This window comes from Pseudoalteromonas sp. 0303 (genome assembly GCF_013349995.1).
GTDB lineage: Bacteria > Pseudomonadota > Gammaproteobacteria > Enterobacterales > Alteromonadaceae > Pseudoalteromonas.
The window spans coordinates 1-57,671 of record NZ_JABVXF010000019.1; the positions used below are offsets into that span (position 1 = coordinate 1).

53 protein-coding genes (1 of these 53 running past the window's edge) are annotated in these 57,671 nt (G+C 40.7%); 20 read left to right on the top strand and 33 right to left on the bottom strand.

Annotated elements, in window-relative coordinates:
• Positions 1-322: 322 nt before the first annotated feature.
• On the bottom strand, positions 323-700 hold the full coding sequence (locus HUS62_RS13180; protein WP_175079902.1) for a VOC family protein: 378 nt from the start codon (positions 698-700) through the stop codon (positions 323-325).
• 161 nt (positions 701-861) lie between these two features.
• Between HUS62_RS13180 and HUS62_RS13185 the strand changes: the two genes are divergently transcribed.
• Positions 862-2,883, top strand: a complete 2,022-nt coding sequence (locus tag HUS62_RS13185) for a S9 family peptidase (RefSeq protein WP_175079903.1) — start codon at positions 862-864, stop codon at positions 2,881-2,883.
• 1,004 nt (positions 2,884-3,887) lie between these two features.
• On the opposite strand, the gene HUS62_RS13190 is transcribed toward HUS62_RS13185, so the two are convergent.
• The gene (locus HUS62_RS13190) at positions 3,888-5,489 is read right to left on the bottom strand and encodes an isocitrate lyase (RefSeq protein ID WP_054563156.1); all 1,602 of its coding nucleotides are present in this window, start codon (positions 5,487-5,489) and stop codon (positions 3,888-3,890) included.
• Between the two features lie 230 nt (positions 5,490-5,719).
• Here HUS62_RS13190 and HUS62_RS13195 point away from each other — a divergent pair, with 230 nt between their 5' ends.
• Complete coding sequence (locus HUS62_RS13195; protein WP_058584381.1) at positions 5,720-7,894, top strand: malate synthase G; 2,175 nt, start codon at positions 5,720-5,722, stop codon at positions 7,892-7,894.
• Positions 7,895-8,091: 197 nt separating this feature from the next.
• Here the strand turns inward: HUS62_RS13195 and HUS62_RS13200 are convergent, their stop codons facing one another.
• The 4 genes from HUS62_RS13200 to HUS62_RS13215 form a co-directional block, all read right to left on the bottom strand.
• Positions 8,092-8,817, bottom strand: a complete 726-nt coding sequence (locus HUS62_RS13200; protein ID WP_054553380.1) for a YebC/PmpR family DNA-binding transcriptional regulator — start codon at positions 8,815-8,817, stop codon at positions 8,092-8,094.
• A gap of 130 nt (positions 8,818-8,947) precedes the next feature.
• Entirely contained in the window at positions 8,948-9,565 is a 618-nt protein-coding gene (locus tag HUS62_RS13205) for an HAD family hydrolase (RefSeq protein ID WP_054563153.1), read from the bottom strand.
• A gap of 124 nt (positions 9,566-9,689) precedes the next feature.
• Positions 9,690-10,193 carry a DUF6702 family protein gene (locus HUS62_RS13210; RefSeq protein WP_175079904.1) on the bottom strand — a complete coding sequence of 168 codons (504 nt, stop codon included), beginning with the start codon at positions 10,191-10,193 and terminating at the stop codon, positions 9,690-9,692.
• Positions 10,193-12,631: a M1 family metallopeptidase gene (locus HUS62_RS13215; protein ID WP_175079905.1), complete on the bottom strand. Its 2,439-nt coding sequence runs from the start codon at positions 12,629-12,631 to the stop codon at positions 10,193-10,195. The genes HUS62_RS13210 and HUS62_RS13215 overlap by 1 nt, the downstream gene beginning before the upstream one ends.
• 271 nt (positions 12,632-12,902) lie before the next feature.
• On the opposite strand from HUS62_RS13215, the gene HUS62_RS13220 reads away from it, so the two are divergent.
• The 5 genes from HUS62_RS13220 to HUS62_RS13240 all read left to right on the top strand — a co-directional run bounded on the left by HUS62_RS13220 (position 12,903) and on the right by HUS62_RS13240 (position 19,134).
• Positions 12,903-13,139: a hypothetical protein gene (locus HUS62_RS13220; protein ID WP_054563150.1), complete on the top strand. Its 237-nt coding sequence runs from the start codon at positions 12,903-12,905 to the stop codon at positions 13,137-13,139.
• A 134-nt stretch (positions 13,140-13,273) separates the two neighbouring features.
• The gene (locus HUS62_RS13225; RefSeq protein WP_054553375.1) at positions 13,274-13,510 is read left to right on the top strand and encodes a hypothetical protein; all 237 of its coding nucleotides are present in this window, start codon (positions 13,274-13,276) and stop codon (positions 13,508-13,510) included.
• Positions 13,511-13,579: 69 nt separating this feature from the next.
• Positions 13,580-14,812, top strand: a complete 1,233-nt coding sequence (locus HUS62_RS13230) for an exonuclease SbcCD subunit D C-terminal domain-containing protein (protein WP_175079906.1) — start codon at positions 13,580-13,582, stop codon at positions 14,810-14,812.
• Positions 14,809-18,462 carry an AAA family ATPase gene (locus tag HUS62_RS13235; RefSeq protein WP_175079907.1) on the top strand — a complete coding sequence of 1,218 codons (3,654 nt, stop codon included), beginning with the start codon at positions 14,809-14,811 and terminating at the stop codon, positions 18,460-18,462. Before HUS62_RS13230 ends, HUS62_RS13235 begins: the two co-directional genes overlap by 4 nt.
• 9 nt (positions 18,463-18,471) lie before the next feature.
• Positions 18,472-19,134: a class I SAM-dependent methyltransferase gene (locus tag HUS62_RS13240; RefSeq protein WP_175079908.1), complete on the top strand. Its 663-nt coding sequence runs from the start codon at positions 18,472-18,474 to the stop codon at positions 19,132-19,134.
• A gap of 9 nt (positions 19,135-19,143) precedes the next feature.
• On the opposite strand, the gene ggt is transcribed toward HUS62_RS13240, so the two are convergent.
• The 5 genes from ggt to HUS62_RS13265 form a co-directional block, all read right to left on the bottom strand.
• Complete coding sequence (ggt, locus tag HUS62_RS13245; RefSeq protein WP_175079909.1) at positions 19,144-20,841, bottom strand: gamma-glutamyltransferase; 1,698 nt, start codon at positions 20,839-20,841, stop codon at positions 19,144-19,146.
• A gap of 134 nt (positions 20,842-20,975) precedes the next feature.
• Positions 20,976-21,788: an ABC transporter substrate-binding protein gene (locus HUS62_RS13250; RefSeq protein WP_175079910.1), complete on the bottom strand. Its 813-nt coding sequence runs from the start codon at positions 21,786-21,788 to the stop codon at positions 20,976-20,978.
• Between the two features lie 26 nt (positions 21,789-21,814).
• Positions 21,815-22,183, bottom strand: a complete 369-nt coding sequence (locus tag HUS62_RS13255; RefSeq protein ID WP_175079911.1) for a response regulator — start codon at positions 22,181-22,183, stop codon at positions 21,815-21,817.
• Between the two features lie 70 nt (positions 22,184-22,253).
• The gene (locus tag HUS62_RS13260; RefSeq protein ID WP_175079912.1) at positions 22,254-22,796 is read right to left on the bottom strand and encodes a DUF6942 family protein; all 543 of its coding nucleotides are present in this window, start codon (positions 22,794-22,796) and stop codon (positions 22,254-22,256) included.
• The gene (locus HUS62_RS13265) at positions 22,793-23,242 is read right to left on the bottom strand and encodes a YaiI/YqxD family protein (protein WP_062565438.1); all 450 of its coding nucleotides are present in this window, start codon (positions 23,240-23,242) and stop codon (positions 22,793-22,795) included. The genes HUS62_RS13260 and HUS62_RS13265 overlap by 4 nt, the downstream gene beginning before the upstream one ends.
• A 104-nt stretch (positions 23,243-23,346) precedes the next feature.
• Here HUS62_RS13265 and HUS62_RS13270 point away from each other — a divergent pair, with 104 nt between their 5' ends.
• Positions 23,347-23,880, top strand: a complete 534-nt coding sequence (locus HUS62_RS13270; RefSeq protein WP_282658476.1) for a lipocalin family protein — start codon at positions 23,347-23,349, stop codon at positions 23,878-23,880.
• 210 nt (positions 23,881-24,090) lie between these two features.
• Here HUS62_RS13270 and HUS62_RS13275 read toward each other — a convergent pair whose 3' ends face one another.
• From HUS62_RS13275 to HUS62_RS13285, 3 genes are read right to left on the bottom strand one after another with little or no spacing between them, the layout of a single operon-like run.
• On the bottom strand, positions 24,091-24,426 hold the full coding sequence (locus tag HUS62_RS13275; RefSeq protein ID WP_175079913.1) for a DUF3325 domain-containing protein: 336 nt from the start codon (positions 24,424-24,426) through the stop codon (positions 24,091-24,093).
• A complete protein-coding gene (locus HUS62_RS13280; protein WP_175079914.1) occupies positions 24,423-26,024 on the bottom strand; it encodes a PepSY domain-containing protein in 1,602 nt (533 codons plus the stop codon). Before HUS62_RS13280 ends, HUS62_RS13275 begins: the two co-directional genes overlap by 4 nt.
• Complete coding sequence (locus tag HUS62_RS13285; protein ID WP_206004023.1) at positions 26,021-26,365, bottom strand: hypothetical protein; 345 nt, start codon at positions 26,363-26,365, stop codon at positions 26,021-26,023. The genes HUS62_RS13280 and HUS62_RS13285 overlap by 4 nt, the downstream gene beginning before the upstream one ends.
• A 201-nt stretch (positions 26,366-26,566) precedes the next feature.
• On the opposite strand from HUS62_RS13285, the gene HUS62_RS13290 reads away from it, so the two are divergent.
• The 4 genes from HUS62_RS13290 to HUS62_RS13305 are packed head-to-tail and all read left to right on the top strand — an operon-like array spanning position 26,567 to position 28,970.
• On the top strand, positions 26,567-27,259 hold the full coding sequence (locus HUS62_RS13290) for an aspartate/glutamate racemase family protein (protein WP_175079915.1): 693 nt from the start codon (positions 26,567-26,569) through the stop codon (positions 27,257-27,259).
• Between the two features lie 9 nt (positions 27,260-27,268).
• The gene (locus tag HUS62_RS13295; protein WP_175079916.1) at positions 27,269-27,631 is read left to right on the top strand and encodes a VOC family protein; all 363 of its coding nucleotides are present in this window, start codon (positions 27,269-27,271) and stop codon (positions 27,629-27,631) included.
• A 19-nt stretch (positions 27,632-27,650) separates the two neighbouring features.
• Positions 27,651-28,232 carry a uracil-DNA glycosylase family protein gene (locus HUS62_RS13300; protein ID WP_175079917.1) on the top strand — a complete coding sequence of 194 codons (582 nt, stop codon included), beginning with the start codon at positions 27,651-27,653 and terminating at the stop codon, positions 28,230-28,232.
• A gap of 3 nt (positions 28,233-28,235) precedes the next feature.
• Positions 28,236-28,970 (top strand): phytanoyl-CoA dioxygenase family protein, encoded by a 735-nt coding sequence (locus HUS62_RS13305; RefSeq protein ID WP_175079918.1) that lies wholly within the window; start codon positions 28,236-28,238, stop codon positions 28,968-28,970.
• Between the two features lie 48 nt (positions 28,971-29,018).
• Here HUS62_RS13305 and HUS62_RS13310 read toward each other — a convergent pair whose 3' ends face one another.
• The gene (locus tag HUS62_RS13310; RefSeq protein WP_175079919.1) at positions 29,019-29,576 is read right to left on the bottom strand and encodes a short-chain dehydrogenase; all 558 of its coding nucleotides are present in this window, start codon (positions 29,574-29,576) and stop codon (positions 29,019-29,021) included.
• 112 nt (positions 29,577-29,688) lie between these two features.
• Between HUS62_RS13310 and arfB the strand changes: the two genes are divergently transcribed.
• Together arfB and HUS62_RS13320 are read left to right on the top strand one after the other, a co-directional pair.
• Positions 29,689-30,102, top strand: a complete 414-nt coding sequence (arfB, locus tag HUS62_RS13315; protein ID WP_175079920.1) for an alternative ribosome rescue aminoacyl-tRNA hydrolase ArfB — start codon at positions 29,689-29,691, stop codon at positions 30,100-30,102.
• Between the two features lie 135 nt (positions 30,103-30,237).
• The gene (locus HUS62_RS13320; RefSeq protein ID WP_175079921.1) at positions 30,238-30,558 is read left to right on the top strand and encodes a hypothetical protein; all 321 of its coding nucleotides are present in this window, start codon (positions 30,238-30,240) and stop codon (positions 30,556-30,558) included.
• Positions 30,559-30,574: 16 nt separating this feature from the next.
• Here the strand turns inward: HUS62_RS13320 and HUS62_RS13325 are convergent, their stop codons facing one another.
• The 6 genes from HUS62_RS13325 to HUS62_RS13350 form a co-directional block, all read right to left on the bottom strand.
• Positions 30,575-31,609: a DUF2955 domain-containing protein gene (locus HUS62_RS13325; protein WP_175079922.1), complete on the bottom strand. Its 1,035-nt coding sequence runs from the start codon at positions 31,607-31,609 to the stop codon at positions 30,575-30,577.
• 13 nt (positions 31,610-31,622) lie between these two features.
• On the bottom strand, positions 31,623-32,684 hold the full coding sequence (locus tag HUS62_RS13330) for an HlyD family secretion protein (RefSeq protein WP_175079923.1): 1,062 nt from the start codon (positions 32,682-32,684) through the stop codon (positions 31,623-31,625).
• Positions 32,685-32,688: 4 nt separating this feature from the next.
• Complete coding sequence (locus tag HUS62_RS13335; protein ID WP_058584360.1) at positions 32,689-33,165, bottom strand: MarR family winged helix-turn-helix transcriptional regulator; 477 nt, start codon at positions 33,163-33,165, stop codon at positions 32,689-32,691.
• Between the two features lie 135 nt (positions 33,166-33,300).
• The gene (locus HUS62_RS13340) at positions 33,301-33,726 is read right to left on the bottom strand and encodes a TlpA disulfide reductase family protein (RefSeq protein ID WP_175079924.1); all 426 of its coding nucleotides are present in this window, start codon (positions 33,724-33,726) and stop codon (positions 33,301-33,303) included.
• Positions 33,727-33,773: 47 nt separating this feature from the next.
• Positions 33,774-34,664 carry a spermidine synthase gene (locus HUS62_RS13345; protein ID WP_175079925.1) on the bottom strand — a complete coding sequence of 297 codons (891 nt, stop codon included), beginning with the start codon at positions 34,662-34,664 and terminating at the stop codon, positions 33,774-33,776.
• Positions 34,649-35,275: a fused MFS/spermidine synthase gene (locus HUS62_RS13350; RefSeq protein WP_054563122.1), complete on the bottom strand. Its 627-nt coding sequence runs from the start codon at positions 35,273-35,275 to the stop codon at positions 34,649-34,651. The genes HUS62_RS13345 and HUS62_RS13350 overlap by 16 nt, the downstream gene beginning before the upstream one ends.
• 192 nt (positions 35,276-35,467) lie before the next feature.
• Here HUS62_RS13350 and HUS62_RS13355 point away from each other — a divergent pair, with 192 nt between their 5' ends.
• Positions 35,468-35,926, top strand: a complete 459-nt coding sequence (locus tag HUS62_RS13355; protein ID WP_175079926.1) for a GyrI-like domain-containing protein — start codon at positions 35,468-35,470, stop codon at positions 35,924-35,926.
• 79 nt (positions 35,927-36,005) lie between these two features.
• Here HUS62_RS13355 and HUS62_RS13360 read toward each other — a convergent pair whose 3' ends face one another.
• Entirely contained in the window at positions 36,006-36,512 is a 507-nt protein-coding gene (locus HUS62_RS13360; protein WP_175079927.1) for a hypothetical protein, read from the bottom strand.
• Positions 36,513-36,645: 133 nt separating this feature from the next.
• On the opposite strand from HUS62_RS13360, the gene HUS62_RS13365 reads away from it, so the two are divergent.
• Positions 36,646-37,656 (top strand): S9 family peptidase, encoded by a 1,011-nt coding sequence (locus HUS62_RS13365; RefSeq protein WP_175079928.1) that lies wholly within the window; start codon positions 36,646-36,648, stop codon positions 37,654-37,656.
• Between the two features lie 219 nt (positions 37,657-37,875).
• Here the strand turns inward: HUS62_RS13365 and HUS62_RS13370 are convergent, their stop codons facing one another.
• From HUS62_RS13370 to HUS62_RS13385, 4 genes are all read right to left on the bottom strand, one after another.
• Entirely contained in the window at positions 37,876-40,206 is a 2,331-nt protein-coding gene (locus HUS62_RS13370; protein WP_175079929.1) for a S9 family peptidase, read from the bottom strand.
• Positions 40,207-40,300: 94 nt separating this feature from the next.
• A complete protein-coding gene (locus tag HUS62_RS13375) occupies positions 40,301-41,101 on the bottom strand; it encodes a class III extradiol ring-cleavage dioxygenase (RefSeq protein ID WP_175079930.1) in 801 nt (266 codons plus the stop codon).
• An 88-nt stretch (positions 41,102-41,189) separates the two neighbouring features.
• Positions 41,190-41,846, bottom strand: a complete 657-nt coding sequence (tmpT, locus tag HUS62_RS13380; protein ID WP_175079931.1) for a thiopurine S-methyltransferase — start codon at positions 41,844-41,846, stop codon at positions 41,190-41,192.
• Positions 41,847-41,855: 9 nt separating this feature from the next.
• Positions 41,856-42,344, bottom strand: coding sequence for a DUF2938 domain-containing protein (locus tag HUS62_RS13385; protein WP_175079932.1), 489 nt, complete (start codon positions 42,342-42,344; stop codon positions 41,856-41,858).
• A 100-nt stretch (positions 42,345-42,444) separates the two neighbouring features.
• Here HUS62_RS13385 and HUS62_RS13390 point away from each other — a divergent pair, with 100 nt between their 5' ends.
• Complete coding sequence (locus HUS62_RS13390; protein ID WP_175079933.1) at positions 42,445-43,326, top strand: LysR family transcriptional regulator; 882 nt, start codon at positions 42,445-42,447, stop codon at positions 43,324-43,326.
• Here the strand turns inward: HUS62_RS13390 and HUS62_RS13395 are convergent.
• Positions 43,321-43,896 carry a DJ-1/PfpI family protein gene (locus HUS62_RS13395; RefSeq protein ID WP_175079934.1) on the bottom strand — a complete coding sequence of 192 codons (576 nt, stop codon included), beginning with the start codon at positions 43,894-43,896 and terminating at the stop codon, positions 43,321-43,323. The two genes, HUS62_RS13390 and HUS62_RS13395, sit on opposite strands and share 6 nt — an antisense overlap.
• Positions 43,897-44,022: 126 nt before the next feature.
• Here HUS62_RS13395 and HUS62_RS13400 point away from each other — a divergent pair, with 126 nt between their 5' ends.
• Positions 44,023-44,727: a hypothetical protein gene (locus tag HUS62_RS13400; RefSeq protein ID WP_175079935.1), complete on the top strand. Its 705-nt coding sequence runs from the start codon at positions 44,023-44,025 to the stop codon at positions 44,725-44,727.
• Positions 44,728-44,765: 38 nt separating this feature from the next.
• Here the strand turns inward: HUS62_RS13400 and rmuC are convergent, their stop codons facing one another.
• The 4 genes from rmuC to HUS62_RS13420 all read right to left on the bottom strand — a co-directional run bounded on the left by rmuC (position 44,766) and on the right by HUS62_RS13420 (position 52,236).
• Entirely contained in the window at positions 44,766-46,232 is a 1,467-nt protein-coding gene (gene rmuC / locus HUS62_RS13405) for a DNA recombination protein RmuC (RefSeq protein ID WP_175079936.1), read from the bottom strand.
• A 229-nt stretch (positions 46,233-46,461) separates the two neighbouring features.
• Positions 46,462-49,605 (bottom strand): DEAD/DEAH box helicase, encoded by a 3,144-nt coding sequence (locus HUS62_RS13410; RefSeq protein ID WP_175079937.1) that lies wholly within the window; start codon positions 49,603-49,605, stop codon positions 46,462-46,464.
• 415 nt (positions 49,606-50,020) lie between these two features.
• Positions 50,021-50,983 carry a transcriptional regulator gene (locus HUS62_RS13415; protein WP_175079938.1) on the bottom strand — a complete coding sequence of 321 codons (963 nt, stop codon included), beginning with the start codon at positions 50,981-50,983 and terminating at the stop codon, positions 50,021-50,023.
• A gap of 14 nt (positions 50,984-50,997) precedes the next feature.
• On the bottom strand, positions 50,998-52,236 hold the full coding sequence (locus tag HUS62_RS13420) for an AAA family ATPase (RefSeq protein WP_175079939.1): 1,239 nt from the start codon (positions 52,234-52,236) through the stop codon (positions 50,998-51,000).
• A 769-nt stretch (positions 52,237-53,005) separates the two neighbouring features.
• Between HUS62_RS13420 and HUS62_RS13425 the strand changes: the two genes are divergently transcribed.
• On the top strand, positions 53,006-54,220 hold the full coding sequence (locus HUS62_RS13425; protein WP_054563104.1) for a hypothetical protein: 1,215 nt from the start codon (positions 53,006-53,008) through the stop codon (positions 54,218-54,220).
• 58 nt (positions 54,221-54,278) lie between these two features.
• On the opposite strand, the gene HUS62_RS13430 is transcribed toward HUS62_RS13425, so the two are convergent.
• Positions 54,279-55,154, bottom strand: coding sequence for a DNA replication terminus site-binding protein (locus HUS62_RS13430; RefSeq protein ID WP_175079940.1), 876 nt, complete (start codon positions 55,152-55,154; stop codon positions 54,279-54,281).
• 434 nt (positions 55,155-55,588) lie between these two features.
• Here HUS62_RS13430 and HUS62_RS13435 point away from each other — a divergent pair, with 434 nt between their 5' ends.
• A complete protein-coding gene (locus HUS62_RS13435) occupies positions 55,589-56,938 on the top strand; it encodes a class II 3-deoxy-7-phosphoheptulonate synthase (protein WP_054563102.1) in 1,350 nt (449 codons plus the stop codon).
• Positions 56,939-57,000: 62 nt separating this feature from the next.
• On the opposite strand, the gene HUS62_RS13440 is transcribed toward HUS62_RS13435, so the two are convergent.
• Positions 57,001-57,671, bottom strand: the 3' portion of a protein-coding gene (locus HUS62_RS13440; protein ID WP_058584340.1) for a pyruvate, water dikinase regulatory protein. Its footprint extends 139 nt past the window's final position; only the last 671 of its 810 coding nucleotides appear in the window; its start codon lies off the right edge, out of view; it ends in the stop codon at positions 57,001-57,003.

A 57,671-nucleotide genomic window follows, 5' to 3' on the forward strand; every position in this document is an offset into this window, starting at 1 on the left:
ATTATGAGCCCGCATATAAGCACGCAGTCTGACAAAATTAACGAAGGGTATTGTGCAATAGGAGGAGTCCATATAAGGTGCTTTAGCGCCGAACAACAGATTCCTAATCACAGCTTAAGATAACCCCACGATTTTTGTAAGCATGAAATTTATTTCGCGCGAAGAGCCGATAGTTATGCGATGTTACTGGCGTGCCATGTAAGCATAGCGCAAAGTAAAGTTAAGAGTTACGCGGCATAAAGCTACATAAGCTAGACCCTGTTTCCTAGAGCCTAGCGCCTTTTAACTTTACTCTTTCTAACTTTCCCCTTGCTAACTTTTTTTACCCATGCGTAAAACAAAACACATTAAGTTTGTTACCGTCTAGGTCTCTAAAGTATCCCGCATAAAAGCCGGGCATTTCGCGTGGGCCGGGGGCGCCTTCGTCTGTGCCACCTAGTTCTATGGCTTTTTTATAAAAGGCATCTACTTGGGCTGGGGTTTCGACTGCTAGAGCAATCATAGTGCCGTTACCCACTATAGCTTTTTCATCGTTATAAGGTTTGGTAATTGCAAAACCGGGCTTATCTTGACCTGTGCTCCATGCGACAAAGCGGTCAGTTTCTAAAAAGCGCTCGGCGTTTAGAGTGGCGAACAACTCATCGTAATACTTTACTGCTTTAGCTAGGTTGTTAGTGCCTAACATGATGTAACCTATCATTGTGTGCTCCTTACGTTTAAAAGTGTCTGTACTCAACATAAAAGGGAAATGACCATCTGTCTATTGATTTCTCCATTCATCGCAATGGACTATATTTCTGATGGTTGTTACTTTATAACAGGTTAACAGCCCTAATTTCTGCTCACTAACAAGGAAATAAAATGAAGTTTAAAACGTCTTTAGCACTGCTTGCAGCAGCTAGCTTTTACAGCCATGCAGGAGCTAGCAATACCTTTCAACTTGAAAATGTTTTTGATCTTGAATACGCCAACCAAATAGAAATGACAAAAAATGGCGATACAATTTACTTTGTGCGTAATCGCATGGATATCAAAAGCGACCGTAAAGTCAGCAATATTTGGTCAGTGAACCCAGATGGTAAAACCATGCTACCACTAACGTCTGGCGTGCATATGGATTACTCTCCGGTATTGTCACCAGATGAAACTCGTTTAGCGTTTATTTCTACCCGAGATGGTAGCAGCCAAATCTATGTGAAATGGTTAAAAACCGGTAACGTAGCAAAAATTAGTAACCTAACGCAAAGCCCTGGCGGATTAACTTGGACACCAGATGGCAAACAATTGGTGTTTAGCCAGTTTGTGCCAGCAAAATCAGCAAGCCCAGTTTCTTTACCGGGTAAGCCTGAAGGCGCTAAGTGGGCAGAGCCAGCTAAATATATTGACGATACCTATTACCGTGCCGATGGCGGTGGCTACTCTGAAAAAGGTTATCGTCACTTTTTTATTATCAGTGCAACGGGCGGCAATGCTCGTCAATTGAGCTCTGGTGATTTTGATCACGGCGGTGCTATTAGCTTTAACGAACAAGGCGATGTGTTTTATTTTTCGGCTAATCGTTATGAAGATAATGAATTACACCCAACTGAATCTGAAATCTATAAACTTAGTTTAGCGGATCGTTCAATTACCCAAATAACAGACCGTAAAGGCCCAGATTCACGTCCTAAAGTCTCTCCAAATGGTCGTTACCTGGCATACACAGGCTATGATGATAAAAAGACTAACTATGAAAACAGCGACATTTATTTACTTGATTTAAAATCAGGTAAAACCTCAGTACTCACTGCTGATTTAGATCGTAGTGTCGAAGATATAAAATGGGATGATAGCGGCAGAGGTCTTTATTTTAGCTACGATAGCGAAGGTAAAACACACCTAGCTTACCAGCCGCGTAGTGGTAAACATAAGGTGATTACCTCAGAGATTGGTAGTGTCGCCTTTGGTCGTCCGTATTCAGGTGGTGATTTTGATGTGAGCGAAGATGGTGAAGTTGCATTCACACTCGCAGATACACAACGCCCAGCTGATGTAGCATTAATTAAGCGCGGTAAAACCGCGCGTTTAACACAATTAAACGAAGATGCACTGGGTGACAAAGAGCTGGCTAAGGTTGAAGAAATTTGGGTTAAATCAAGCCACGACGGTTTGGCTATTCAAGGTTGGATTGCTTACCCACCGGGTTTTGATAAAAACAAAAAGTACCCACTTGTTTTAGAGATCCACGGCGGCCCTGTTGCAAACTACGGTCCTCACTTTAGCCCTGAAGTACAATTATACGCAGCCAAAGGTAATGTTGTACTTTATATGAACCCGCGCGGCAGTGACTCATACGGTAAAGAGTTTGCGCAAACAATTCATCATAACTACCCAAGTAATGACTTTGATGACTTAATGACTGGTGTTGATGCTGTCATCAATAAAGGCTTTATTGATGAAAGCAAACTATTCGTTACCGGCGGTTCAGGTGGCGGTGTTTTAACTGCATGGATTGTGGGTCATACAGACCGCTTTGCAGCAGCTGTTGTTGCTAAACCTGTTATCAATTGGATCAGCTTTGTACTAACTGCTGATTTCTACCCTTTCTTTGCTGACTATTGGTTCCCAGGTAAACCATGGGACAATATTGAGCATTATATGAAGCGCTCACCTATTAGTTATGTGGGCAATGTAAAAACACCAACTATGCTATTAACCGGTGAATCAGACTATCGCACCCCGATTTCTGAAACCGAGCAATTCTACCAAGCGTTGAAGCTACAAGGTGTTGATACAGCGATGGTGCGTATTCCTAATGCCTCACATGGTATTACCGCTCGCCCATCAAACCTGATGACCAAAGTCGCCTATATTCAATGGTGGTTTGATAAACATAGTAAGTAGTGGCGAGTTGCGAGTTGCGAGTTGCGAGTTGCGAGTTGCGAGTTGCGAGTTGCGAGTTGCGAGTTGCGAGTTGCGAGTTGCGAGCAATAGTTTAAGTGCGGCTTTATGCCGCGCCATACACAAAACATAAAATATGTTTCACACTTACCTGTAGCAGCGGCTTTATGCCGCGTCATTTAGTAAAACTATAACGCGGGGTAAACCCGCTGCTACTTTCCCCTTTCTAACTTACTCTTGCTAAGTTTCCCCTTTCTAACTTTACTCTTGCTAACTTTTGAATCTCAATCTGATAGCTGACGGCTGAAAGCTGATAGCTCTCTTTTCCTGTAAACCCCCTTTACAGTCACAATGTGAGTAATTCCTTACATACATTTTTCAAATATCGGACATTAATCCAAAAGCAGTTAGTAAAAAATCGGTTTATAGCCAAAATCAGTAACTTGAGTTAGTAAAAAATCGGTTTGTGCCGCTAAAAACCTAGCTTCAGTTAGTAAAATTTTGGTTTGTGAGGATGTTGAGTTGGTAAAAAATCGGTTTATAGCTTGGGTGAGTTAATAAAAAATCGGTTTGTAAATCGCAAGATTTTACAAAACAGCATTAAATTGCCGTTTATATGACCTAATTTTAGCCATTCTAGAGGCTGTGCTCTGCCAATAAGCCCTAAATTAAGGCTCATGAGGCGGAGGTAGTTAAATCCTGATCTAAAATTCTTAAGCTGGTAAATGCGTGATCTGTATTTTTATAAAGCTAGTAAATGGCTGATCCAAGACTTGGTTAAGGAGTGATCCGAGATGCGAGGTGCGAGATGCGAGGTGTGAGGTGCGAGGTTCGAGGTTCGAGGTTCGAGGTTCGAGGTTCGAGGTTCGAGGTTCGAGGTTCGAGGTTCGAGGTTCGAGGTTCGAGTCTGATGGCTGACGGCTGAAAGCTGATAGCTAAAAAGCGAAAAAGGGCCCGAAGGCCCCTAACAACATTATTGAATAGCTATAAAGGAAATTACAACTTGGTTAGAACTGGTTCATGGTATTTGCTTCACCACCGGCTTTAAGCGCATTTTCACCAGAGAAGTACTCTTTATGAGTATCACCAATGTTAGAACCTGCTAGGTCTTGGTGTTTCACTGATGCTTGCTCACGGCGGATTTCTTGACGTTGTACGTCGCGAACATACGCTAGCATACCTAGGTCGCCGAAATAGCCTTCTGATAGAATATCAGTGCTTAGCGCCGCTGTATGGTAAGTTGGTAGCGTGATTAGGTGGTGGAAGATACCCGCTTCACGTGCACCATCTTTTTGGAAGTTTTGTACAAGTACGTCTGCTGCCGCTGCAAGCTCTGTGTCATCCATTTCTGGCGCCATTAATGCTTTATTGTCATCGATGCTTGGGTAAGCAGATAGGTCTTTACCTTGTTCTTGCCACTCAGCATATACTTGCTCACGGAATTTAAGTGTCCAGTTGAACGACGGTGAGTTGTTGTATACCAGCTTAGCATTTGGTACTTGCTCTTTAACGCGGTTTACAAGCTCAGCGATTTGTTTAACGTTTGGCTTTTCTGTTTCAATCCACAGTAAGTCTGCGCCTGATTGTAAGCTTGTTACACAGTCAAGAACTACGCGGTCTTTCTCTGTGCCTTCACGGAACTGGTATAAACCATTATCTAAACGTGTTGGTTTGCAAAGCTGACCATTCAGCTTCATTGCTGTGTCGCCTTCATTTAAGTCATCTACACTGTTTACTGGTGTTGTTTCAAGGAACGACGTGTATTGGCTAGCAAGGTCGCCAGGTGTTTTAGATACAGGCACTTTTTGAGTAAGGCTTGCACCTAATGAGTCAGTACGAGCAACGATAATACCGTTATCAATACCAAGCTCTAAGAATGCGTAACGAACAGCGTTAATTTTTGCTAGGAAATCTTCATGCGGTACAGTTACTTTACCAGCTTGGTGACCACATTGTTTTGCGTCAGATACTTGGTTCTCGATTTGGATAGCACATGCACCCGCTTCAATCATCTTTTTAGCCAGTAAGTAAGTTGCTTCTTCGTTACCGAAACCCGCATCGATATCAGCAATAATTGGCACAACATGGCTTTCGAAGTTATCGATTTTATTTAGTACTGCTTGAACATCACCGCCGTTTGCTTTCGCTTCGTCTAGGTCTTTGTAAAGGTGGTCAAGTTCACGTGCATCAGCTTGCTTTAAGAAAGTGTAGATTTCTTCGATTAGCGCTGGAACAGATGTTTTTTCATGCATACTTTGGTCAGGTAATGGACCAAACTCAGAGCGAAGTGCCGCAACCATCCAGCCACTTAGGTATACATAGCTGCGTTTGGTTGTTTTGTTATGACGTTTAATTGCCATCATCATTTGCTGTGCAGTGAAACCATGCCAACAACCTAATGATTGTGTGTATTGGCTGTGGTCAGCATCATAAGCTGCCATGTCTGCACGCATAATGTCTGCAGTGTATTGAGCAATGTCTAGACCCGTACGAAAACGGTTTTGTAAGCGCATACGGCTTGCGTATTCAGGGTTGATTGACTGCCACGTTTTGCCTTGTGTTTGACATAAAGTAGCTAGGTTATCGGTTTCGCGTTGATATGTTGTCATAATAAAAATCCTTCGAACGGGTTATCTATTTTTTGTTAGTGAGAGTGGCTACTTTGCGTTTGCTTCGTAGCGCTTAATTCAACATTAGGCGGATTTTTTGGATTTAGTAAATTTATAGTTGTTATTGCCACTATATTTTTAGTGAATGGTAAATAGCCTGCTTATTAGCCTTTTTTACGATATGGTTGAACCATGAATGATCAAATTAAGCTCGTTTAAAGGACATTATTATGACCACTCTCTCACTTAACGGTTTAAGCGTTGATCAACAACTTGCACAGTTTGTTGAACAGCAACTTTTACCTGGAACAGGCATTAGCACAGACACCTTTTGGCAAGGTTTTGCTGATATCGTCAATGAACTAACGCCAATCAATCGTGCGCTTTTAGAAAAACGCGAACAACTACAAGCTAAGATTGATGACTACCATAAGCAGCAGCCGGTATGGGATGCAACTAACTATCAAGCATTCCTTGAAGACATTGGCTACCTCGTTCCTGAGCCAGCTAGCTTCAGCATAGAAACAGAGCAAGTAGAGCCTGAAATCGCAAGCACTGCAGGGCCGCAGCTTGTTGTGCCAGTAAGCAATGCACGCTTTGCCTTAAATGCAGCAAATGCACGCTGGGGCTCTTTGTATGATGCGCTATACGGCACTGATGTGTTAAGTGAAGACGACGGCGCTGAGAAAGGCTCTACATACAACCCTGTACGTGGCTTTAAAGTAATGGCTTATGCCCGCCAGTTCCTCGATAAAGCATTGCCTTTAGCAAATGGCTCACACATCGAAAGCACCAGCTATTCGGTGGTAAATAATGAGCTTTTAATCACATTACGTGACAGTAGTCAGGTTCGTTTAGCAAATCCTGAACAACTTATTGGCTACCAAGGTGAAGCGCAAAACCCAAGCGCTATCTTATTGAAAAATAATGGCTTACATGTAGAACTGCAAATTGACCATCATCACCCAATCGGCCAAGCAGATAAAGCAGGCCTTAAAGATGTACTACTAGAAGCAGCCCTTACAACAATTATGGACTGTGAAGATTCTGTTGCTGCCGTTGATGCCGAAGACAAAGTAAACGTTTATCAAAACTGGCTTGGTTTAATGCAAGGAAATCTTGTAGAAGCATTTAACAAAGGCGGTAAAACCATTGAACGCCGTTTAGCACAAGACCGCCAATATCAAGCTTTAAGTGGTGAAACAATCACGCTAAAAGGCCGTAGCATGATGTTTGTGCGTAATGTTGGCCACTTAATGACTAACCCAGCTATCCAAGATAGTGAAGGCAATGACGTGTTTGAGGGCATTATGGATGCCATTATCACCAGCACTGCAGCACTTCATGACTTAAAAGGTACAAGCAGCCTTAAAAATTCAACAGCTAATAGCATTAATATTGTTAAACCAAAAATGCATGGCCCAGAAGAAGTGGCATTTACAAATACTCTATTTACGCGTGTGGAGCAGCTGTTAGGCTTACCAGCAAACACCATTAAAATGGGTATTATGGATGAAGAACGCCGTACATCAGCTAACTTAAAAGCCTGTATTTTCGAAGCTAAAAAGCGTGTTGTATTCATCAATACCGGCTTCTTAGACCGCACTGGTGACGAAATTCATACTTCAATGCAAGCAGGTGTAGTACTGCCAAAAGGCGCTATTAAACTTGAACCTTGGATCAGCGCATACGAAGACCGCAACGTAGATATTGGTCTTGCAACTGGCCTTAGTGGTAAAGCACAGATTGGCAAAGGCATGTGGCCAATGCCAGATAAAATGGCGTTAATGATGGAACAAAAAAGTGGTCATCCGAAAAGTGGTGCAAATACCGCGTGGGTGCCCTCTCCTACTGCTGCAACACTGCATGCCATGCATTATCATGATATTGATGTATTTGCTTGTCAAAAAGCGCTTATGGACCGCAAAGAAGCAAGCCTTACCAGCTTACTCACTCCGCCGCTTATGAAAGATGCCAGCAGCTTAAGCAAAGAAGATATTCAAGCCGAACTTGATAACAATGCTCAGGGTATTTTAGGTTATGTTGTGCGTTGGATTGACCAAGGTATTGGTTGCTCAAAAGTACCAGACATCAACCATGTCGGTTTAATGGAAGACCGTGCCACACTGCGTATTTCAAGCCAGCACATGGCCAACTGGCTGTATCATGGCGTTTGTTCTGAAGAGCAAATTAGAAAAACCATGGCACGCATGGCGAAAGTTGTTGATGGTCAAAATGAAGGTGATCCGGCCTACAATAATATGGCTGATTCAGCCGAAACTTTAGCACAAAGCGTTGCTTATCAAGCAGCTTTAGCCCTTGTATTAGAGGGAGTTAAACAACCTAGTGGCTATACTGAACCATTATTGCATGCGTTCCGTATAAAGTATAAGTCGTTAAATTAGCCACTACACAACTCCCCTTCGAGTTTCATGTGTCGTTCATAGCAGCCCAAGGGCTGCTTTTTTTTGACTAATATCAATTGAACTCATAACGACAGTGAATAGCCATCATTCATGGCATAATAAAAATCTATTAAAAAAGGGGCATTTGTTACCAAATGCCCCTTTTTACGTACTAAAACGTACTAATTTTTTAAAAATTAGTTTTTGACAATCGCATTGTGATAAACGTTTTGCACGTCATCACAGTCATCAAGCATAGAAATAAACTTTTCAAAGTTTGCGATATCATCTGGATCAGTGATGTCAGTATGAACTTGTGGTACAAACGTGATTTCGTCTACTTCAAAGTTAATACCTTCAAATGCTTCTTCAAGAGCAGTTTTTGCTTTGTAGTACTCAGTATGTGGAGCGAAAACTGACACTTTGCCATCTTCTACTTCTACATCAGTTACGTCTACATCAGCCATCATTAGCGCTTCAAGTACAACTTCGTCGTCATCACCTTCAAAGCCTAAAACAGCTAAGTGATCGAACATATGCGCTACACAACCCGGTGTGCCAATTTTTGAATCTGTTTTTGTAAACGGTAAACGTACATCTTTGATAGTACGGTTAGGGTTATCAGTTAAACAGTCTACAATTACCATACAGTTACCCGGGCCATAGCCTTCGTAACGTGCTGGAGAATAGTCTTCCCCTGCTCCACCGGCGGCTTTTTTGATTGCATTATCGATTACGTGTGCTGGAACTTGGTCTTTTTTTGCACGCTCAATAATACGTTTTAGCGCTTGGTTAACTTCTGGATCTGGTTCGCCATTTTTAGCAACAACGTAGATTTCTTTACCGTACTTAGAATTTACTTTAGTTTTTGCATTGGCTGTTTTAGCCATGGCGTTTTTGCGGACTTCAAATGCTCTGCCCATCTTATGCCTCTATGAATACATTTGATAATTGCCGATATTTTAGCAACTCATGACGGCTTGGGCTAGTACTTGGACATTTTGAAAAATAAAAAACTAACAATTACTCAGGAAAAATAAAAAACAAGGCTATTTAACATAACACCTTATTTTCTTGGAATGAGTCAACCAAAGTAGGTAGTTCTGAAAAATGATGCATTACATAATCGGCCTGATTCGCATACTCAGGAATTTCATCTGGTGCGTACAAGCAAGCACGCATATTGGCATTATGCGCAGCCTGAATATCAAATAAGTAATCGCCAACATATAGTAACTCAGACTGATCAAGCTCCCATAGTGTAGCAATCGCATTCAAGGCACTTGGATCAGGCTTAGCTGGCGCATCAGAGCGAGTCAGCACAGTTTCTATTGGTAAGGGGTTATTCTTTAATTTAATAGCAGCTGCACGGTCGTAGTTACGAGTTACAATCGCCATCGGGATGTTATTTTCTTTAAGCCTAGTAATTGCATCAGCAACACCTGGCAATAAATGAGCGTGTTGTGCATCTATGAGTTCATGCTGATGAACTATGTTCATCGCCTCTTCACGCATGTAAGGCGAAGGTAATGATGCAATGTAAGCAAGTAAGTCATTCTCAACAGGACAGCCTACCTGCGCTTTGATAAGCGAAAAATCCAACTCTGATGAAACCAAAGTACCATCTAAGTCAAAGATTACACCACGGATATTGTTGTCATGGATAGTCATATAAATCCCTGTATATGAGAGTTGGGAAAATTTTGAAGCCCATTAATAAGATAGTTTACGAAATGGGTTAATTAAAGGATCAAAGGATTAAAAAAGGAACTTTTTTAATCCTTTTGGATTGGTATTATTCTGGATTGACCGACTCAAACCTTGCCTCAAGCCAGGTATCATCTTGGCTAAACGTCAGTGTTTTTACTTTTCCTTTGCCTTCAATGTTTACCATATTCACTTGTGCTGGCCATAGGTCACGAAGTGCTCCGTTGCTCATACGAATGCCATGAATTCCTTCAGGTATCGTGACTTCTTGATAAACCCAAAAGAATTTACCATCAACTTGCGCACCCACATCTTTAAGTTCAAGTGGTTTGCCACCTAAAGTTTGTAGAGCAATATGTGACTCAACATAATCAGCAAAACGCTTTTGATCTTCTTTATTACTTAAGATATCAGCATTGCCGTCAAACAAATGTTCAACGGCGTGCTCTGTATCATGTAAATAAAAACGATGCATCAGCTCTATGTTGTTGGTGCGTTTATTAAACAGCACCGTTGTCACAGATGCTTTTAACTGGTGCGCCATGCTTGGCGCACTCAGTAATAAAGCAAGAATAATGGCTGTAAAGCGCATTATTGTTGCTCCTGGGCATCTTTATCGTCGTCTTTTTTCAGCTCAGTTTTAATATCTTGCATGATATCGCGGCTAACTTTCGCTTTACTCTTCTCACGTTTGTACACTTCAATGCGTGATGGAATAATACGACGCGGGTAGTTGTTGTTTTCTACATCAACATCCGCTGTTTCCCAGCGTGGGTCGACTGTTACAGACACTAGGTTTTTACCTTTTTCTGTAACAATTAGCTTTTGTACATGCTTGTGGTTACGACGCCAGATTTCAGCCGGAATGTACTGCTCTTCTTTCGTACCATCTTCATAAGTAAGCTCTAATAAGATAGGCATGACTAAGCCACCTAAGTTTGAGAACTCAAGTACGTAGTAGTTTTTATCTTCTTTGATTGCACGCTCAAACGTTTTACGTTCCCAAGGCTCTAGACCTTTAAGGAATTTGTTATACGCGTTGCGCTCTTTGTTAGTTACTGTGAAGCGGTCGTTTTCGTCGTAGAAGTCAGTTACGTCTGGGTTTTCTTCAACCCACAGTTTTTTGCCTTCTTCTTTATTACGTTTTACGAATAACGGCATTGGCTTATCAGCTTCAATATCACGTAAACGATTAAAGTCGATATCAGGGTTTTTGGTATCTAAACGAAGTTGGTAAACCTTGTCTAGCGAGATATCAACGTGATCTGTAGTGTAGAACCAACCACGCCAGAACCAATCAAGGTCAACACCTGATGCTTCTTCCATAGTACGGAAGAAATCAGCTGGAGTAGGGCGCTTGTACTTCCAACGCTGTGCATATTCTTTAAATGCAAAGTCGAATAACTCACGGCCAAGGATCACTTCACGTAAAATGTTAAGTGCAGCAGCAGGCTTAGTATAAGCATTTGGGCCTAAACGTAATACGCTGTCTGACTGTGTCATAACCGGCACTTGGTTTTCAGACTTCATGTATGCAACAACATCGCGAGGCTCAACACCCCAAGGAATTGTGTGGTCCCATTCACGACCAGCAACACCATCTAAGAAGCTGTTAAGACCTTCATCCATCCACGTCCATTGACGTTCATCAGAGTTAACCACCATAGGGAAGTAAATGTGACCTACTTCGTGGATAACAACGCCGATTAAGAAACGCTTTTCTGCTTGTGAGTAAGTACGTGTACCGTCGTCTTGTAGGTCAGTACGCGGGCCATTGAAGGTGATCATTGGATATTCCATACCACCTACAGGACCATTTACAGACTGAGCCACAGGGTAAGGGTAGTCAAACGAGAAGCGCGAATACACTTCCATTGTATGAACAACAGCTTCAGTAGAGTACTTCTTCCAAAGGTCGCCACCTTCTTTCGGGTAGAAAGACATTGCCATTACTAACGGCTGATCTTTACCGCCTTGATGATAGCCTTTTGCGTCCCACATAAACTTACGTGAAGAAGCCCACGCAAAGTCACGTACGTTTTCAGCTTTAAAGTGCCATGTTTTAGTTTTGTTTGTGCCTTCTTTCTCGTTTTCTAACGCTTCTTCTTCAGTCACGATGAAAACAGGGCGCTTAGCATCTTCAGCTTGTTCAAGACGCTTACGCTGTGTGCTAGTCAGAACGCTGCTTGGGTTATCAAGCTTACCTGTTGCCGATACGATGTGATCAGCAGGTACTGTAATTTCTACATCGTAGTCACCAAACTCAAGAGTGAACTCACCGCTTCCTAAGAAAGCTTTGTTAGTCCAGGCTTCATAGTCAGTGTATGCAGCAAGACGAGGGAACCACTGCGCTAATAAGAAGATATCGTTACCATCTTCTTCAAAGTGTTCATAACCTGAACGTGCACCAACGGCGTCTTCTTCAACAATGTTAAAGGCGAAGTCCATGCTGAACTCAACGTCTTTACCCGGTTTAAGCGGCTCGTTTAAGTCGATACGCATTAAGGTATCTACTACAGTAACTTTAAGCTCTTTTCCGTCTTCGTCTTTAACATTGGCGATTTGATAACCCAGCTCGTTGTCGGCCATGAATTGCTGACGACGTAACTGACCTAGGCTCAATTTAGTTGATTTTGGCTGAGGGTCACCTTGCAATGTTTTACCATTGAAAGTTGAAGTCATTTCTGCAATTGAGTCAGATTTAAAGATATTTTGGTCTAGTTGTAACCAAAGATATTTTAAGGTGTGCGGCGAGTTATTTTTGTATTCGATAGTTTGGCTTGCTGTTAAGCGGCGTTTCTTTTCATCAAGCTTTACATCGATGTCGTAGTTTACTTGCTGTTGCCAGTAATTTTCAGCGGGTTCACCGGCTGCACTACGGTATACGTTTGGAGTTGGAAGTGCTTCATCTAGCTGACGGAACTTGTCAACGAATGAGCCTTTAGTTTGCTCAACAGATGACGCCATCACAGCTGAAGATACTGCTAAAGGCAATACCAAAGCACTCAATTTGAGAACTGCTTTTTTCATTGTTAATCCTGTAATTAATTTGCCAGCGTACCATCGCAAACTGCTAACAAAGTTGCAATAAAATAACGATAAAGTGCGGGATTTTTCGGGTAGTATTCGATGTTTTATTGAAGACCTATTTTTCACAAAAAAATTGCCTTAATTAACACCTTGTAAACCCCCTTTACAATACACTGGTTAATTTTAGTTCAGCACTAATTCATCCCAAAGTATTACAGTTAATCATTAGATACTCTGCTTAAATTCTAGTTAATGATGAAAGGGTGATTAGATGAAGTTTTATATTGTAAAAAAAGACTCTCGTTTAGCAGCCATTCCTGCTCAAGAATCAATTCTAAACGAGTACAAAGAACGCGGATTTGAATTTGTCGAAGTGATTGCAGCTTGTGATGAGTCAGATGCATTATCTCGCACGAACCCGAGTGTAAATGGGTCTAAAAAGTGGCTAATTTACCCGACTGCACTGGTAATTTTATCCTTAATTGCCATTATTTTTGCAATAAATTAAATTTTGCGACATTTGCTATTGAAATTTACTGCCATTTGTATTTAAAATCGCCCACTTTTTTGATTTTGGGGTCTGCGAAGCATGCATTTTAAACCCCAAAATGTTTGGTAATCAGCATAGAATTCGGTGAGCGTATGGATTTCTATATCCTAAAAAAACAACAAGAACTAATTGCAATTCCAGCGGACGAACAAAATTGTAAACAGTACCTAGATTCAGGGTATTTTTATATCGACAAAGTAGCGGCATGTAATGAAACAAATGCCCTTAAGATTTTACAAGCTAAGCAAACTAAAGCGCTTAAAGTACCTATGATAATGGCATTGTTAGCATTGCCTATGGTGGTTTTTGCTTGGTATAGCTTAAGTTAACAAACCAGGCTGGGCATCTTGGCTCAGCTTAGGTATATTGACGCTCTTAATAAATAATAAGAGCGTTTAATGAAAGTCCTTCATACATCTGATTGGCATTTAGGCCAACAATTCTACGAGCATTCCCGATTCGATGAGCATCAAGCATTTCTAGCTTGGTTAACCGATACGCTTGTGTCAGAACAGATCGACTTACTACTGGTTGCGGGTGACATTTATCATACGGCAACACCTCCTGCCAGCGCAGAAAACCAACTCTACCAATTTATTAAAACCACTAAGCAACATTGCCCTGACTTACACATAGTGATTATTGCTGGCAACCATGATTCAGCAAATCGTATTATGGCGGCAAAACCTTTATTGGCTCAGTTTGATACCCATGTTGTTGGCCGCTTTGATAGCAATGCTCCTCATGAAGTAGTACTGCCAATCAGCACAAAATACGGCGATGCGAATGTTGTTGCCATGCCATTTTTACGTAGCAGTGATTTAAGCAGCTATAACCGCCAACAAGAGCAACCGTTAAGTTACAACCAAGCCGTTGCCCTTGCTTACAAAGATGCATTGCAAGCAGCAAACGAATTACCTAACGCGCCATTAATAGCTATGGGCCACCTGCATGCAAAAGGTGGAGACATCTCATCTGACTCTGAACGTAACTTAGTTATTGGTGGTGAAGATGCGATATCGGCAAGCATATTTACTGATCAACCTGATTATGTCGCGCTAGGGCATCTTCATAAGGCTCAGACAGTCGCGAAAAAAGAGACCATTCGCTACAGTGGCACGCCAATGCCGATGTCATTTTCTGAAAGACGCTATCAGCATCAAGTTGTGCTAGTCGAGATTAGTGACTCCGGTACTTCTGTAAACCCCCTTTACATTCCTAGCTTTTGTAAAGTCATGTTGCTACCAGAAAAAGACTGTGTGCCACTGAACGAACTCTGTGAGCTTATAAAGCAACTCGATTTAACAGATGAAGATTTAGCGCCATATCTGCGGGTTAAATTGAGCGCCCATGACACGGACACCACTTTTAGAGAACAAATAGAACAAGCCCTTGAAGGTAAGCAGGTTAAGTTTTGTGGCATTGAAAGAGTACGTCAGCAAAGCAACCAGCAAGACGATGAACAAACCCTATTTGAAGATGTCTCGCAAATTGAAGCGCTAAATCCACATTCACTTTTAGAGCAAGCATTTGCAAACAATAAAGATATGGCAGGGCAGGCGGTGCCAAAAGAACTAGAAGGCTTACTAAGCCAAGTGATCGATGAGTTGAATGCAGAGGACCTACTATGAAAATTTTAGCGATTCGTGTTCACCAACTCGCCTCTATCTTAGACGCCGAAGTCGACTTTAGCGCTTCACCATTAAAAGAAGCAGGGTTGTTTGCCATCACCGGTGATACTGGCGCCGGTAAAAGCACATTACTCGATGCCATTTGCTTAGCGCTTTATAATAAAACCGCAAGGTTACGCGGCGATACAGGCAATAAAATTGACTTTAACGGCGACAATATAAAACTCAATGATTCGCGTAATTTATTACGCCGCGGGGCAGGGCAAGGCTATGCCGAAGTTGACTTCATTGGCCAAGATAAACAGCAGTACCGAGCAAGGTTAAGTTTTAGCCGAGCGCGTAATAAAGCCGATGGCAAGTTACAACCTGCACAACATAGCCTGCACTCTTTACCTGATGAAACCCTTATCGCTGATAGAAGCGCAGCAAGTAAAGAAATCGAGCGTATTATTGGTTTGAGCTTTGAGCAGTTCTCAAGAGCAGTACTGCTTGCGCAACATGAATTCGCCGCATTTTTAAAAGCAACAGGAGATGAGCGTGCGCAACTACTTGAATGCTTAACAGGCACCGATAAATTTAGCCGTATTGGTCAGCGAATTTTTGAACGCCATCGTGATCAGCTGCAAGCATTAGAGCAGTTAAAGTTAAGTTTAAGTAACTATCAGGTTTTAAGCCCTGAAGAGGTCGAAACGAAACAAGCAGAACAAAAAGCGCTTGAGGCTAAACTTGCTGAGTTGCAAAAGCAAATAAAACAATTTGAACAGTACCAAACGTGGTACAAGCAAGCATCTCAGCAGCAACAGCAGCTAAACCAGGCAGAGCAAGCAAAGCAAGAGTTACAGCAACAAATGCACGCGCTTGCTGAAAAAGCCACTGAAGCGAAACAAGCCCAGCAATGCCTAGAAATAAAAGATAACCGCGAGCGCGTTACTTCGATTGCTGCTCAACATGGGCAACTTATTAAAAACCGTGAGCAGCTTTTAAATGTTGACCATAAAACACTGATCAAAGACGCTGAGCAAACACTTGAGAAGCAAACCGCGCAACTAAACCAAGCAAAGCAAGCACAAAAAGAAGCGCAGCCTATTATTAGCCAGGCCCGTGAGTTAGATAAGCAACTTGCCGTATTAAACCAGCAAGCAGCAGCACAAAAATTACAAGCAGAGAAAGCAAAACACCATCATCAAGAGCTGACTAATACACTAAATAGCCATAAAGCAGAGCAGCAAAAACAGCTCGATCAACAAGCACAAATAAATAGCTATTTAGAAACACACGCACAATGGCAACCATTAGCAAAAGACTGGTCATTCTATAAAAGTGAGTTAAGCCGCTTTAGCCAGCAACAGCACACAATTAGCCAATCACAGCAAAACGTAAAAGCTCTTCAACCTAAAATTGATGAGCAGCAAACAGCTGCTCAGCAGTGTAAAACTCAATACCAAGCCCTTGAGCAAGAAATTAAGCGCCTAAATGAGCAAGATACCGCCTTTAAATCGAGTTTAAACACCCAATCAATGGCGGATATTGATGCGGGGCTTGAGGCGATTAAACACCTGATTGAAAAGCGCCAAGTATGGCAAACTAATCATCAGCAGTTAAAAAATTGGCAAACCCAGCTAAACACATTAAGCCAAACTGAGCAGCAACTACAAACAGCATTAAAAGATGCGCAGCAAGGGGCAGAGCAAGCGCAGCAGCAGGTTTCATTTTGTGAGCAAAACTTACAACAAGTGCAGCTTAGAGCCAGTGAAGGGGTCAGCCAGTTACGCGCCACTTTAAAAGCAGGGGAGCCGTGTGCAGTATGTGGCTCAAAAGAGCACCCGTTTATGCATGAAGAAATGGTAAACGAGCAATTTAGCCAGCTTATTAACGACTTTACCAACCAACTAACTAACGCCAAACAGCACTTAAATGCTCAGCAAGCATTACAGCAAGCTAAAAGTAATGAGCTGGCGGCATGCAGCCAACAGATAAGCTCGTTAACTGAGCAAATCTCAGAACTGAGCGCTCAACAACAGAGCCTCAAAGAAACCATGGCAGCTAATCGTACTGAGCTAAATGATTTAACCGAAGATCAGTTGAACGAGCGTCAACAACAGCTCAGCCTGCAAAAACAGCAATACTACAAAACCCTTGAGCAGCAACAACAACTGCAAAACACGCTTGCAGCTAAGCAAGCTGAGTATAATCAGCAAGGGCAAACACTACATAGCAAAGAGCAGCAATTAAATGAATTGCAGCAACAGCTAAATAATCTGCAAACTCGTTTAAATGAGCTCAATGATGAGCATCAGCAGCTTTATACGACCCTGAATCAACAGTTCACCAGTGCACCTTGGTGGCTGGCACTCAATACACAAAGCATTTCTTTAGAGAACATTGCAGAGCACGTTGAGGCTTATCAAGCTTCGCTGCAAACGGCGGATGAGCTTAAAACTAGCTTAAAAGCCATTGAGCAGCACCTTACACATGTAACGCCGCAGCTTAACGAAGCACACGCCTCTTTAACTCAGTACAACGAGCAACTAAGCCAAACAGAAAACGAATTAACGCAGATACAATCAAAGCGCGAGGGCTTATTTAGTAACGCAGCGATATCGGTAGATGAGTTTATAGCAGAGCTTGAAAAGGCGATAGATTCAGCGCAGCAGGCACTGCAACTTGCCCAGAAAAACCATAGTAATGCGGTGAAGGCGCGTGACGAACAAGCCATTCAAATCGCCAATTTTGATGAGCGTGAAAAAGAGCTCACCGCTGAGCAAGCAGCGCTTAATGAGCGCTTTAGTCTGTGGTTTAACGATTTTAAAGCGCAGCACCCAAGCTTGGATGAGCAAGCCGTTAGTCAGTTATTAACAATAAGCCCCGCTGAAATCAAACAAACTCTGGCAGATTACCACACCAGCGAAAGTAGCTTAAAAGACGCAGAGGCTCTTTTAAAACAACGACAACAAGCGCTGGCTCAGCATCAAAAAGACAAGCCAGCTCTCGGTGAAGATGAGCTGCAATTACAGCTTAATCAAGCCTCAGAGCAACAAGTACAAGCGAATAATGCACTATTGCAAGTTGCGACTGAGCTTAAAACCCATCAACAAAATAGCGAAGCGCTTGAAGACAAACAAAAGCTATTAGTTGAACAGCAAAAAAGCTATGAGCACTGGCATTTACTCAATAAGGTGCTCGGGGATGCCAGCGGCAAAACCATGCGTAATTTAGCGCAAACGCAAACCTTAAAAATACTGCTACACTACGCGAATAGTCACTTACAGACACTAAATAAACGCTACAAATTAACAGCCATAGGGCAAACGCTCGATATCGCTATTATCGATAAAGACATGGCCGATGAGCAGCGCTCTGTTAATACATTATCGGGGGGTGAGTCATTTTTAGTATCGTTAGCACTAGCGCTTGGGCTTGCTTCGTTGTCGTCGAATAAAGTACAGATAAACTCTTTGTTTATCGATGAAGGGTTTGGTACGTTGGACAGTGAAACGTTAAGCATCGCGATGGATGCTCTTGATTCTCTACAAGCACAAGGCCGCAAAGTAGGGGTTATTTCGCACGTATCAGAAATGACCGAACGCGTTGCCACGCAAGTGCATGTGGCGAAAAAACCAGGTGGTTATTCGACCATCTCAGTTATTTAAAGGATTAGCATGCCAACTTTTAATCACGAAGAAGCAAATCACTACGACGAACGCATTTTGCGCCTAGTTCCAGGTTATGAGCTATTACATCAAGCAACCGCAGCCCAATTAGCAACCACGCTGAGCGATGATGCGTGCATTTTAGTGGTTGGTGCCGGAACTGGTAAAGAAATCATCGAATTAGCGGCGCTAAAACCAAGCTGGCAGTTTATTGCTCAAGACATTTCACAAGACATGCTCGATATTGCCGAGCAACAGTTTGGCCAGCATAACATCAGCGATCGCGTGACAGTACACTGCGGTGATATCAACGACATCGACACTCAATGTGACGCAGCACTGTGTTTATTAGTAATGCACTTTGTTGAAGATAACGGCGATAAAAAAGCGTTATTAAAAGCGATTCACAGCAAACTTAAAAAATCGAGCAACTTATACATTGCAGATTTAATGCGCCCAGAAACCACTTTTGAGCGCGAATCTCAACTACAGCTGTGTACGCAGTTAGGTTTAACCGAAGTCGGCGTAGAACGCATGCGCCACAACCTAGAGCACGAGTTTTACCCATTAGACCGCATTCGTTTTGCAGAGTTAATGAATGAAACCCGCTTCAGCACCCCAAAACAGTATTTTAAAGTGCTTGGTTTTGCTGGGTATGTGGTTGGGAGTTAGCTCCCGAGCCTAATACCCCGCGGCCTGTCCGTCTTTACGGGTTTCTGATGCGCCGTAATAAACGCCGGTTTTTGGGTCTTTCAATATTGCTTGATAACCACCGTATGGGCCAACCGCGTCTTGTAAGGTGTGGCCTTTTTTCATTAACTCGCGGCGGGTTTCCATTGAAAAACCTGACTCTAAGCTAACAAAACCGCCGTCTTCCATGATCTCACCGGTTGGCTGCGAGGAACCTGTGTGCAGAATACGCGGTGCATCACCGGCTTCTTGTAGGTTCATGCCAAAATCAATCATGTTAATAAGTATTTGAGCATGCATTTGTGGCTGTGTGGCGCCGCCCATTACGCCATAACTCATATATGGCTTGCCATCTTTGGTGACAAACGCAGGAATAATTGTATGAAACGGTCGTTTACCTGGCTCATATTGATTCATGTGGCCTTTTTTAAGGGCGAACATTTCGCCACGGTTTTGCAATACAAAGCCTAATTTTGCAGGTGTCATACCTGAGCCCATGCCACGGTAATTACTTTGAATAAGCGAAACCATGTTGCCGTCTTTGTCGGCGGTCGTCATATAAATGGTATCGCCTTCTACTGGGCCTGCATGGTCACGTTTTGCGGCTTTGTTAGGGTCTATCAGTTTGCGTCTTTGGTCAGCATATTGCTGCGAAATGAGTGTTTGTACGGGAATGGTGTTAAATGCTGGATCGGCGTAGTACTTTGCACGATCTGCAAACGCGAGCTTTTTCGCTTCAACAAAGGTATGTACGTATTCTGGGCTATCAAAGCCCATTGCTTTGATATCGTAACCTTCAAGAATATTTAGAATTTGCTGTGCAGCAATACCTTGACCATTTGGTGGTAATTCCCAAAGCGTATACCCTCTATAATCGGCGCTCACAGGCTTAACCCATTCACTATGATGGGCAGCTAAATCTTCATAGGATAAGTAGCCGCCGTTTTCTTTCATGTAGCGACCAATTTCTTTAGCAATATCGCCTTTGTAAAAGGCATCTCGGCCGCCTTTGGCTATTTTACGATAGGTGTTTGCAAGGGCAGGGTTCTTAAAGATTTCCCCTTTTTCTGGCATTGCCCCATCAGCCATATATACATCTTTAAAACCTGGGTATTTACCACGAGCAGCCACACTTTTTTGCATATAATAGGCAATCAGTTCAGACACAGGGAAGCCATTTTCAGCGTAGTCGATTGCAGGTTGGAGTAAGGCTTTCATAGGTGTTTTGCCAAACTTTTTATGTAACTCAAACCAACCATCTACCGCACCCGGTACCGACACAGGCAAGGGCCCATAAGCAGGAATATAATCACCTTGCGCTTTTAAAGTTTCAAAAGACAAGCTTTGTGGTGAACGGCCTGAAGCATTTAAACCGTAGAGTTGCTTGCTTTTGTTATCCCAAACAATGGCAAATAAATCGCCACCAATTCCACACCCGGTCGGTTCAACCAAACCAAGTACTGCATTTGCCGCAATAGCAGCATCAATGGCATTACCACCGTCTTTTAATACTTGTAAGCCTACTTGCGTAGCTAACGGCTGTGATGTTGCAACCATCCCTGATTGTGCGATGACTTCAGAACGACTAGCAAAGTTATGGCCAGTGATGCGATCGTAAGCTTGAGTGGCGCCTGTTGTGCCTAAGCATACTGCTAGCACTAAGCTCTTAATGAGTGGAGTTGATTTCATAGTTCTGCCCTTTTTATTTGTCACTATAAAAAGCAATTTAAGATGAGGCAATGGCTTTGCGTTCGAGCGCGAAAAATCGCGATTGACTTCTAAAATAAAAAAATAGCGGCTAACTTACCTAAAGTCACTCCAATTTAATAAATAGCAGAACCATTTAAGCACTGCTGTGCAACTGTCGATGCTTCGCCGTGAGAGTGCATATCCTCTGCTACAAACTGATCAACAAGAGAGTCAATCAGGTTTTCTTGCTTCATGGTATCGAGGGCGTGTTGCAGCTTAGTGATCAACTCTGGCGATGTGTTTTTGTTAAGTGCTAAGTAATTACCCACCAAGGCAGGATGCTTTAACTCAAATACCGGCGTGACTTGGTCTGGGCTCATACCTACATTCATCAACTGTGATGAAAGAGTGAGAGAGGAGCCAATCAGCAAGTCATGCTTACCTTGCTTAAACATTTTTAGCTCTTCAAACTTTTTTGAGTAAGTTAAAAATTGCTGGCCTTCAGCAAGGTTAAAATCAGCAAGAACGGTTTGATAAACATCACCACGAGATACGCCAATGGTGTAGTTTTGCAACGATTGTGTACTCGTTACTTTAATGTCATTACGGTTATTTAAACGGTATAAACATGAATGCCCAGATACCAAAGGACCAACCCAATAAAATTGAGTTTCTCGCTTTGCGGTGCGTGAAGTAGAGTAAATTCCAGCATTCGGTTGGGCGAGTGTTAGTGAAATTGCGCGCTTCCAAGGCAATACACTAAACGTACAGCTCAACTTGGCTCTTTCACACAAAGATTCCATGATTTTGGTGTTAATACCGGTGAGTTGATTGTGCTGCACAAAGTTATAGGGAGGGAATACTTCGGTGTATAAAGTCAATTGTTCAGCACTCGCCATGGCAGTGCTGGCAGTGAATAAACTTACTATTGTTAAATGCTTAAACATCGCTCTTAACTCCAGTTTTTAACAGGTTATTCTGGTTTAACAATTCGACTTAACTGTTTTTGCAGTGTATTTAAACAAAATGGTTTGATAATAAAACCGTTCACTTTTGCTGTGATCATCTCGCTTACTGTTTGTTTACTGTCTTCGCAGGTTACCATCAATACAGGTAAATCACATAGGACTGGGTTTTCGCGAATATGATTAAGCAAACATTTGCCATCCATTTTCGGCATATGCAAATCAGTAATCACCAGATCAAAGCTGTGTTTTTCGAGTAAATCAAACGCTTGAGCGCCATCAGTCGCCTCCGTTATATCCTTATAATCAAGCCTGCGCAACATGTTTATTAACACATGGCGCATAAGTGGCATATCGTCAACGACCAGTATTTTCATCTAGATTACTATTAAGTTTTACAATATTTAAAGCTTAGTTTGCTAACTCAATAACGCAATAAACCAGAAACTAAGAAAAAATATCTGCAACTAGCTGGCTAAGTCGTGCAATTTTAATGTTGCTCAACTGGCGGTAATCAAAATAAGGGCAGACAATCACTTTATCTGATTTACTAATAGCAAATTCATCATCAAGCCAAGTTAATTGGCAATGTAAAAGCCCATCATTTATAAGCTGCTTAGCATGGGTTCGCCCTGCAATTATATGTAATTGCTCTGGTTTGCCTAATATCGGTGGGCTAAACAGTAATGCAGTTTGGCTATGTGCTTGCAGTAGTTGTTCATCGCGAAAGCTCTGCCAATCAGGTGCTCTTTTAGCAAAATCATAATATTCACTTGGTAGTGCAAAAAGTACTTTGCCATACACATTAAAAACTTTGCGCCAACCATTGCCACATGCTTGGTTTATTTCGTTTATTTGGCCGGGTTGCATTGCATGTAAATACTTAAGCTGTTGCCAAGCAGGCATCGGCGGGCGCTTTTCTATATAAACAGCGACTCTAAAGGCTTCATCACCAAAACCCTGCAGTGGCACACTTTTAACGACACTCATGACTTTTTAGCGAGGATTCGATCTAGGTTATTTGCAAAGTTTTGGCGGTCTGCTTGGCTTAAAGGCGGTGGGCCACCGGCCATTTCAACGCCACTTGAGCGCATAGTTTCCATAAAATCACGAACATTTAAACGTGAGCGAATATTTTCGGTCGTATATAACTCACCGCGCGGATTAAGCGCTTGGGCACCTTTTTCGATAACTTCAGCAGCTAAAGGAATATCACCGGTGATCACCAAATCATTCGGCTCAATACGTTTAACGATTTCGTTATCGGCAATATCAAACCCCGAAGATACCTGCAAACGGCTAATAAACTTTGAGGGTGGCACTCGCATCGCATGGTTCGCCACTAATGTGGTAAAGGTTTGTGTGCGCTCTGCGGCACGAAACAATATTTCTTTAATAACGACGGGGCAGGCGTCTGCATCAACCCAAATCTTCATGCTGTTCTCAATCTTTAATTTTAGACATTAATAGTTTACCGTAATTGAACTAAATTAGTGCTATTAACGTATTAATTTGTTTAATTTTTAAAGGGAGTAAAAACGTGCAAACATCATTAAAGTTAATCGGGTTTTTATGTATCACAGCCATTTTATCTGCGTGTACAGGCGTGCCAGACAACATCAAACCCGTCGATAATTTTGAGTTAAACAAATACACAGGAACCTGGTACGAAATTGCACGTTTAGATCATTCATTTGAACGCGGCCTTGAGGGCATTACCGCTGAATACTCAATTAACCCTGATGGCAGTGTAAAAGTTATCAATAAAGGTTACAGCGCCGAAGATAAAGAATGGCAGCAAGCTGAAGGTAAAGCGAAGTTTGCAGAGCAACAAGACATAGGTCACTTAGAAGTATCATTCTTTGGACCATTCTATAGCTCATATGTAGTGTTTGAGTTAGATAAGAAAGACTATCAATACGCTTATATTACTGGCTATAACAAAGAGTATTTATGGTTTTTGTCGCGCAGTCCTAACGTTACAGAACAGCAAATGCAGGACTTTATAAACACAGCAAAAGAATATGGTTTTAAAACAGATGAGCTTATTTATGTTGACCATGAGAGCTTGTAAAGGGGCTTTACAACTGTCTTTAAACTATCACGAATGTGCAACACAAATGTAATGGATACTAGGCAAACTTAGCGTCGTTAATTTGAAACAACATGTGATCCCCCAATTTAATCCCCTGCTTGGGTAGGCATTGCCTACCCATTTTTTTTACTATTTGCTCAATTAAGCATTATTGCAAATTGGTATCAGATCAGTTTTTTACTAACTACACTACAAAATCATCACCGAAAAGCCACTCAACAGCAAAACAGACATAGTTAATACACTGACATGCTTTACCCATGAAACAGTAAAACTGTATAAAATCATGAGCATAAGTACACTTAAAGCCATATAACCGCAAAATAGCAATGCGCCGTACCCAGCATCTGACAGCACGCAAAGCACCAAACTTAGTAAAATACTGATCCAGCCGCTGAATAAAAAGCTACTTCGCTGTTTTTCGTTTAATTTCTTTTTAAATACATCACGGAAATGATTGAATTTTGCAAGAGCAAAACAATTAAAACCAAAAAAGCAGAGACTAAATTGCAGTAACTCCATCATCCTTGTTGCTCCTTTAACAGCTTGTTTTTATTTAATTTAGCCTTATTTGTAGCGGTTTTATGGCTAGGTATTTTTTTGCTTTGTAGTAAAAACAGCAGCCCAGCACAAATAAATGCACTATCAATACCGAATAAAGCCCACTGCTGAGTTAGTAAATATGTGATCCAATTACCATCTGTTGTCAGTGCATTTACCACAGGTACTAATAAGCAAGCAGCAGCGTTAAGCCAAGCACTATAGCGCCAGTGGCGTTTTTCTCGGCCGATCACAGCAACGATTAGCATCGCCAGCCAAGTTAAGAAAAACACGAATATTTCTTTATCGGCACGCCCAGCTAACTCTATAGGCAATAAACGATTAGCAATGAAGAACGCTGAAGTTGCTAGCGGTAAGCCCATTAGGGTGGCTAAATTTAGTGTCTCAACAAGCTTTAAACCAAAGCTTGGTTTTTGGTCTGCTTTGAGCCTCTCGCGTAAGCGTTTTGCCCACATGATGCAGCCTGTAGCTATCATGGCACAGCCAGCTACACCACAGAAAAAATACAACCAACGCAGCAACGGCTCGGCTAAACGACCACTATGTAATGCTGTCATTGAGTCATAAAACTGCGCCGAAGCGCTCCAATCTTCGCCTGAACTGGCTTCAAGCTCACCTGTTACACCATTGAATAAGTAGCGTGGTCCGTTATCTACAACCTCTTTGCCGGTTGCCAAATAAACCACGATTTGTGAGGTCGCTGTATTGGCATTTCTTACAAACACGTAGCTAATGTCGGCATTCGGTGACTTAGTATAAATCTGATCTAACACATCTTTGATTGCCACCATAGGGCGTTGTTCTTCACTGGGCTTTGCACGTTTATTAATAGGCAATGCCTCATCAAACATTTGCCTTAAGCCATTTTCATATACAGTCTCGGCAGGGTAGGGGAACAGCATAAATATAAGCGTGATAATCCCCGTGTAGGTAATCATGATATGAAATGGCAGTGCCAGCACCGACGAAACATTGTGTGCATCGAGCCAACTTCGGCTTCCTTTGTTTGCTCTAAAGCTAAACATATCTTTAAAAATACGTTTGTGGATCACGATGCCTGTTATAAGCGCTACCAACATAAATAATGAGGCTAAACAAACAATTATCCGTGCAGTAAATACATCTATGTAATGTAAATCAAAGTGCAAGCGATAGAAAAAGTTCCCTCCCTTGGTTTCCCGAGGTTCGGGGATTTGTTCTAAGGTATTTGGATCTAGATGCGTATAGTTGAAAGGTGCACGGCGCTGGCCTGGCTGTTTAGGCTCAGCAAACCCATAGCTTAAAACAGGGTTACGTGGCTCAGGTAAGTTTATCCGCCAAGATAATGAATTAGGTGCCTGTTGCTGTAATTGCGGAAAAACATAATTAATTTGCTCGGCTTGAGACTGAACCCGTTGTGCTTGATGCTGCACATGGTGCGTTTCAGGCTTGGCCCAAATAGTGATTTCATCTTTAAAAAAGCTGATGGTGCCAGCAAAAAAGATTAAGAACAGTAACCAGCATACCAGTAAGCCAACCCAGGTATGAAGCCAAGTCATTGAGCGGAAAAAGCTCTCTTTCATAACCAATCCTTAATCAATGAAAGGGCCAGCAATTGCCCACCAGTTGTTAGTAAAATAGTGATCCAAACAGTCTTTAAAGACTTAACGGCAAATACCCAAATAAACACACAACAGTAAAAAAATACCGATAGAGTCGTGGTTAACAGCACGCTGTCGAGTTTATTAAGTGGTAATAACACAGCTAGTAATGAAATAAGCACACTGGTAAAGGCGTAACCACCAATGATGGCTGCAACAAAACGCAAAAACACAGCAACACGATAAGATAGGCTCACAGAGCGCTTTTTAGCTGTATTTTTAGGGCGATTGGTAGTCACTGCATCTAATGATTGAGAATGCATGATAATCCCTTAAAAAATAACACGAGAAGAAAACCCCGTATTATATCGCCGACAAATAGAAAAGATAGTAGTTATCATTTGCATAAACGTATTAAATAATGAAACAAAACCAACTAACTCGATCTGTTAGTAAAATAATGATCTGCTAGCTTTGTTCTGTGCAATATCATATGGTGTTAAGTAAATAAAAAGGGAGCTGCAATGAAAACAATAGGCTTAATCGGTGGCATGAGTTGGGAGTCTACACAAAGTTACTACCAGCTTTTAAATCAAGGTGTTAAAAACAAACTGGGGGGGTTGCATAGTGCCAAGATAGTACTCGTTAGCCTCGATTTTGCCGAAATAGCTGTGCTTCAACAGCAACAAGATTGGCCACAGATGGCCGAGATACTCATTAAAGCCGCTAAGCAAGTTGAAGCCGCGGGCGCTGATTATTTATTAATTTGTACTAACACAATGCACAAACTAGCTGAGCAAGTGCAAGCTGCGGTTGCAATTCCTTTGTTACACATTGCAGATGCAGTTGGTGAAAATCTGATCCAGAATAACTTTAAAAAAGTGGCTTTGTTGGGTACCCAATTCACTATGGAACAAGACTTTTACAAGCAACGCCTAGCTGATAAATTCGCCATAGACGTGTTAATTCCTGATGCTCAGGGGCGTGAAACAGTGCATCGTGTGATTTATGACGAACTATGTAAAGGCATCATCAGCCCAGAATCTAAAACTGAGTATTTAACCATTATTGATAATCTAACTCAGCAAGGTGCTGAAGCCATTATTCTTGGTTGCACCGAAATAGCCTTGTTAGTTCAACAATCAGATACGTCTATTCCATTACTTGATAGTACAGCACTTCATTGCGCTATGGCGCTTGAGAATAGTTTAAATTAGGAGCACACCATGTCGAACCACCATTGCTTAAATTATGTTGAATTTGCTGCTAAAGATTTAGCCGCAACAAAGGCATTTTTTCATCAGGTTTTTAAATGGCAATTTACCGACTATGGCCCTGAATACACGGCCTTTAGCGCTGAATCAGCGGGCCTAGATGGCGGTTTTTATCAAGCCCCATTAACTAGCTTAACCAATAATGGCGGCGCGCTACTGGTGCTTTATTCAAATAATATTAAAGAAACTCAAGCACAGGTAGAAAAACACGGCGGCACAATTATTAAGCCCTTGTTTGATTTTCCTGGAGGCTGTCGTTTTCACTTTACAGAGCCAAGTGGTAATGAGTTAGCAGTTTGGTCAAAACAAGCATAGATCATATTTTTACTAACTCATGAGTACTCAAACACTAATAGAACAAGTTAGTAAATGCGTGATCTGCGAGCCTCATTTGCCACTCGGATCGCGGCCCGTTATTCAGTTTAATCCACAGGCTCGTATTTTAATTGCTGGTCAAGCACCGGGAATTAAAGTGCATGAAAGTGGCAAACCTTTTAATGATGCAAGCGGGCAAAGGCTTCGCTCTTGGCTTGATGTAACGAGTAATGAGTTTTACGATGAGCGCAATTTTGCTATCTTGCCGATGGGCTTTTGTTACCCGGGCAAAGGAAAATCAGGTGATTTACCGCCAAGAAAAGAGTGCGCGATTGCATGGCGTGAAAAACTCTTAGCGCAACTTAATAATATTGAGCTCACCATTATCTTAGGTAAGTACGCGCAGGCATATCATTTACCCCACACTAAGCAGCTACCCTTAACTGAGTTAGTAAAATCGTGGCGTGAATATTGGCCAAATTACTTGCCACTTCCTCACCCAAGCCCTCGCAATAATATCTGGCTAAAGAAAAATCCGTGGTTTGAGCAACAAGTATTACCTGAGCTTAGTAGTAAAATACGTGCAATTTTAGCAAGGTAAAAAATGGAAAATAACTTTTTTGCTGAAAACGGCTACTACCATGTAAAGGGCCTTTACACAGAGAGTGAGCTTAGCAAGGTAAGGGCAATTCTCAATAAATTTCATCATCACTGGTTGCAAGAAAACCAATCTTTTTACCAATCCAGAGGGATTAATAGCTCAGGTTTGACTGGTGCTGCATGTTTAAGTGTTGAGGAAAAGTTTACTCTTTTTGAGTTTGTCAGCGCCAACACACTATTGAAACAAGTTAAGGGTATTGTTGCTGAGCCCCAGTTTATGAATACTCAATTATTTTTTAACCCTTACAACCCTAAACAGGCAAATTATTGGCATCGCGATATGCAGTATCATTTAGAGCTTGATGCGCAAAAGGCCGCTCTTAGCGGCCCTGAAGTGTTACATTGCCGCGTTGCTTTTGAAGATGAGCCGGGAATAGAGCTAATACCAAGCAGCCATAAAAACTGGGATTCGGATGAAGAGTTAGCAGTTAGATTAGAACAACAGGGCGCTCGCAATAGTGACTCACTGACTCGCGGTAAAAGTGTGGCACTCAAAAAAGGTGACTTACTCATATTTTCGGCAAATATGATCCATCGGGGCTTGTACGGTATGAATCGTTTTGCCTTAGATATTTTGTACTTTGAACGTCACCCAAGCCTTAATGAGTTTGTACAAACTGGATTTTTACCAACTGCACAACAAAAGCAGCAGCTAAAAAACGCTATGGTATTCAAGTAAGCATAAAAAAAGCGGCTCACTCGCCGCTTTCTTTATTTGATAGTGCTGTTACTGCAACATTGCGAACAATTCTTTTAACTGCGGCATATATTGCTTAACTAAGTTAACGTTACTTTCGCTAACATCTGCTGTTGCAGTACTTGCTTTAACACCTTCTAAAGCACCGACCATTGAGCGAGTGCCTGCATCAGATGATGATGCCGTAAGGCTTTGTAAACCACTCATTGCTTGATTTACACGTTGCTTATTCTCTTCAGACATACCCGCTTTAAGGTTTTCTAAATACGCCATTGATACCTCTGAGCCAACAGTAACTAACTGCTCAGCTGTGAAACCATATTGTTTGGTAAGGGCTGCAAATTCAGTGTAAAACTCGTGTTCTTTAATATGGCCTAATGCATCCATTACAGACGAGCTGTCAACACCATCAGAGCTACCTAACATACTACCTAGATTCAAACTATCCAGCTCTGGTTGGTTTTGCGACCAGTTTACTACTGCAGGTAAGGCTTTAATATAACGCTGTAGCTGGTTTTCTGAAATATCTTCTGCAAAGCTAGAAAAACTCATAGCCAGTAGGCTTATTGAAATAAGTAGTGCTTTCATCGTGATCTCCTTTCTTTCAAAATGGTCTGTAACCGGCATACATAGGCTAGGAATTATGTTTGACCAATTACAAATGTTACAATGTCTTTTTTACCACAGCTAAATGAACCTGATGTTAACTATTTCTAATACCGTTACAATTGATGAATGGGAACTCGACTTTAGTGCGATCCGCTCACAAGGCGCGGGCGGACAGAACGTCAACAAAGTGGCCACAGCTATTCACCTTCGCTTTGATATTAATCGCTCAAAGCTACCTGACTTTTACAAACAACGATTGCTTAATTTAAATGACTCTCGAATTACCAAAGAGGGCGTTATTGTCATTAAGTCGCAAAGTCATCGCACGCAAGAAATGAACAAAGAAGATGCGCTTAATCGTTTAAAAGAGTTAATCGTTAACGCGACACAAGTACAAAAGAAACGAAGAGCAACAAAACCAAGTAAAAGTTCTCAGAGAAAGCGTATGGACTCTAAAACAAAAAGAGGACAAACAAAAGCATTAAGAAAAAATGTAAAATTCTAACTTTCACATCAGAAGATCGTGTCAAAAATAAGCAGAACTGTAAAGAAGTGTAACTTGTTAACAAAGTTAATTGATGGTTAATCCTGCCACGTCTATAATAGTAATACAATTTTACTGCTAATTAAGGAGCCGGGTATGGGCCAGAAATCACGGATTATTGCCGCTGCAATGATAACGCTGTCAGCTTTGCCTATGTCGAGTTTTGCTGTAGATTCATGGCAAGCCGGAAACGCGTATCCGCAAGGTAGTGAAACCTGTTATAACGAAATTCTTTATAAAGCTAGATGGTGGGCAACCCCAGGAGAAGAGCCTGGCAGTTCACAATGGGGCGCTTGGGTTGCAGATGTCGCCTCAAAAACCTGTGTACAGAGTGTAGTAAAAAAACAAGACGATTTACTTAAGTCTTTACCCACAATTTTCGAACCAAATAACAATAAAAAAGGGAGTTCTGATTAACTCCCTTTTTTAATCTTTAATCAAACGTGTGATGCCTTGTCATTGCAAAGCGATTTAAGATGTGATGCATTATGTACACCGCACATAAGCTCAATAGTATGGCCACAGACACCGACGAAAAACGATAGAGCGCGCTGTAAACCAGATCTTGCCCCGGCCCTAATGACTGGCCAAACAAAATACCAAATGTAGTGATAATACCAAAGCCAACACCCGGAATACCGCCACCAATTATGTGATAACGACTAAAGATAAAGGTCAAAATCCACAGAATTAACGCAGGAAATATCAAAATATCGGTATGGTTATACAAAAATAACTGTGCCACTAACGCTAAGTTACAACCGATTAAGGTGCCTATCGCGCGCTGCCATGCCGCCATACCTGCTGCTTTCCAGCACAATGAAAACAATATCAGTACCGAGGCCGCTTGAGCAGAGATAGAATCTTGTAAATCAAATACCTGAAATACAACAAATGACAAGGTTGCTACGGTTGAGCAAAGTAATACTTCGTGGCGCACACTTTCTTTTGCTTTTTCTGGCATTACCCGACCTTGCCGTGGTGCAACATCAGGGAATAAACCATGCATTAGCATCGAAAACAGCACAGTAACCACAACGGCAACGGCGTTACTAATGATCAACGGATAAATACTGACACCACCGCCGGTGTAGGTCGAAAAATGTAATTGAATCGACAAACTCACCACGGTTGTGGCGCCAAATAAAAAGTTAGCACCACGACTCATTTGATAAAACAAAAAGGCAAAGGCTATAAAGCTCATCATTGTCATTACAATAGGCAAGTGTGCAAACAAGCCTTGCACAACCAGCACAAACAGCGCACTGAACACAGCGCCTGCGTAAAACTGACGAATAATATGCATGTTAAGCACAGGCACTAAACCGAGCAGTAGCATAGGGTAAACAGTGAAAAAGATGCCATTCGGCCAGTTCATCAATTTTGCCAGTGAAAACCCTAGTGCTGAGCCCGTGGCAATGCGTAGCGCTTGGCGTAAGCCATTACCATCGAGTTGCAATACTGACATAACTCACCCAGCCTTAGTAAATGAAGTGCAGAACACTAATGAAGCGAATTTGCATGCTTGCAAACCAACTGCCAATGCTAGAGTCAGGCAAAAGCTGTACGGTTGCACGCGCACCACTTGGAAATTTTGCCAGCATCTGGTGTTCATCTAGCTTAATATGAATACGTTGACGCTGTGCATCTCGTACCCAACGGTTGCTGCTTTCAGTGGAACTGAGTAAACCATTAGCGTTAAGCTGACCATCACTCACACCCGCTTCAAAACTAATAATTTTGCCAGTAAACACTTTGCCCGGTAGCGCATCAAAGCTGACTTTTGCAGTACTACCAATTTGCACGTGAACTAAAGACTTTTCGCGAAAATCAGCAACTAAATCAGCTTTATTAGCAACAATCGCCATTAACGGTTGGCCCTTATTAGCATAGGTACCCGGTGTTACCTGTAAGTTTGCTATTTTACCGTCGGTATCGGCTGTCACTGTGGTGTACGACAGGTTTAGTTTCGCTTGTTCAAGCTGGTTTTGAGCATGACGAAGCGCTAAATTGTCATCCCCCATTTTACCGCGCGCTAATTTAGCCTCGTTAAGCTGGGCTTCAATTGCAGCCACATTGGCTTTGCTTGATTGATAGTTCGCATTGATAGTTTCGTACTCTTGCTCTGAAATAGAACGCTTTTTCAATAGCGACTCACCGCGTTCAAACAGCAACGTTTGCTCATGTAGCTTAGCTTGAGCAGCCGCTAACTGTGCTTCTATTGCCTTCACACTGCTATCTAAACGTTGGTTTTGTAGTTTTGCATCATCATATGCAAGTTCAGCTTGTTGCACGGCAAGCTCAAAAGGCTCATCGTTAATCTTAAACAAGGCTTGCTGTTTTTCGACGGCTTGATTATTAGTCACTAACACGTCAGTCACACGACCACTTACCTGCGGGGTCACTTGCACAACCGGATGATACACACGGGCCTGCGGTGTAACAGGCATATACAAATCGGCAATCACAAAATATAAAAATAAAACAATAAAACCCGCTAAAGAGATTTTTACGTAACGGGCAAACTTTTGATCTGGTGTCATAACGTTACTTATCTCCTGAATAATGACGGATACACTGACGAGCGTTTTGCTCCATCTGAATTAAGCCATGCGCCATGGTATCGAGTTGCTCAGTGGTTAAATCGGCATAAAGGTGCTCTTTCACATCGGCAATAATCACCTGCAATGTGTCTAACAATTGTAGACCTTGCTCAGTGAAGTACAGACGTTTACTTCGTTTATCTTCAGCGTCAGCTTTACGAGCAATAATCTCTTGTTGCTCAAGCTGCTTAATAGTGCGAGTTAGTGAAGGCATTTCAATGCCTAAGCTATTTGCTAACTCTTGTTGCGTACAACCTTGGTTTAGATGAAACAGGTGCATCATCGCAGTCCAGCGAGATTGAGTAAGGCCCAAAGGCTCAACCGCCAAAGTGACAGCATCGCGACATAAACGATGCACACGGCCCATACTGCCGCATAATGTTAAATCAAGAGTTTCGTGAAAAGGGGGAGTGGAAGACATGATGCGCTCCATTTACTTAGCATGCTAACTATTTTAATGTAGTTAGCATGCTAAGTAAATATTAGTGCAATTAATAAAATAGATAGCTGTGTTCGATAAAAGCGAACAACTGCAAAAGTTATCTGCTAGATAACACTATTTAGCAATTAACTCTTTGATATGGCTTTCATAGAGGTCTAATTTTTCAGCAATAAATCCTGTGTGTTGGAACCGTACTACGCCTTCTTTATCGATTAAAAAGCTGCTCGGCATCCCTTTAAGTTGGTATTGTCTGCCAATAACAGCATCTGGGTCGTAAATAATATTAAAGTTAACTGCAAACTCAGCTAAAAATGCATCGGCATCACTGCGCTCAACATCAATGTTTACAGCAACTACTTTAAGGCCTTGCTGTTGATACTTGCTCTGCATGGCAATAAACCAAGGAAACGAGCGTCGACACGGGCTGCACCAAGACGCCCAGAAATCGAGTAACACGACTTGCCCTTTGTATTGATTTAATAGTTTAGACAACTGCTGCTGACTTGCAGCTAAAGGTGGGGGGGAAGGGTGCTCTGCCATAGCAGCAGAGCTCGTAATTAAAAAAAATGCAATTAATGTGTATTTGATCATTGATAATTTAATAAATTCGCTGGTGAATATTGGTCAGTGAGCACCTTGGTATCCGCTGGCCAATCTTGATTACCCTTAGTATAAAACAAATGCTCGCTAAGTAACTGCAAATCAACATCGTAAGGGGTTAACTTATTTACGAGTTTGTTAACGCGTTCGGCTAACTGTTGCTGGCTAGGCATAGTCTCGAAGCCAGCTAAAATAATGCGATTAGAATTTTCATCGGTCACAACATTAACAAAGTCACCAAACACATCGAAGTAAGTTGCCGACTCATGCTGGTATAACTTGCTTGATGAAAAGGTATTTGCAGCGACAATTCCGCCATCAGCCAAAACACTTTTTACTTCTGCAAAAAATTCCTTAGTGAGAAGGTGCTCAGGGATATAATCGCCGTTAAAGGCATCAAGAATAATCCAATCGTACTTTTGTTTTTTAAGTGCGGCACGTTTAATAAAAATTCGGCCATCTTGCACCTTAGACGTTACGTTATTAGTTTCTACAAAGCTAAAATAATCACGGGCAACTTTTATTACCGCGGGGTCAATTTCGACATTTTCGATATGAGCGCTAGGGTAAAGCTCATGAATGGTATTAGAGAGTGAACCTCCTCCTAAACCTATGATCAGTACATTTTTAGGATCATCAATAAATAGTAAGCTTGCAAACGTCATTTTGGTGTAATTAAACACCAGCTTTTTAGGCTCACTCTTATACATACAACTTTGCGTACTTTTACGGGTTTTTTCGTTAAATTTTAAACACAGTAAATCGCCAGTCTTCTCCACTAAAATATTTCGATAAAGCGAGCGCTCTTTATGTATTACTTCTGCCAAGCTGCTAAAAGGCAATGTCATGAGCAAACAAACCATTAAGACTCTAAACATACAGTACGCTCCTTTGTTTTTATTTGACTAACAGCAATTGCAAGCAAACCAAGCGCGCCTAATACCGCTGCAAAGGTTTTAATGATGTCGTTAACATCAAACGCTAACACCATATAAAAAGAGGTAATAATCGTGCCAAGGGCGCTTCCTAGGGTGCTCACAAAATACAAACCACCGGCAACCTGACCACTTTTTTCATGATCGGTAACCAATAATCGCACTGAGTAAGGTGAGATCATGCCGAGTATTGTTGTAGGGATAAAAAACAACGCTGTTGACGCCAGCAACGAGCCGTAACGACTGTCTTCAATATGGGTGAAAATAAAGGTCATAATTGGCTCAGCAAACAATACTATTGGCACCACCATAATGCTTGCTACAAAGAAAATGAGACCATATTTAGTTAACGAAGGATTGCGGGTTGAGAGCTTACCGCCAAGTAAATAGCCGAAAGATAAGCTCAACATAAATACAGTGATAATACTGCCCCATATATGCACACTGCTACCAAAGTACGGCGCTAAAATTCGACCGCCTAAAAGCTCAATTCCCATAATACAAAAGCCGCTACTAAAGGCTAAAAAGTAGATAAGCGCATTGATTTTATTCATTAAACACCCGCTGATTTTGTTGTTATTTTACCCATCTTAACCTGATGCAGATAAGGATGCCATGACTGTTTTTTAAGCTGTAAAGGCCGTTGACAAAATATAGTCTTTTAAAAATCAATAATTAAAAAGGCTAGGTTAAAGTACATGTGCTCTGGTATTTTAATGGGAACAAAATAAGCAAGGAAAAATGCAATGGATCAGCAAGTAACGAAGATCAATATCGACAACCCAACAACTTTATTTGGCCTCAAAGTTCGCACCAGCAATATGAAAGAAATGAGTGGGGAAGGTGCCAAAATCGCTGGCTTATGGCAGCAATTTTACACAGACATAGCGCCAAATTTAACGCCATCTAGCCAAGTTTATGGCGTGTATACTCATTATGAATCTGATGTCACAGGAGAGTTTGATGTATTTGCGTGTACTGACATGCAAGTCACGTCATCAGAGGTAGAAAAAACTACACTTTCTACAGGTAACTATCTTCACTTTAGCGGCAAAGGTGCAATGCCACAAACCGTTATCGATGTTTGGGGCCAAGTTTGGCAGTACTTTAGTAATGAACAGTGCCCGCATATTCGAGCATATAAAACTGACTATGAGTTTTATAAAAGCAGTGAAGAAGTTGAAGTATTCATTTCGGTTGAATAACGCCAAACCCTATTTTTAGTGTAAAGCCCCATTACAGATAAAGCCGCTTATTGCGGCTTTTTATTTGCTAAAAGGTATATTAATCCTTGTTGTTATCTTCAAGAATAAGATTCTTTAAAATGGGTCGTACAACTACCAAGATTAAAGTAATAAGTACTATCGCGGCCATTGTCATGCGAACTAATCGGAAAAACCATTCAGTTTGATGAATAGGCCTATTTTCCTTTACTTCTTGTGATTCAAGTAAGGCACATGCTTGTGGTATTGAACTAAATGCATCTTTATTTGGATAATCAAAGACGAAACCTACTTTAGCAAGTGCTAGCTTTGCTTGGTCTGAGTGAAGAACATCGACGTACAAAATATGATTTTTAATATCAGCCTTGTAAGGGATCTCTTCAACGTCCAGTACATCAACTATCTTGACGGCATTGACTAAGCGCATATCTTGTATCAAAGGCCGGTATTCAGGAGCTCGAGACCATATAATTACAAATATAGCGAATACCAAGGATAAGCATAATAACCCCCACAAGGTGTAACGCTTAGGTAGCAACTCTAATACATGCGGCGGTTTATTGCTCATTATGACTTCCAATTCAATAAGTTAACTTTCATAATATAAAAGTTTTGATATGTAAAAAAGTAGTTATATACAAATAACCATCATTTAAGTTACTGTGGTTTTGTAACTTTTAGTCACCAATAAGGATGTTGTTGTGTATAAATTACTACTCTTTACCAGCCTATTTCTCGCTGTTTTTTCTACCAGCGCAGCGAAAATTATCGATGATGAACACGTAACAAAAGAAACAGACTGCTTCACAGGTATCTTTGCTGACTATGATTCGTGGCATCAATTTATTGCGCAAAAGAATAAACGCAAAGCTAAAAACGAAGAAGCATACTTAAAGCGCATTAAAGCCTTTGAAGAAACCTTTCCACAAGATATGTTCGATAACTTTAAAGCTAATTTAACCTGCCATAATTTTAAATATCAGGTCGATAATGTTGAGGTGCTTGGTTATATCATCAAACCTAAAGTCATCAAGAATAAGATTCCAGTATTAATTTATAACCGCGGCGGTAACGGTAATTTTGGCAGTGTTTATTTTGCTGCAATGATGCGCAATTTATTTCCTTTAGCAGAGCAAGGCTTTGTGGTTATCGGCAGCCAATACCGCGGTACATTAACTAAAAATGATGATTTAGATGAGTTTGGTGGCAAAGATGTTAACGACGTACTTGCGCTTATTGATTTTATTCCGCACATAGCAAGTGCAGATGAAAACCGTATTGGTATGTTAGGAGCAAGTAGAGGCGGTATGCAAACCCACCTTGCAATGCAACACACAAACAAGATAAAAGCCATTGCAACCATTGCGGGGGCGACTGATTTAGTCAAAGAGCTTACGTTTAGACCTAACATGGAAAAAAACGTGTATGTGCGTCGTATCCCCAACTATAAAGAGAACAAACAAGCAGAGCTTGAAGCACGCTCTGTGATGAACTGGGTTGATAAGCTATCACCTAAAGTGCCCATATTACTTATTCATGGCAGTGACGATAAACGAGTATCGGTCGAAAACTCAATTCAATTTGCCAAAGCGCTAGATAAGCATCATATCCCCCATAAACTTGTGGTGTATGAAGGTGATAACCACTTTTTAATGAACCATAAAGAACAACTAGAAGCAGAGCTAGTTAATTGGTTTAACACCTATTTGTAACTTTATTTTAAAAGTAAGAAGGGCCAAATAAGGCCCTTTTCATTACACACTTCGCTCGATAATCCAATAGCTCGCAGCCGCCATTACCAGCACTGATCATGTAATTCGAACTTTTGATAGCTTTCATCGAATCGCTTTATTTGTGTAACGGGGGTTTACAGTTTGCATAAAAAAACGCAGCTTAATGTCTAAGCTGCGGTATTTTTTAATAAAGCATATTTACTTGTTAAGTAAATGCTTTTCGAAGAAGTTAGCCATCATAGTGTGATAGTGCAGGGTAGTGCCTTTACCTTCTCGTAGGCTGTGAGAACGGTTCGGGTAAGAGAAAAACTCGAACTGTTTATTGTGCTTAACTAATTCGTTAATTAAACGCTCTGAACCTTGGTAGTGAACGTTATCATCTCCTGTACCATGGATCAGTAGCAACTTACCTTGCAGGTCTTTTGCAAAGGTGATCGGAGACGTATTGTCGTAACTTTCAGGATCGGTATTTGGGTTACCTGCATAGCGCTCTTGGTAGATAGTATCGTACAAGCGAATATCAGGCACTGGGGCAGAGGCAATCCCAACTTTATATTTATCGCCATGGCGGAATAACAAATTAAGCGTTGAACTACCACCACCTGAGTGACCCCATACACCAACACGGTCGGTATCAATGACATCCCAACGTTTTGCCATTGCATCAAGGGCGTCAACTTGGTCACGCACAGTAATAGAGCCTATTTTTTTATAGATAGATTTACGCCAATCTCTGCCCTTTGGTGCGCGCGTACCGCGGTTATCAACTGAAGCAACAATAAAGCCTTGCTGAGTTAGATACGACTTGTATAAGTAACTGTTACCTTCCCAACGATCTTGTACTGTTGAGCCCCATGGCTCACCATAAACATAGAAAACGATTGGGTATTTTTTACTTTTATCCATATTCGCTGGGAACATGATGTAGCCATCAAGCTCAACACCATCGCGCGCATTAACCGTAAAGAACTCGTGAGTCGGTAATTGTTCAGTCGCTAATTTCTCTTTTAGTGCTTTGTTCTCAACTAAGGTTTTCACATTGCTATGATCGCTTACTTTGATGATCTCTTTCATTGGTGGAGTGCCAAATTTAGAGAATGTATGCATCGCCCAAGAGGTGTCTTTAGACATGTAATAGCTGTTTGAACCATCAAATGATGCTGGCGTTACACGCATTGGTTTAGAGCTGCCATCAAGCGAGGTACGGAATAAATAACGCTGGCCCGGATCATCCGGTGATGCAGTAAAGTACATAACGTTTTTATCTTCGTTGAGCGCTAGCATATCAATGATGTCGTACTCGCCCGGTGTTAAATCAACAACCGTTTTACCATCGCGAGATACACGGTACAAATGGCGCCAACCATCACGCTCACTGTGCCAAATAAAGAACTTACCGTCTTTTGACCAGTTTGCTTTATAAAACCATTCAATAAAGGCATCGTCTTTATCTTCAAGAATTTTAGTCAGCTGTTGTTTTTGCCAGTCGAATAACCAAACCTTATTGTGGCTTTGCGGGCGGTTAAGATCTTGGATCATCAAAGATTCACCTGTGCCTGCCCAGCTAATACGTGGAATATAACGATCGCGATTATCGCCACCTAGTTCAGCCCAGCGAGTTTTCTTGTCGCTAAGACTTACCACACCGACTTTAACCGCAGAGTTCATCTCGCCGGCTTTTGGATACGGGAATTCTTTAAGGGTAGGGTAGAGATCATCGGTGTTATTGATCATGGTGAAGTATTTAACGCCACTGGTATCAAGCTGCCAATAGGCAATTGATTTGTTGTCTGGACTCCAGCGGAAACCATCACGAATGGTAAATTCTTCTTCGTATACCCAGTCAAAATTACCATTAACAATGGTGTCGTTACCGTCAGTGGTTAAAGCAGTCACAGCCTTGCTGCCGACTTTTTCCATGTAGATGTTGTTATCACGCACGTAAGCTACTTTTGAGCTATCTGGTGAGAACTTAGCAAACATCAGCTTTTTCGCTTCGATGTTTTCGCCACCTAACTGATACAGCGAATCAGTTTCGAGGTTTAATAGCCAAAAATCACCACGGCTACGTGAGCGCCACACTTGTTCGCCATTGGTAAAAACCATCAGCCATTTACCATCTTTAGACCATTGATAGCTTTCAACGGTGAGTGGCTCTTTCTCACCTTTTGGAATTAATTTTTCGTAGCTAACCAATACCTTACGACCCGTCCCATCAGCGTTATAAAACACAATATCATTGCCTTTTACGCCGTGCTCGTCGTCTTTAGCTTTATCGTCTTGGCTGTTTTTATCGCTTTCGCGCTCTTCAAGTACCGTATAACCAGTACCATCATCGAGCCACGTAAAATAGGTGCTACGCTCAGCTTTAAAGTCTTTTTCTTTATAAATTTGTTCAAGCGAGAGCGAATTAGCCGTTGCGTTCACTGTTGCTGATGGCGTGCTCGCTTGCTCTGTACTTGAGCATGCTTGCAAACCTAAACCCGCAACCACAGCAAACGCAAGGGTTGATGTTTTTATCAAGTTCATTTTGTTGTTCCTAGGTTTTAACTTACCTAGCGTACCAAATTAGACGAATAAAATCTGAGCTTTTATCGTGTTATCAGGGGGGTTGAACTTAAACTCAATCGTCCCACAAGAACATACTGGCTTGCTTATTGGCAATACGTAGTTCGTAGATATCACTACAAGGGCGCATCGCCGCACCATAGCAAACATGTAACGGCAATAAGTGCTCTTCTCGAGGATGACTAAAACGCGCCGCAGGGGCCATTTGCCATTCTAATAGCTTAGCTTGTCGCTGTTTTTCACTCAGCTCAGTATTACAACACACATCGACTAACCATTGCTCAAAAGCGATATTTTGCGCTTTAATTTCAGCGGTTTCAGGGGTGAAAAATGCGCGCATATTATGAAAAGTAAAGCCAGAACCAATGATCAATAAATTATCGTAATCAAGCTGCTGTAAAGCCTCACCTATCGCTAGATGTAAGCTTGGCTCAAGGCTTGGATGTAACGACAATTGCACACAAGGTATATCTGCTTCTGGATACATAATCTTCAAAGGCACATACATACCGTGATCAAAGCCACGAGATGGGTTTAATGTGCTATCAATATTAGCCTTTGCCAATGCCTGATGTACTTTTTCGGCAAGGGCTGGTTCACCTGGGCTTGGGTACTCAATACTGTAAGCAGGCTCAGGAAAACCATAGTAATCATAAATTAGCTCAGGAGCAGCGCTCGAAGTGATGCTAATTGGGTTCGCTTCCCAGTGCGCACTCACCATCAAAATAGCTGACGGCTTTTGAATTTTTGCAGCAATAGACTGCAAACAAGTGACCATATCGGCATGACTTGGATCGCCAAGTAAAGGCATAGGACCGCCGCCATGAGAAACAAAGAAAACGCGTGGCTTTTGCATAAATGTGCTCCTTAAATACACTTTTCACTATAGTGCACGCACAAAGATATAAAAACTAGCCAGAAAAACGCACAACTAGAGTGTGAATTTACACACCACTAGTTTGTAAGTACCAACTTAGAAGCCAAGCTACGTTCATGGCGGGCACTTGCCCTTTTAAGCCACCTTCGAGAGGCTCTTTGCACAGTAATGTTAGTTGATAAAAAGCATCGTAGTGCTGATGTAGCTCATCGGCGACCACACTAAACGGCGGACCCGAAAACTCACTTTGCTGATACTCAAATACCACCACTAATTGTTTTGCTCTATTGGTTAACTCTAGTAAATGCTGGGTATATCGAATTCGTACTGGCTTTGGTAGCGCAACTAAAGCGGCACGGTCATAAACTGCGTTGATAGTGCCAAGATCAGCTGCAGTAAGTGCAAAAATATCACCCACCCAAACGGTTAGATTTGCGCCTTGGTAACATAATAGTTCGCCGTGTTGGCTAATTTCGGGTTCTAGCTTTAACTCATCAAATAACTGCTTAATGGCAATCTCACTCAGTTCAGCCCCGACAACACGCATACCTTGCCCAAGTAAATAATGAATGTCGTGAGTTTTTCCGCACAGTGGTACAAAAACAGTATCGCCTTGCTGCAAATTCAAGTTAGTAAAATACTGATCTAGATAACGGTTAACGTCTCCTTCATGAAAACCAATTTCGTTATTTTCCCAACGTTGATGCCAATGCTTTGCGTCCATTACATACTCCTAAATAAATTGAATGAATTGAGCTGATAAATATATTCCGACACCAAAAAGTAGGTGAGTTACAGCACTTTTTAAGCGGGCTTGAAGTGGGTTTGCTGTTTTCGTAGCCATTATCCCCATCCCTAAAGCGGGCTGCATAACAAAAAATGGCATAGATACGCTAGCTAATCCAAATATACATGCAGCGATTAAGGTGGGCTGTTCAAGCCAAGCAATACCGACCAATAATATAAATAGAAACGAAAATAAAACACCAATAAAGTAGTGTAAACACCAGCCAAACACGCACTCAAACTGCTTAACTGGACTAGTTGCTATATTCAGGTGCTTAAACTTTCCATCTAATAAACCCAAGCCCCAACGGCCAACTAAACAAAAGTTTAATGACGGTATCTTAAACACTTTAGCCAGCATAAAAGCATAAAGATCAATGAACAAAGTCGCCGCTATGCCTACAAAAGTTATCACATAAATATCATTAACACTCATAATTAGATGCTCTTAAATGATTTAATAAAAGACATGATATCTAATTGCAAAAATGCTAAAAATAGCAAGATAAACAAACTATGATTGCATAAATGAGAACATGATTGACGATATTGCTCTATTCATACAGATTGCTAAACAAGGCGGCCTAAGTAATGCGGCTGAGAGCTTGTCGTTGCCTACCGCAACTGTATCGAGACGCTTGCAACGACTTGAGCAACGCCTAGGCGAGCAGCTTTTAAATCGCTCAGCAAGGCAATGCACGTTAACACAAGCAGGAGAGGTATATTTTCAAAGTTATGTTGAATTAATTGAGCAGTTTGAACAAACTCACCGCCAGCTTAATGATCAAAAAGCACAATTATCAGGAAAGCTTAAAGTTTTAGCACCTCTGAATATTAGTCATGGTTTCTTAAAGCCGATGTGGCTCGCATTTACTAAACAGTACCCTGATATTCAACTTGAGTTATTGCTTAATAATCAACTTGAAGATCTCAGAAAAAGCCAAGCTGATATAGCAATAAGAGTCGGGCCGCAGGCTGATTCTATGCTCCATCAAAAAAAGTTAGGCAGTGCTGATACATTATTTGTAAGCACTAAAGCATACCTTAATTCGGCACCTGCCATAGAAGAGCCTGCAGATTTAAAACAGCATAGGTTAATTGGTACCACGTTGAGAAATAAATGGCAGCTAACTAATACACAAACAAATGCAACTCATACTCACATGTGCCGCTTTGCTAGTACTTTTAACGATACTGGATTTGTAAAATACTTAGTTTGTGATGAGCAAGGTATCGCTTTGTTACCTCGGTTTGAGGTTATCGATGAATTAAAATCTCAGCAGCTAGTTCAGGTACTGCCACACTGGCGAGGAGAAAACCGCGACATTTATGCCATCTGGCCAAGCGCACGTTTACTGAGTAAAAAGGCTGCCTGCTTAAAACAGTTTATAACTGACTACATGGCTGAGAAATTATAACGTCTGCCATTTATATTCCATCTGTTTGGCGGTCAGTAGGGCGTGTTCGTAACTAATAATTTCAGCGACTAACGCTAGGCTCATATCAATGCCTGCAGAAATTCCCCCAGAGCTGGTAAACTTACCGTCGGTGACCCAACGAGTATCTGCAATCACATTGAGCTTAGAAAACCTAGCAGCCAGCTCAGGTTGATCTTGCCAATGAGTCGTGACATTTTTACCGTTCAAAAGCCCTGTTTTGGCAAGTAAAAACGCCCCCGTACAAACTGAGGTAACACGCTTGGTGTTAGTGGCTGTGTGTTTTAACCAAGTAATAACCTCTGCTTTTTCTAGCTCTCGTGTATGGTCGCCACCAACCACAACAAGGAGATCAAGCGAAGGGCAGTCAGCAAAGCTGTAATGGGGGTTTACACTATAACCACCGCGGGCTAGTACAGGACTATCACTTTCGGCAATTAAACTCACTTGCCAATCATTATTCGCTAGGCGCTTAGCAGTACTAAACACCTCAAACGAACCTGAGAAATCGAGTACTTCGGCATCATCATAGATGTAAATTCCAATATTCATACAATTGTTCCTATTATGTGAATTTATTTCTCAAGTAAAAAAACGTACTATGCCATTTTTGCAGTTCGTTAATGACATATTATTAAATTGCGCACTGTATACAAACAAAACTTCAAGGCATTGTTAATGCGTTTTTTATTTTTATTGAGCGTGCTGCTGGTTGGTTGTAAAACAACACAGCAAAGCGTTGCTGAAATTAGTGAAGTATCGCCGGGCACTATTTATTTTCAGGGCGAAACATCAAAGCAAAATGTTGAAAAGTTCGAACAGTTATTAGTAAGTAGCGATCAACAAATCAACACCTTGGTTATTAATAGCCAAGGTGGTGATGTGATGGCTGGTTTACATTTAGGTGGCTTAGTTCATGAATATCAACTCGATGTTGTGGTACACGAGCTTTGTGCATCGTCTTGTGCCAACTATGTACTTACCGCAAGCCCACATGTCCTCGTTGAAGAGCAAGCCGTTATCGGCTGGCATGGGGGCTCATTACAGCCATTATACGTGCCCATGGAGCAACCGCCTGAGGTCGCTAGCTATATAGCAAAATGGCAAGCCGCAGAGCGACAATTCTTCGATATCATTAATGTTGAACAGGCGGTTACTATCATAGGTATGATGCCTGGTATTACAGAGAAACGTGATTCTGCTATTTATAGTTACGACGCCCAAACCCTGAAGCGTTTAGGGTTACATATTGAGTTTGCTGGTGCGCAAACAGGGAAGTCAGCAAGTGGCGAAAAAATCGCGCAGGTATTCGAACTTGAAGAGTCTGTACTTAACCACTTTTTAATGCTCAACGATATCGTTTCAGCCGAACTTATTAACTAATAAAAAGCCAACATGACGTTGGCTTTTTTGTATCGCATTTAATCTAACTCTAATTGGGCTTTTTCAACAGTTTCCGCGGGTAACTCTTTTTGAACAGAAACCCCCAACTCTTTGAACTCAGAGGCCTGCTTAATCAAGTTTCCTTTACCGCGGTACAGCTGAGAAAACGCTTTATCATAGCTTTCTTTGGCGCGGTCTAACTGCTTACCAACCCCTTCCATACTGGTTAGGAAACCATTGAGCTTGTTGTAAAAACGCTCAGCACGGGCGGCAAGCTCTTTTGAGTGTTTAGTTTGCTCTTCAAAACGCCACAATTGTTTTACGATGTTCAAGCTAGTCAATAAGGTCGTTGGAGTTGCAACTAAGATATTTTTTTCGATTGCTTGCTGATAAATATCACCCTGGTACTTAAGCGCTTCAACAAATGCAGACTCTATGGGTACAAACATGATCACCACTTCGGGGGAGTTAATACCTGGTAATCTGTCGTAGGCTTTGCTTGCTAACTCGTTTATACGTGATTGCACCGCCGTGACATGCTCTTTAAGCGCTTGCTGCGCTTCAAGCTCTGTATCGGCATTTACATAGCGTGTATACGCGTTTAAAGAGGTTTTAGCATCGATAACTAAATGACGTTGCTGAGGTAAATACACCACAACATCTGGGCGTAGACGGCCATCTTCTGTGTTAAACGATACTTCTCGCTGATAATCAACTCCAGCACGCAGCCCTGCGCTGTCTAGTACATTTTCAAGCATTAACTCCCCCCAATTACCTTGGGTTTTCTTTTGCCCTTGTAATGCGGTGCTCAGCCTATCAGCTTGTTCGGTGATAGCTTGGCTTTTAGCCTGTAAATGCAACAACTCAGTTTTTAGTGCTGCACGCTGCTTTAGATCTTCAACGTGGATCAATTCCATCTTATCGCGAAAGCCTTTTAGCTCTCCCTGAACCGGTTTTAAAAGTTGCTCAATACTTTCTTGGTTTAAGGTTTTAAAACGTTGCGATTTTTCTTCAAGGATTTGATTAGCGAGGTTTTCAAACTCTTTTTTGAGTTGCTCTTTGCTTTCTTTGATATGACTAAGCTGCTCTTTAAAATGCAGTTCTTTTTGTTCTATAGTGCTTCTTAAGGTACTTAAATCAACATCGCGCTGATTAAGTGCAGCTTTAGTATCAGCAAGCTCAGCTTCAACTTGACGCCAAAACTGGTTGTATTGTTGTGCTTGCTTTTCTTGTTCAACAAAGCGGGTTTTAAAGTGTTGAGACTCATCACGTTGTTCAGCGTAATCTTGCTGTAACTGCGAAAGCGTAAGTTGGCTTTGTTCAAGTTGCAGCTGCTTTTGTTCTAAATGATTTTGTTGGATTTGCTGACTATTTTGCAGTTCGGTTAATTCATTTTTTAAGCGGCTTTTTTGTAAGGCAAAAATAACACCACTTGCAACAGCACCTACAGCAGCACCAAGCACACCACTTTGCCAATTAATCTGTGCAATCAGCTCTGTAATCATAACGAAAACTCAATAACTTAAAGACACATCATCATAACTAATTAGTGCTCAGCAGAGTAGGGGGTTTAGGCATAAAAAAAGCCAGCTCAAAGTGAGCTGGCTCTAACATTACTAAAATTTAGTAACCAAATGGGAAATCAACATAATGCTTATGTAAACTGCAATTTAACAACAAGCATAATAATAGACGCCCCAAAATTTGATTAGTTCAAAAAAACTTTAAAATAATTTAATTTTTTATCAGAGCAAGCATTTGCTCTTCATCAAATTGAGTGAAACTCATTGATTTTTCGGTAAATAATGCATCAACAAGGGCTTGCTTATGCTGCTGCATTTTAAATACTTTTTGTTCAATTGAGTTAGCCATAATCAATTTATAAACAAAAACAGGGTTAGTTTGGCCAATACGGTAGGCACGATCTGTCGCTTGTTTCTCAACAGCAGGATTCCACCAAGGATCAAAATGAATCACAGTATCAGCTTGAGTTAGGTTTAGCCCTGTACCACCGGCTTTAAGGCTAATTAAGAATACGGATGTATCACCTTGAGTAAACTCTTCGATAACACGGTCGCGGTGTCTTGTTTGCCCGGTAAGCATACTAAAACTGATGCCTAATTCATTTAATCGCTCTGCTATGACATCAAGTGCCATGGTGAATTGACTGAATATAATCACCTTACGACCTTCGCTAAGCATGATAGGCAAATGCTTAGATAACCATTCAAGTTTAGCGCTGCCAGCCTGTGAACTAGGGTCGATCAATTTTGGATGACAGCAGATTTGTCTGAGCTTTAATAATGCATCTAAAAAGGCTAGCTTACTTTTTTGCACACCTTGCTGTGCAAATAGGTCAACTAATTTCTGCTCTAAAGATTCAGTTATACCGGTGTAAATTTCCTTTTGTTTGCTCTCAAATTCAAACTCTTTAACTAGCTCTGTCTTCTCTGGGAGCTCTTGTGTTACCTGTGCTTTAGTGCGACGCAAGATAAATGGCATAATCAACGACTTAAGTTCATCAGCTCGGGCAACGTCGTTATCACGCTCAATAGGCGTTTGAAAATAGCTCTTAAAATGTGCTTGCGAACCAAGTAAAGAAGGCATTGCAAAGTCGAGCAAAGATTTAAGCTCAAATAAGTTATTTTCGATAGGCGTGCCGCTTAAGCAGAGCTTAAAGTCTGCATTAAGGCGCTTAACCAAGCGTGAAACCTGCGCAGCGTCGTTTTTAATATATTGCGCTTCATCAAGAATGATGTTTTCAAAATATAGTGGCGAATAAAAGGCAATGTCACGCTTCAACAGTGGGTAAGTTGTTAAAATACAATCTGCTTGCGACAACTGTTGTAATTGGTCGCTGCGCGCAGCACCGAAGACGGTGGTAATTTTTAAGTTACTCGCAAATTTATTAATTTCACTTTGCCAGTTACCAACCAAGCTGGTTGGGCAAACAATTAACGTGGGGCCTGCTTGTGGTGATTGCTTGGCATTAGCTAAAAAGGCAATAACTTGTAGGGTTTTACCTAGCCCCATGTCATCAGCCAAAATACCACCAAGCTGGTGACGTTTTAAAAAGTTAAGCCAATCAACACCGTGTTGTTGATACTCACGCAATTGCACACCCTGGTTTAAGCCTTGAATATCGGACTTTTTAATAAGCTGTTGTGAGCTATTTAATTCAGATAGATAAGCATCTAGAGCATCGTCAACAATATTAACCTTAATTGCTTTTTGCTCGATGAGCTTAGGCAAAAACGACAAAGGCATTAAGATTTCGTCACGGGTTTTAATATGCTCAAAACGTTCACGATAATCATTAAGCTGCATCATCGCGGCCTTTTCAACCACAGCAAAGCGTTTTCCTACAGTAAAGTAATAAAAGCGCTCACTTTGTCGATTAAGCGATTGATAAGTATTGTTATCAGTGACAAACAACTGTTGAGTTTTAACACCAGAGATCACGATTTTACTAACTATCTGATGACCTTTACCACGCTCAACTTGCAGTGAAAGTTGTTTAAGGACTTTGCCGACTGCTAACTCATCATTAATTTTCCAACCGCGTTTTAATAAGTTTGGAATTATTTCAAACTTTAACCAATGCTCATGAATAACTGATTGTTTATTAAAGATAAACTCAGTTTGTAAAGCCCCTTTACATAATTCAAAGCCAAGGTTAGTTAACTCATTTACAACGGTGTTTTCTAATGACTGGTTTAATATATCAGCTGGCGCCTGGCTTAAATCATACAAAGAGTTTTGATAATTAAACTGCAATCCTAAGCGGATTGTGCCCTCGTCATTATTAATACTGATGACAGGGAATACAGTTCGAGCTAGGCTGTTTTTGCTTTCCTTAAATGCATGAGGGATCACACCTTCACCAAAATTATCATTGAGCTGTTGATAAACGCGGTCAAAGTTCTCTGTGTGAATAGCAGGCATATTGGCAAGTAACGCTATTTCATCAGCCGTTAACGGAGTACGAATTCGGCCTACTTTTAGCTTTTCAGGGTCAAGGTAAGTAGGGGGGGTTGTTTTTAACAATAACCAATTATCTTGGCCAGCAAGCGTCATGCTCAATGACGTTAAATCTTTGTTTTGTTTCCAATCAAACTCTAACGCTTGCATACTGTCAGCTTTAATTGCTTGGCGCGAACGGCCTAAAAACAAACGCTGGGTGGCAATTAATTGCTGTAGTGCTGCAAAGCCCCATTGACCTTTAAGCTCTAGTTTACCAAGGGCATTTTGAGAACGGATCCAGCTATATAACCGAAAATCCGATTCTAATAAATCAGTAGGGGTTACAAAACTATTTAATTGCTGCTCGGTAAGGTTACGACCAAGAGTATAGTTATGCTCAGCGTCATAATTAGCTATTTTAGGAGTAAGGGTTACAACAGATTTCTCTACATCAAGAACAAATAATAAAACCTGTTTGGCATTGTCATTAGCAACTTGCTTAAGGGTTTTTAGCTCACTAAACCAATCGTTAATAATGTAGTCTTCACCGTAGTCACCTGAATGTTCAATTTTGAGTTTTAGGAGCACAGCTGCAATATGACGGCATTTAGTTTTAGAGCCACAAGTACAATGCGAATCGACCGAAAAACCACTTGGTAATTTACTGATCTCAATATGCTGAGTAAAGGTATTTCCTTCGTTACCAAACATAGATGCATCAATAACGCTAAAATCACTGTTATGTTCTAACCAGTTGATTTGGCCGTTCTGGTGATACTCTTTTGCTTTACTTAACACATGCGGCTTAAATAGCTGTTTGATGAAGCGCTCAGACAGAGGAAACTGAGTTTCTTGCTCTTGTTTGATTTCTTCAAAGATAGCTAATAAGTCATTTTTGGATAAGTTAGCAGACATAACGCTTTTGGCAGTAAAAACAAAAAATAATTCTGCCAGTATATGATCTATCGGCCCAGAGCTAAAGCACTATTGAGCAATATTGGACTGGTTGGAGCTGATAACTTAGTAAAAACCTGCTTTAAAATAAAATCAAAGCTGAAAACTGACATGCTGAGCATTTAACAAACAACAATCGCACAAGATATAAACAGGTTAATAACAAGGCAGGGGCTTTACAGATCAATTTTTTACTAAGCAATCTAATTATGTAACGAAAAGCCCTGTAAAGGGGTTATTAGTTGGTAAAAAACTGATCTGAGAGTGTAATAAGTACCAATTTCACTGGTAATAGATCAATATTTTACTAACAAAAGGAAGGGGAAGATCACGCTTTTACTAACAGTAAAAGCGTGAGAGATCATTCTTTTACTAACTAATTAAAGCTATTTAATAGCTTAGTTAGCTGCTCTAAGCGTTTGTCTGTCATCACTTTATTATCGATTTTCACAGATAAATCACCGCTTTTGATGTTACGTTGTACGCTGACAAACTCACTATCAATAAGGGCTTCACGACGGCGTGGCGCTGCAGGCTCAGCAGTTAATAGCTTGGTAATTGCAAGAGCACGTTTATCATCACTGCTAATTTGCGCTATTTCGCTATCACTACTTACGTCATTTACAAGCTTGGTAAACAACTGCTCATCACGCTCTTTGGCACTAATAAGCTTTTTAGCTACTTCACGGCCAACATGATTCGCTGTTGGGTAAAGACTTAAAACCTCAGAAGGTAGGTTCTCATACGCTTTGATAGCATCAGCAATAGCAGTGTGTGATACACCTTCAATTGCCGCAATTTCACGATAAGAACCTTTTTTACCCTCAGCAATAAGCTCATCACGGGTCTGTTGATATGCTTGACCTAGCTCCCATAGACTTGGGGCAATGTATTGATCAGATGATACAGCAAGAATTTTAGCATCTTGATCTGTGAAATCTTCAGAGCTTAAAACTAAGTAATCAGAGTTACTTAAGATACATGCTTTACGACGACGAGAGCCTGCTAATACAAGCATTTCGTCACCTTTATCCCAACATAGGGCAGGGTGCTGATTACGGCCGTCTTCGGCAATTGCAGGAAGGATATCGGCAACTGACTTTTCATTTAGTAATGATTGTACACGGCGGTTTTTACCATAGACCTTTGTTTTAGCTTCAATTTCTGAGCTTGGAATAACCTTACACACCAAAGTAATTTGACGTGTAGGATCGCTTGGAGCTGGCATACTGATAACATCACCAGCTGAAGCTTGCTCTAGCAAAGCATCTAAACTGCTACTTTCGATAGACGTTGAAAAAGGGTCTAAGCTGGTATCGTTTTTACGTTTTTTAGCCATTTTTATTAATTACCTTACTTAGCTGTATTTAGAGACGATTGAGTTGACTGCCAATTAGAACGGATCAGCATTTCAAGTTCATCTACAACATCTTTGATATTTTCTTGCGCACGAAGTAATGACTCACGACTAGCTAAGCTATCTGACGTTTTTTGATCAAAAATGGTATTAAAAGAAGATGAGCTGGCGGTAATTGCCGAGCTATGATTGATTGGGTAACTCATTACTTGACGACCAAATGCACTACGAACATCTTTAACGATGTCGCGCTGTGAATGGTTCCCTTTAACATAGTTAGTTACTAAGAACTGCATGAAGTCCCAACCTTGGTGGCCAAGCGCAGCAACTGTATGGTAAATCTCGCCTAATCGCTTTAAGTATTTATTGTTTGCATCAAAGTCTACAGCTTCAGGATGAACAGGAATAAGCATCGATGTAGAAGCCATTAATGCATTATAAAACATAAAGTTAAGTGATGGAGCTGTATCAATTAGAATAATATCAAATTGATCTTTTACCGGTTCAATAACTTTTTCGAGCAATTTATGATAGTGACGAGTTTTATCATAACTAGAGCTATCTTTTAATAAAGTTGCTGTTTCATGCTCGAAGTAAAAATCATCCATACCAGAAGGCAAAATACGAATATTAGGTATATGGGTAGGTAAGAAAGAGTTTGATACTAATTCATCCCAGGTTTCATTTTCATCGAGTTCAATACAGTCACGCATTAAGTCACCCACAGTAATTGGGTCTGGCTCACTTGGTGGGAAAAAGCTTGATGAAGAACCTTGTGGATCAAGGTCAATAATACCAATTCTGTAACGTTTAATATTGGTAGTAGCAAGTGCAGCGGCAATATTTACCATGCTGGTAGTTTTACCACAACCACCTTTTAACGAGTTAATAACGATAACTTGTAATTTATCATCAATTGTACGGTGATCAGGCTTAATATCCATGATATCAGCCATAGCAAAAATATTTACCAAGGTATAAGCGTAGTGGCCATTTGCACCACGTTTGATATCAAGTGCATCAAAGTCACCATTATCATGACGTCGTTTTAAGGTACGATTATTACAACCTAATAAGTCAGCGGCTGCTTTTTGCGTATAAGTACGAAGTTCTTTTTCTTCAGACTTTAAATGGGCACGATAATGTTGAATACGTCCTTCTAGCGATTTTTCAGCAACTTCTGCTGTCGCTTTTAGTAACCTATAAGTGGCTAGCGCATTATTATTGATAGACATACTTTCTTCCTCAAAGTTATGCTTTAAGTATAATGTCCATTCAAATTGCTGTAAACAAGTATTTAAGGCGACATACCTTTTATTTATAAGACATTTAATAAAAATTTGTAACTTTACTGATACTAAGTATAAATAAGTAAGTTTAATATCGGTTAAGTATATAGGTATATAAGGTTAAGATGCTAAAATAGTGAAGTATATGACTGATTTTATTAAATATTTAGTAAAAAGCCAGATCGTGTTTTTACTTGGTAAAGATCAGATCTTTAATGACTTGCAGATCAGCCAATTACTAAGCAAAAAATGAGCTTTCGACTTATGCACAGCTTAACCACTGCTTTACTCACAAAAATAGTGGTGTAGATCAACTTTTTACTAACTAAATTATAAAGTTATGCACCGAGAGCATGACTAAAATGCACAATAAGTTGGTATGGATCTGATCTATAGTTGGTACAGATCAGATCTATGCTAACTTAAGAGCTGTTTATCCACATGGAGTTTTAAAAAACCGATTTATGTCGTGTTAAATCGCTTTAAAAAGGTGATTAACAGGACATAATCTGAACTGAGTTAGTAAAATCGCGACCTATCAACTATAACTTAGTAAAAATCTGATCTGAAAATCAGCAATTAAGAAACAGTTAGTATAAAACTGATCCGAAGAAATTAATTATGATCGGATCAAGTTTATACTAACTTAAACATTTAACTTTTGAAGTTTTATGTGTTGTTATTAACTGTCGAAGAAAAATTGGAAATAAGAACAATGAGCCGAAAGGTCAACATCTCGGTAGATAACTTACCCGATACATTACGCGGGCAGATCCACGGGGTGGAAAGTGCAATAGATAATGAAAGTCTTGCACTATTTACAGACAACAAAGATGTGCGTGTTTCAATTGAAAATGCTGCACATGGTTTGAGAGCTTACTCAAATACATTTAATCATTATGATCTATGGGGACGATTTGTCCGTTCTGGTCATAAGAAGCTTCCGGTTGAAGAAGCACCAAAGAAAACCATCGTTACACGAAAAATCTCTGAAAAAGTAGACGGCATTCTATATGATGGTGAAATCAAAATTACACCTGCGGTAGTAAGCACAAGAAAAGATGGTGAAGATGTTGAATATCTTGTTTGGCCATCTGATCGTGAAGAAAAGGTCGAACGTGCCTTAATTCGATTAGCCTCTAAAGGTAAAATTGTAAAAATCAATTTTAAGTCTGGTATTCAATACGCAGTTGTTTTTTCAATGAATGAATTAGCGCAAGAGCTGAAAGCTGTTGGTCAGTCGATGCCTTATCCGCAAATCAAAGAATCATTAGAAGCATTACAAGGTTCTAAACTTTCTTTTAAATATTCAGCAACAGATACGCGCAACTCGGATATTGATGACTCATTTTACGAATCGAACATGAACTTTTTATCGTCACTTCATTTTAGTGGTAAGAAAGGTCAGGGTGGTAACGTAAAATGTGTAGCTTGTTTAAATGCCTTCGTTCATAACATGATCGATAACCTTGAATACAAAGGTTACTATTTTAATAGTGCTCAAGAATTAAAACGTGGTTTATCTCGTTGGATGATGCTTCGTTTATATCATTTATGGCGTTATGCGGCACCGGGTAAGACTTACCATTTTAGACTATTATCGATAATGGAAAAATATGGCTCTATTTATTCAACAGACGAAATTACCGAGAATAAATTAAAAGCTTTGCGTCGTGATATGACTACGACAATGAAAGACTTAATTGAGAAAGGTGCAATATCTGAATATAACATTACCAATGTCAAAGATGACAAAACGGGTAATATTATTGATTACACATATGAGATGCATCCATCTGATCAATTTTGTGATGAGATTCTTACGCTTAATAAGCATAACAAACGAATCGAAATTCAAGGTGGTAAGCGCATTGTTGAAAATGCTGTTTTAATCGATGAAGATAAAATTGAAGAAATAGTAGAAGACTAAATTTTTAAATACTGCTAACTATAAAGGAAAGGCCACATATGTGGCCTTTTTAACATAATCAATCTGTAACTTGTTCTAAGTAAAGTCTATCAACTAAGAAATCATATTCTCTTTTTCGAGGATGACTTTCTGGTTTTTGGTAATCAGATAATGTACCAAGTTTTACATCTGGTTCTGGGTTTATCAAAATAAAAGGTAAAGCAGCACTAACATGATATCGGTTTTGAGCTGTATACCTTACATTAACTTGTGGACTAACTCTTGTAGGTCTACGAATTCGTAATTTTTCTTTTTCACCTAAACTTGCAACACGACTTTGCTCTTGTGCAACTAGCGCTTGCCAAGAGTGTTGGTCGATCATTCTTGGATTAGAATAACTAGCCGATTTATCGAGCATTGCTAAGGCCATTTTTTTTGTCAGCGTTTTAGTTGCGTGTTTGTGCATCCAAGTAAAACGAACAGAGTAGGGCGATTCAGTTTCAAAATGGATCTTACGATATGCAGCAAGTGTAATGAGATTAGGCACAGCATTATGAACCGCTTCAAATCGCGCATCATTATTATCGATAGCTATTACACTATTTTTAAAATCAGCTTTGGCTTTATTTAACTGATTTATCCTTGCAATGAAATGTTGCTTATCGACATCTTTTAAAACTAATAAACCTGGATGTCTTTTTAATACTCGACTACTTAATCCTGTCTTTTTATAAAAATCACCAAAGGAATTTAGAATTAACTTATGAGCATCATCGCCTTCAATTTTTTGTACACTAATTGAAGAAGGGACTTTCTTTTCGTCGTTTATATCGATATCTGGCAATTGATAATATAATGCCTTATGAAAACCCACTTCCTTTAATTCTTCACAAAACAAATGAGTTAACTCACTTACTAAATCAAACTGACTGCGTATTTCTAACTTGGAACTCATAGGAACACATCTTACTTAAAGTTAATTTAATTCTAACCTTATCCCATGATTACTTAAAGTTAAATTTTCTTTATTGCTGACCTAATAATTAAGCTGAATTGCGTATGATGTGTTCTCTACATTGTTTGCTAGTACAACTTTTGAATTTGATCAATGAAAACGTAAAAAAGGATTTTTTTCACATGTAAAGCTGAGGTTACACTATGGCTTGATTAAGGTAAGATGTGTTCTTCTGTGGTGCGTCAACGAAAACTTCGTGAAACAGGTGTAACTAACTGGTTTATAACAATAAAATCATGGAGTTCTAATTGTTAATATCGAAACTGTTTATCAAATAGCGAAATAATCATAAATAGCTGAATATTGTCCTTGAACTTAGTACGTGCAATAAGTTAGTTTTCGTTAACGGTCTATGTTAGGAATGAGGAAAGAACATGCAATCGTGGAACCCAGACAGCTGGAGAAAACTGCCGATACTTCAGCAGCCAGAGTACCCAGATCAAGAAGCCCTTAAATCTGTTGAAGGGCAATTAAAAAGCGCACCACCTTTGGTATTTGCCGAAGAGACGCGTAGCTTATACAAACAACTAGAAGCTGTATGCGAAGGTAGAGCCTTCTTATTACAGGGTGGTGATTGTGCAGAGTCATTTAGTGACTTTAATGCCGCAAATATCCGCGATACATTTAAAACCCTTTTACAAATGGCCGTTGTTTTAACTTATGGTGGTAAATGCCCTGTAGTTAAAATTGCACGTATGGCAGGTCAGTACGCTAAGCCTCGCTCATCAGATTACGAAACAATCGATGGTGTTTCATTACCTTCGTACCGTGGTGATATCATCAATAATTTTGAATTCACAGAGCAAGCACGTGTACCTGATCCACAGCGATTGATGACGGCTTATCATCACAGTGCTGCAACGCTGAATTTATTACGCGCATTCGCTCAAGGTGGTTTAGCCGATTTACATCAAGTAAACCGCTGGAACATGGGCTTCGTTGCTGCAAATCCGCTTAAAGAGAAATACCAACAGCTAGCTGACAGAATTCAAGATGCGCTTGAATTTATGGAAGTGTGTGGTATCGACTCAACCGTTGCACCGAGCTTAAAAGAAACAGACTTATTTACATCACACGAAGCGTTGTTATTAGGCTATGAAGAAGCACTAACACGCCGTGACCACTTATCAGGTGATTGGTACGATTGTTCTGCACACTTTGTTTGGATTGGTGAACGTACACGTCAACTTGATCATGCACACATCGAATTTTTTAAAGGTATTAAAAACCCAATTGGTGTGAAGGTTGGCCCAGGCATGGACCCAGATGAGCTAATCAAACTTATTGATGCAGTTAACCCAGATAACATTCCAGGTCGCTTAACGTTAATTACACGAATGGGTGCTGATGTTCTTCCAGAGAAACTACCGGCACTAGTACGTAAAGTACAACAAGAAGGCCGTAAAGTTATTTGGAGCTCAGATCCAATGCATGGTAATACAGAGAAAGCGAGCTCAGGTTATAAAACACGTAGCTTTAATAATATTCTTCGTGAAATTAGCCAGTTCTTCGCAGTACACAAAGCTGAAGGTTCATACCCTGGTGGTGTTCACCTTGAAATGACTGGCCAGCACGTGACTGAATGTACTGGGGGTGCGTATGGATTATCTGATGAAGATTTAGCACAACGCTACCGCACACAGTGCGACCCACGTTTAAATGCGGATCAAGTTTTAGAACTAGGTTTCTTAGTTGCTGATTTATTAAAAGACGCACGTAAGTAACACTAAGTTATTAAAAAAAGGCTGCACATTGCAGCCTTTTTTAATGTCCGATACTAAATAGGTTAGTACTTACGTCTTTCAAGTCCAGTATCAGATATAATCTTTGCAGAAATTTCTTCTACTGAATGATGAGTTGAATTTAAAAATTGAATCTTCTGCTTTTTATAAAGCATTTCTACTTCACGTACTTCGATACGACATTGTTTTAAAGACGCATATTTTGAATTGGCCATACGTCGCTGGCGAATATCGGCAAGGCGAACAGGGTCAATCGTTAAACCAAAAAGTTTATGTTTGTAAGCTTTTAAACACTCAGGCAGGGTGCCTCTTTCTAGATCATCTTCTGTTAGCGGGTAATTGGCTGCTTTAATGCCATACTGTAATGCCAAGTATAAACTAGTAGGTGTTTTACCGCTTCGGCTAACACCCACTAAAATAATGTCGGCTTCAGAGTAGTTTTTAATGTTAGCGCCATCATCATTGGTCAACGCATAGTTAACAGCATCAATACGAAAATCATAACTTTTCTCGTGCATTGAATGCGTTCTATGAACCTTCGGTACTGGCGCAACTTTTAACTCTTGAGAAATTTTATCACTGTATTGTGATAAAAAGTCATAACACACCGCGCAAGACGATTTAATAATTTCACTTAGCTCGTGGTTTACAAAAGTGAAGAACACGAGTGGCTGTTCACCATCACGTTGCGCTGTTGAATTAATTAAGTTCTTAA

Bases quoted from the DNA above. Each gene is read 5' to 3' on its own strand.
- HUS62_RS13180 (WP_175079902.1), bottom strand. From the start codon at position 700: ATGATAGGTTACATCATGTTAGGCACTAACAACCTAGCTAAAGCAGTA.
- HUS62_RS13185 (WP_175079903.1), top strand. From the start codon at position 862: ATGAAGTTTAAAACGTCTTTAGCACTGCTTGCAGCAGCTAGCTTTTAC.
- HUS62_RS13190 (WP_054563156.1), bottom strand. From the start codon at position 5,489: ATGACAACATATCAACGCGAAACCGATAACCTAGCTACTTTATGTCAA.
- HUS62_RS13195 (WP_058584381.1), top strand. From the start codon at position 5,720: ATGACCACTCTCTCACTTAACGGTTTAAGCGTTGATCAACAACTTGCA.
- HUS62_RS13200 (WP_054553380.1), bottom strand. From the start codon at position 8,817: ATGGGCAGAGCATTTGAAGTCCGCAAAAACGCCATGGCTAAAACAGCC.
- HUS62_RS13205 (WP_054563153.1), bottom strand. From the start codon at position 9,565: ATGACTATCCATGACAACAATATCCGTGGTGTAATCTTTGACTTAGAT.
- HUS62_RS13210 (WP_175079904.1), bottom strand. From the start codon at position 10,193: ATGCGCTTTACAGCCATTATTCTTGCTTTATTACTGAGTGCGCCAAGC.
- HUS62_RS13215 (WP_175079905.1), bottom strand. From the start codon at position 12,631: ATGAAAAAAGCAGTTCTCAAATTGAGTGCTTTGGTATTGCCTTTAGCA.
- HUS62_RS13220 (WP_054563150.1), top strand. From the start codon at position 12,903: ATGAAGTTTTATATTGTAAAAAAAGACTCTCGTTTAGCAGCCATTCCT.
- HUS62_RS13225 (WP_054553375.1), top strand. From the start codon at position 13,274: ATGGATTTCTATATCCTAAAAAAACAACAAGAACTAATTGCAATTCCA.
- HUS62_RS13230 (WP_175079906.1), top strand. From the start codon at position 13,580: ATGAAAGTCCTTCATACATCTGATTGGCATTTAGGCCAACAATTCTAC.
- HUS62_RS13235 (WP_175079907.1), top strand. From the start codon at position 14,809: ATGAAAATTTTAGCGATTCGTGTTCACCAACTCGCCTCTATCTTAGAC.
- HUS62_RS13240 (WP_175079908.1), top strand. From the start codon at position 18,472: ATGCCAACTTTTAATCACGAAGAAGCAAATCACTACGACGAACGCATT.
- ggt (WP_175079909.1), bottom strand. From the start codon at position 20,841: ATGAAATCAACTCCACTCATTAAGAGCTTAGTGCTAGCAGTATGCTTA.
- HUS62_RS13250 (WP_175079910.1), bottom strand. From the start codon at position 21,788: ATGTTTAAGCATTTAACAATAGTAAGTTTATTCACTGCCAGCACTGCC.
- HUS62_RS13255 (WP_175079911.1), bottom strand. From the start codon at position 22,183: ATGAAAATACTGGTCGTTGACGATATGCCACTTATGCGCCATGTGTTA.
- HUS62_RS13260 (WP_175079912.1), bottom strand. From the start codon at position 22,796: ATGAGTGTCGTTAAAAGTGTGCCACTGCAGGGTTTTGGTGATGAAGCC.
- HUS62_RS13265 (WP_062565438.1), bottom strand. From the start codon at position 23,242: ATGAAGATTTGGGTTGATGCAGACGCCTGCCCCGTCGTTATTAAAGAA.
- HUS62_RS13275 (WP_175079913.1), bottom strand. From the start codon at position 24,426: ATGATGGAGTTACTGCAATTTAGTCTCTGCTTTTTTGGTTTTAATTGT.
- HUS62_RS13280 (WP_175079914.1), bottom strand. From the start codon at position 26,024: ATGAAAGAGAGCTTTTTCCGCTCAATGACTTGGCTTCATACCTGGGTT.
- HUS62_RS13285 (WP_206004023.1), bottom strand. From the start codon at position 26,365: ATGCATTCTCAATCATTAGATGCAGTGACTACCAATCGCCCTAAAAAT.
- HUS62_RS13290 (WP_175079915.1), top strand. From the start codon at position 26,567: ATGAAAACAATAGGCTTAATCGGTGGCATGAGTTGGGAGTCTACACAA.
- HUS62_RS13295 (WP_175079916.1), top strand. From the start codon at position 27,269: ATGTCGAACCACCATTGCTTAAATTATGTTGAATTTGCTGCTAAAGAT.
- HUS62_RS13300 (WP_175079917.1), top strand. From the start codon at position 27,651: ATGAGTACTCAAACACTAATAGAACAAGTTAGTAAATGCGTGATCTGC.
- HUS62_RS13305 (WP_175079918.1), top strand. From the start codon at position 28,236: ATGGAAAATAACTTTTTTGCTGAAAACGGCTACTACCATGTAAAGGGC.
- HUS62_RS13310 (WP_175079919.1), bottom strand. From the start codon at position 29,576: ATGAAAGCACTACTTATTTCAATAAGCCTACTGGCTATGAGTTTTTCT.
- arfB (WP_175079920.1), top strand. From the start codon at position 29,689: ATGTTAACTATTTCTAATACCGTTACAATTGATGAATGGGAACTCGAC.
- HUS62_RS13320 (WP_175079921.1), top strand. From the start codon at position 30,238: ATGGGCCAGAAATCACGGATTATTGCCGCTGCAATGATAACGCTGTCA.
- HUS62_RS13325 (WP_175079922.1), bottom strand. From the start codon at position 31,609: ATGTCAGTATTGCAACTCGATGGTAATGGCTTACGCCAAGCGCTACGC.
- HUS62_RS13330 (WP_175079923.1), bottom strand. From the start codon at position 32,684: ATGACACCAGATCAAAAGTTTGCCCGTTACGTAAAAATCTCTTTAGCG.
- HUS62_RS13335 (WP_058584360.1), bottom strand. From the start codon at position 33,165: ATGTCTTCCACTCCCCCTTTTCACGAAACTCTTGATTTAACATTATGC.
- HUS62_RS13340 (WP_175079924.1), bottom strand. From the start codon at position 33,726: ATGGCAGAGCACCCTTCCCCCCCACCTTTAGCTGCAAGTCAGCAGCAG.
- HUS62_RS13345 (WP_175079925.1), bottom strand. From the start codon at position 34,664: ATGTTTAGAGTCTTAATGGTTTGTTTGCTCATGACATTGCCTTTTAGC.
- HUS62_RS13350 (WP_054563122.1), bottom strand. From the start codon at position 35,275: ATGAATAAAATCAATGCGCTTATCTACTTTTTAGCCTTTAGTAGCGGC.
- HUS62_RS13355 (WP_175079926.1), top strand. From the start codon at position 35,468: ATGGATCAGCAAGTAACGAAGATCAATATCGACAACCCAACAACTTTA.
- HUS62_RS13360 (WP_175079927.1), bottom strand. From the start codon at position 36,512: ATGAGCAATAAACCGCCGCATGTATTAGAGTTGCTACCTAAGCGTTAC.
- HUS62_RS13370 (WP_175079929.1), bottom strand. From the start codon at position 40,206: ATGAACTTGATAAAAACATCAACCCTTGCGTTTGCTGTGGTTGCGGGT.
- HUS62_RS13375 (WP_175079930.1), bottom strand. From the start codon at position 41,101: ATGCAAAAGCCACGCGTTTTCTTTGTTTCTCATGGCGGCGGTCCTATG.
- tmpT (WP_175079931.1), bottom strand. From the start codon at position 41,846: ATGGACGCAAAGCATTGGCATCAACGTTGGGAAAATAACGAAATTGGT.
- HUS62_RS13385 (WP_175079932.1), bottom strand. From the start codon at position 42,344: ATGAGTGTTAATGATATTTATGTGATAACTTTTGTAGGCATAGCGGCG.
- HUS62_RS13390 (WP_175079933.1), top strand. From the start codon at position 42,445: ATGATTGACGATATTGCTCTATTCATACAGATTGCTAAACAAGGCGGC.
- HUS62_RS13395 (WP_175079934.1), bottom strand. From the start codon at position 43,896: ATGAATATTGGAATTTACATCTATGATGATGCCGAAGTACTCGATTTC.
- HUS62_RS13400 (WP_175079935.1), top strand. From the start codon at position 44,023: ATGCGTTTTTTATTTTTATTGAGCGTGCTGCTGGTTGGTTGTAAAACA.
- rmuC (WP_175079936.1), bottom strand. From the start codon at position 46,232: ATGATTACAGAGCTGATTGCACAGATTAATTGGCAAAGTGGTGTGCTT.
- HUS62_RS13410 (WP_175079937.1), bottom strand. From the start codon at position 49,605: ATGTCTGCTAACTTATCCAAAAATGACTTATTAGCTATCTTTGAAGAA.
- HUS62_RS13415 (WP_175079938.1), bottom strand. From the start codon at position 50,983: ATGGCTAAAAAACGTAAAAACGATACCAGCTTAGACCCTTTTTCAACG.
- HUS62_RS13420 (WP_175079939.1), bottom strand. From the start codon at position 52,236: ATGTCTATCAATAATAATGCGCTAGCCACTTATAGGTTACTAAAAGCG.
- HUS62_RS13425 (WP_054563104.1), top strand. From the start codon at position 53,006: ATGAGCCGAAAGGTCAACATCTCGGTAGATAACTTACCCGATACATTA.
- HUS62_RS13430 (WP_175079940.1), bottom strand. From the start codon at position 55,154: ATGAGTTCCAAGTTAGAAATACGCAGTCAGTTTGATTTAGTAAGTGAG.
- HUS62_RS13435 (WP_054563102.1), top strand. From the start codon at position 55,589: ATGCAATCGTGGAACCCAGACAGCTGGAGAAAACTGCCGATACTTCAG.